Below are 56,065 nucleotides of genomic sequence, written 5' to 3' on the forward strand. Positions count from 1 at the left end.
TTGTCTCCTACAGGCGTACGCGCATGGCTCAATCTGTAGGAGCGAACTTGTTCGCGAGGCGGTTTGCCTGACACACCACAGCGGCTGGCTCGCCAACAAGTTGTCTCCTACAGAGTGCGTGCACGGCTCAAGTCTGTAGGAGCGAACTTGTTCGCGAGGCGGTTTGCCTGACAGACCACAGCGTCTGGCTCGCCAACAAGTTGGCTCCTACAGGGGTACGCGCATGGCTCGAATCTGTAGGAGCGAACTTGTTCGCGAGGCGATTTGCCTGACACACCGCAGCGGCTGGCTCGCCAACAAGTTGTCTCCTACAGGGGTACGCGCATGGCTCAAGTCTGTAGGAGCGAACTTGTTCGCGAGGCGGTTTGCCTGACACACCGCAGCGCTTGGCTCGCCAACAGGTTGTCTCCTACAGGGGTACGCGCATGCCTCAATCTGTAGGAGCGAACTTGTTCGCGAGGCGGTTTGCCTGACATACCGCAGCGTCTGGCTCGCCAACAAGTTGTCTCCTACAGGCGTACGCGCATGGCTCAATCTGTAGGAGCGAACTTGTTCGCGAGGCGGTTTGCCTGACACACCGCAGCGTCTAGCTCGCCAACAAGTTGGCTCCTACAGGCGTACACGCATGGCTCAATCTGTAGGAGCGAACTTGTTCGCGAGGCGGCGTGCCTGACACACCGCAGCGTCTGGCTCGCCAACAAGTTGGCTCCTACAGAAGTGCGAGGATAACTGGGGACTGCGGGAACAACCATGCATCCCCTCAATGCCGCCAGAACGCTGGGATGCACAGCACCAGTACGGTGATGATTTCCAGGCGGCCGAGGAGCATGCCGACGGAGAGTATCCATTTGGCGGCGTCGGGCAGGGTCGAGAAGTTGCCGGCCGGGCCGATGGTTTCGCCCAGGCCGGGGCCGACGCCGGAGACTGTGCTGGCAGCACCGGTCAGGGCGGTCATCCAGTCAAGGCCGAGCAGCGACAACAAAAGCGCGATCAGGCAGATGGTGATGGTGAAGAAGAACGAAAAGGTCAGGATCGAACGCACAATGTCGTCGTCCAGGCGGTGACCGTTGTAGTTTTGCCGAATGACTGCCCGGGGGTGGATCAACTGATGCAGGTTAGCCCGTAGCAGGATGTAAGCAACCTGGAAGCGAAACACCTTCACGCCGCCAGCGGTGGAGCCGGAACAGCCGCCGATAAAGCCCAGATAAAAGAAGATCATCAGCGAGAAATTGCCCCACAGGCTGTAATCCCCCAGCGCAAAACCGGTTGTGGTTACCACGGATGTCACGTTCAGAGCGACATGGCGCAACGCGTCGTACCACGGCAGATCGGTGGTCGCCCAATACCAGACACCCATCACCAGCCAGGTCATCAGCAGCAGACAGATGAAGCCCTGAACCTGCTGGTCCCTGAACAGCGCCTGACGATTGCCCCGCAACGTCGCGACGAACAGCGTGAAGGGCAGGCTACCGAGGATCATCACTACAATCGCCACCCAGTGCACGGCAGGCTGCGTCCACTTGGCCAATGATTGATCGGAGGTCGAGAACCCCCCGGTGGAGATGGCCGACATCGCATGGTTGATGGCATCGAACAGGCTCATGCCCGCCAGCCAGAAAGCAATGCTGCCCAACGCGGTGATACCGACATAAGTCAGCACGATGAATTTGGCGACCATGTGCGAGCGCGGCATGACCTTTTCAGAGCGATCCGAGGATTCGGTCTGGAACAGCCGCATGCCGCCGATTCGCAGCAACGGCAAAATCGCCACCGCCATACCGATAAAGCCGATACCGCCAAGCCAGTGCAGCAGGGAACGCCAGATCAGAATCCCCGGCGACATGGTATCGAGCCCGCTCAATACCGTGGACCCGGTGGCGGTGATGCCGGACATGCTTTCGAAGAAGGAGTCGGTGTAGCTGATATGTTGGGTCAGCAAAAACGGCAACGCGGCGAAGATGCAGACCACCACCCAACTGCTGACGGTCAGCAGGTACATGTCCCGTGGCCGCAGGTGGACATGCTCCGGGCGGCCGGGGATGACCAGCGCCAGACCAGCAACGAAGGTGATCGTGCTCGCCCACAGGAACGACGGCAGGTCGCTTGTACGCTCGAAGATCAGCAATGTCGCCATCGGCACGACCATCGCCACGGCCAACGTGATGAGAAAGATGCCGATAATGAAACCGATTATACGAAGGGTCGGCAACGCCATGCGGTCGCTCTGATGAGAAATTGAAGGGGCGCCATTCTACCCGTGGTCATGCACATGTAAACCGGGGCGCTTTCTGAGTGTCTTGTAGGTAATCGCCATTGCTATTGGTCATTGAAGTTCAACACGTCCTAGAATGCCCAATCATTTTTATAAGGAATCGATTTGATGGAAGCACTCGACCTACTGCTCAGCCGCGTGTCGGTTCCCCGATTGATCGAACCGGCGCCGGACGCCGAGCAGCGAGAGATTCTGTTTAGCGCTGCGTTGCGCGCTCCCGACCATGGCCAGTTGCGGCCATTTCGTTTTCTCACTATTGAGGGCGCTGCCCGCGAGCGAATGGGCGCTTTGCTGGCCGAAGCGTTGCAGCAGGGCGGCGGCGAAATCGAAGAGAAGGCCCTGGACAAAGCTCGTAACGGCCCGCTGCGTGCGCCGCTGGTCGTAGTGGTGATCGCCAAACTTCAGGATCACTACAAGGTGCCCAAGAGCGAGCAGCTGATCACCGCCGGATGCGCGGCCCATGGCGTTCTGCTGGCGGCATATGCATTGGGTATTGGGGCAGTATGGCGCACGGGTGAGCTGTCGTATTCACCGCACGTGGCGAAGGGGCTTGGGCTGCAAGCAGACGAAGAAGTGATCGCGTTTTTGTATCTTGGCACCCCGCAGAACCCGCCGCGTGTGGCTTCGAAGGTCGATGTGGTGGATTTTGTGAGCGAGTGGCAGGGTTGAAGCGTTGCATTTGAAATTTGTAGGAGCGCGCTTGCCCGCGATGGCGTCAGGTCAGTCAGAACAAGATTGCCTGACAAAGAGCCTTCGCGGGCAAGCGCGCTCCTACAGGGACTCACAGGTGGCTGCGGGGTAGCTCAAGGCTCGCAACAAACCCGCCGTCCGGGTGATTTTCCAGAATCAGATTGCCGCCATGCTTTTCCGCCGCACGCTTTGCAATCGCCAATCCCAACCCATAACCGGGGGCAGTCTGGCCGGGTGCACGATAGAAAGGTTCACCCAATTGAGTCAGGTGTTCTGGCGCAACGCCCGGGCCATGATCGCGGACGCTGATGCGCATTTGCTCGCCAGCCCGGGTAGCGCTGAGTTCGATCGGCTTGCCCGCAGGGTTGAACCGCGATGCATTGCGCAACAGATTATCCAGCGCGCGCTCCAGCACATCTGTCCAGCCCAGCAGGCTCAACGAGCGGTCTACTTCAACCTTCACCGCTTGATCCCCTGCGCTTTGCTCGGCCTCCGCTTTCAAGCGTTCAAGCAAGCCATTGAGATCCACTTCCTCGGCAGTGCCTACATCGGCGTCCAGTCGGGCCAGCGCCAGAATCTCGCCGATCAGCGCTTCCAGGCGATCACATTCGCGGGTCAGCCTCGGCCACAGTTTGTCCCGCTGCTCGGGTTCCGCGCGCTCGGCCAGCGCCAGGGCAATACGCAGGCGGGTCAGGGGCGAGCGTAATTCATGGGAAACGTCACGGAGCAGTTGGCGCTGACTGCTGATCTGGCTTTGCAAACGCGCGCCCATGCGGTTGAAGTCATTGGCCAAGACACCGAATTCATCGCGTCGCCCCGCCAGTTGCGCCAGGCTGTTTTGCTGATAGGTGGTTTGCCCTAGATCATGCACTGCGCCGCGCAGGCGGCTTAAAGGGCGAGTGATCGACAAGGTTACGAAAAGGCTGAATAGCGTCAAAACCACAAGCGCAATGCCCAGCGCACTGAGGGGCCACATCAGGCTTTCACGGTGCCAGGCGTCCAGTTCCGGGTGGGGAATGCGGTAGATCAGCAGGTAGGTTTCGCTGGTCTTAGGGCTGGTGTATTCGGTGGTCAGCCGCCGCCATGGCAGTTGCTGTTTGGGATCATCATGCTGGCGTGCCTCAAAAGCTGCCGCACGGGGAGGGAAGGTGCCGGCAACGACTGCTTCGCCACTGTCGTTCAGCACTTGCACATCAATGTGATATTTGCGTTTGAGGTCCTGCAAATAATCCTGAGCCGCCTCCGTGCCTTTTTCGTCGTACAGCTGCGTCCATTTCTCCGGCAATTTATGCAGGCCGGGATGCCGGCTGAGAATCCATGCGTCTTGATTGAGCATGTGCCCCATCAGAATCGACAAGCCTGCGACCAATGCTATCGCGAGCCAGAAGCTCGCCAGGATTCGCCAGAACAATGAGCGCACGTGATTCCCTCAAATCAGAAAAACCCGGCACGCCGGAGCGTGTCGGGTTGGACGGTTAACGTAACGGCGATTGGTTCGCGATTACTGGGTTTTTTGCGCTTTCTGCGCTTTCCAGGCTTCGAACTCGGCGCGATCGGCGCGGCGCTGTTCCTGGTCCTTCTTAATCTGATCAAACTGCTTTTGCTGATCCGGCGTGAGCATGGCGCGGATGTCGGTATCGGTCTTGGTACGCTTGGCGGCGAACTCGTCCTGCATCGCTTTCTGATCGGCTGGCGACAACTTGGCCAGGTATTTGTCAGTGATCTCGTGGCGACTGCGCATTTGGTCGCCCATCAGCTTGCCCACTTGCTGGCGTTGTTCAGGGGTCAGGTTCAGTTTGTCGAACGGACCTTTGTGATGCATGCCCGGGCCGCCGTAGCCAGGACCGCCGTGACCCATCGGGCCGCCATCAGCGGGTGGCATTGCCATCGCAACGGTAGGCAGAGCAGCAGCGAACATCAAAGCCATCAGAGTCTTACGCATGGTGTATCTCCTTGTCTCGAATCCGGCTCTGTGCCGGTTGAGGCCAGTTTAGGGAGATCAAGGTCAAGCGAGGTCAGGCGTGGGTAAAGCTTGGGTAAAGAGGTGTGTAGCGCGATCTGACATAGCGTGGCACTGCGAACCCTGTGGGAGCCAACTCGTTGGCGAGGCAGACGATGCGCAGTGTCAGGCAAGACGCTTCGCGAACAAGTTCTCTCCTACAGGGTAAGGCAAGTGCCAGTCTTGTAGGAGCCAACTTGTTGGCGAGGCAGACGATGCGCAGTGTCAGGCAAGACACTTCGCGAACAAGTTCGCTCCTACAGAGGGACGCATCACACCGCGTAGTAATAACCCCGGCTGCGCAGCGCCACGATCCTTGGGCGGCCATCGGCGTGAGGGCCGATTTTCTTGCGCAGGTTGCTGACGTGCATGTCCAGGCTGCGGTCATACAGGGTCAGCTTTCGGCCCAGGGCCAGCTGCGCCAGCTCCTGTTTTTCCAGTGGCTCGCCGGGCTGGCCCAGCAGCGCTTCTAGCAAACGCGCTTCGGACACGGTCAGGACAAACTCCTGATCGTCGATCGTGACCACGCCGCGAGCGGGGCTGAAGGTCAGGTCGCCCAGCTCCAGCTGTGTGGACACTGCAGTGGGATGGCTGCGACGCAGGACCGCGCGCAAGCGTGCGGTCAGTTCACGGGGGTCGCAGGGTTTGGCCAGGTAATCATCGGCGCCCAGTTCCAGACCGAGAATCCGGTCCAGCGGTTCGCCACGGGCCGACAGCATCAGCACCGGCAGGTCGGGATGATCGGTGCGTAGTTGTTTGAGCAGTTCCAGACCACTGCCATCAGGCAGCATCACATCCAGCACCACCGCAGCAGGCGACGCTTCGGCCAAGGCCTTGCGCGCGCTTTGGCCGTCGTGGCAAGCGCGAACCTGAAAGCCTTCCTGGGTCAACCAACTGCTCAGAAGCTCACACAGCTCCTGGTCATCATCAATTAATAACAGCTCGCTCATGACTCACTCAATTTAGCCATTGCCGACGCTGTCTACGCCAGCCGCTGGCAAAGATACCGCACAGTAGGGCAATCAGTGCAACGCCGCCGCCTGCGACAAACCATTGTTGCTGTTCGGTCAGGACGCGCGCAGGGGAGACGGATTGTGCTTCTTTGAGCTGCAATTTGAGCCTTTGGTTCTCTTGCCGCAGACGACTGAGCGTAATTGTTTCCTGCTCGGCACTGCCGGTTTGCAATCGCTTGCTCAATTCATCACGTTGACGTTCGCTGTCCGCCAGCTTTTGACGCAACTCACTGAGCTGGCTCGCGGTGCTGGGCAACGGCAGTGTGTGGCTGATCGTATCGGCGGATTCTTCCCCCTCGACACTGAGGCTGATCGCTGAAACGGCCAGCAAGGCTAGCAGCAGACACCAAGGACCTGAACGCATCCGTACTCCTGACTTTTATTAGGCATTTGGCAGGTTGTCGGCAGCAGGAGGCAAATAATGAGCGGGGCGAAGCGGGGGAGGTATGGCGGGACATAATCATCCGGTCATGAGCTGACCGGATGATCGACATGGCTGAGACTTACGGCAGAACCTGTTTGAACGGCTTGACCACGACGTGATCGTAAACGCCGGCCTTGATGTACGGGTCGGCGTCGGCCCAGGCTTGTGCGGCGCTGAGGGAGTCGAACTCGGCAACGATCAGGCTGCCAGTGAAACCTGCTGCGCCAGGGTCATTGCTGTCGACGGCGGGCATGGGGCCTGCCAGCACGATGCGGCCTTCACCCTTCAGCGCGGTCAGGCGTTCGAGGTGAGCAGGGCGAGCTTCCAGGCGTTTTTCCAGGGAGTTGGCGACGTCTGTTGCAACGATGGCGTAGAGCATGTCAGTCCTCGGTTTTTTTCGGAGTAGGCGTGGGCGCCGGATCGACGTCATGCATGTGGCGGGCAAGGAATATGCCCTGGCCAAGCAGGAACAGCAGCGTCATGCCCAGGCTGCCGAATACTTTGAAGTCGACCCAGAATTCTTGATAGGTGAACGCGACGTACAGATTGGCCGCGCCGCAGAACAAAAAGAACACGATCCAGGCGATGTTCAGTTTGGTCCAGATGGCCTGCGGCAGAGTCAGCGCGTGGCCCATGATGCGTTGGATCAGCAGGCGATCACCGATGAAGTGGCTACCGGCAAACACCAGCGCGAACAGCCAGTTGACTACTGGTGCTTTCCACTTCAGGAAGGTTTCGCTATGAAAGGCCAGCGTCAGGCTGCCGAATACCAGACAGGCAATCAGTGTCAGCCATTGGCTTTTCTCCAGCCTGCCCTGCTTAAAAAACAGGATGCCGTAGACCACGATGGAGCTTGCGATCAGCACGGCGGTGGCGCTGAAGATGCCGCCGACCATGACGCTATGGCCCATCACGTCAACAGCGTGAGGGTCGATCTTGTAAACGATGAAAAACAGGATTAACGGGATGAAGTCGATGAATTGTTTCACAGTAAGAGCCAGAAGCTGGATGTGGCGGCATAATAACAAACATCAATGACTGCGAAAGCGCCCCTATGAATGTCGATCTGCACTGCCACAGCACCGCCTCCGACGGTGGCCTCGCGCCTGCTGTTCTGGTCGCCCGTGCCCACGAGAACGGCGTACGGATGCTGGCGCTGACCGATCACGACACCCTCGAAGGCCTCGAAGAAGCCCGCGCTGCGGCGCTTGCACTGGATATGCAGTTGATCAACGGGGTCGAGCTATCTTGCACCTGGGGCGGCGCAACCATCCATGTTCTGGGCTATGGTTTCGACGTCAAGGCACAGGTTCTGGTGGACGCTATCGAACAGTTGCACCACGGTCGGTGGTTGCGCGCTGAAGAAATCAGTCGCAAATTGGCGATGAAAGGTATGCCAGGTGCGCTCGAAGGGGCTCGCGCCATTCAGCAAGCGCTCGGCGACAGTGGAAATGCGCCCGCCCGTCCGCACTTTGCTGACTTCATGGTGGCCCAGGGATACGTGAAAGATCGCGCTGAAGCGTTTCGCAAATGGCTGGGCGCTGGCAAGCTGGGCGACGTCAAACAGCACTGGCCGACCCTTGAGGAAACCGTCGCTACATTGCGCGGCGCAAACGCCTGGGTCAGCCTGGCCCACCCTTGGCATTACGATTTCACCCGCAGTAAACGACGCAAACTGGTTGCCGATTTTCTTCAGGCCGGCGGCCATGCCATTGAAGTTGTCAACGGACTGCAACCTGCCGATCAGGTAGGCAGTCTGGCGATATTGGCCCGTGAATTCGGTCTGCTGGTAAGTGCCGGCAGTGATTTTCATGCCCCTGGAGGCTGGTCCGAGATCGGGATGTACCGTCCGGTCCCCGAGGACTTGCCGCCACTTTGGTGTCGATTCAAAAATGAACAGCCTACTGCCGTCTGAACAGGAAGATACCGTGAGTCAATTTTTCCAGGTCCACCCGGACAATCCCCAGGCGCGCCTGATCAAGCAAGCGGTGGAGATCATCAGGGCGGGCGGTCTGGTGGTGTATCCCACCGATTCCTCCTACGCGCTGGGCTGCCAGATGGGCGACAAGAACGCAGTCGAGCGCATTCGCCGGTTGCGTCAGCTGGACGACAAGCACAACTTCACCCTGATGTGCTGCGACCTCTCGCAGCTGGGCATGTTTGCCAAGGTCGACACCACGGCGTTTCGCGTGCTCAAGGCCCATACGCCGGGGCCGTATACGTTCATTCTCAGTGCCACCCGCGACGTACCTCGACTGGTCCTGCACCCCAAGCGCCGGACCATTGGCCTGCGTGTGCCGCGCCACCCGATTGCCCAGGCGCTGTTGCAGGAGCTGGGCGAGCCGTTGATGAGCGTGAGTTTGATCCTGCCCGGCGAAACCGTGCCGCTGAGCGATCCATTCGAGATGCGCGAAGTGCTGGAACATCAGGTCGATTTGATCATCGACGCCGGTATGGGTGGGGTTTCGGCGTCGACTGTGGTCAACCTGACCGATGGCGAGCCGCAGGTGATCCGCGTGGGCTGTGGTGATCCGACGCCGTTCGGGGTTGAAGTCGAGTGACCGACGCCGAAACACTCGACAGTCAGGCGGGCGCGCAACAGGAGCTGCCGTTTGCGCTGGTCTACGGTCAGGCGGTCACGCAAATGCCGCTGGACCTCTACATCCCGCCCGATGCGCTGGAAGTGTTTCTTGAGGCCTTCGAAGGCCCCCTCGATTTGCTGCTTTACCTGATCCGCAAACAGAACATCAACATCCTCGACATCCCTGTGGCAGAAATCACTCGCCAATACATGGGTTATGTCGAGCTGATGAAAACCGTGCGCCTGGAGCTGGCCGCCGAATATCTGGTGATGGCCGCCATGCTGGCCGAGATCAAATCGCGCATGCTGCTGCCGCGTTCGGAAGCTGCCGAGGAAGAGGAAGACGATCCCCGCGCCGAGCTGATCCGCCGTCTGCAGCAATACGAGCGCTTCAAGGCTGCAGCCGAAGGTATCGACGGTCTGTCGCGGGTAGGTCGCGATGTCGTGGTGCCCAAACTCGATGCCCCCGAAGCCCGTGCGCGCAAGCTGTTGCCGGACGTCAGTCTCGACGAGCTGTTGATGTCCATGGCAGAAGTGCTGCGTCGGGGCGACATGTTCGAAAGCCATCAGGTCAGCCGCGAAGCGCTGTCCACCCGCGAACGCATGAGTGATGTCCTGGAGCGCTTGAAGGGCGGCGGGTTCGTGCCGTTTGCCGAGCTGTTCACCGCCGAAGAAGGGCGGCTGGGTGTGGTCGTGACCTTCATGGCAATCCTTGAGCTGGTCAAGGAATCCCTCGTCGAACTGGTGCAGAACGAACCGTTTGCCGTTATCCATGTGCGCGCGCGAGCCGAATAAAGAGCTAGAGCTGATCGATGAACCTCAACGAACCCCGCGAGCTGGCAACGCTGCTCGAAGCTTTTCTGCTGGCCTCCGGTAAACCGCAATCGCTTGAGCGACTGTACGAACTGTTCGAAGAAGGCGAGCGCCCGGAGCCGCCGGTGTTCAAGAAGGCCCTGGAGGTGCTGCGCAAGTCCTGCGACAGCCGCGCGTTCGAACTCAAGGAAGTTGCGTCCGGTTATCGCCTGCAGATTCGCGAGAAGTTTTCGCCGTGGGTCGGGCGCTTGTGGGAAGAGCGCCCACAGCGTTACTCCCGCGCCCTGCTCGAAACCATGGCGTTGATTGCCTATCGTCAGCCGATCACCCGTGGCGAGATCGAGGACGTGCGTGGCGTGGCGGTCAACACCAACATCGTCAAGACCCTGCTGGAGCGTGAGTGGGTGCGGGTTGTGGGCTATCGCGACGTGCCGGGCAAACCGGCAATGTTCGCCACCACCAAGGCATTCCTCGATCACTTCAACCTGAAAAACCTCGACGACCTGCCGCCGCTGGCTGACCTGCGCGAGCTGGAGCCCGACCCGGTGCTGGACTTTGACGACGCGCCGGTGCCTGCGCATCTGCAAGCGTTGGCCGATGCCAGTCTTGATCCTGACGCCGAACCTGAGCCGCCCCGTGACGAAACCAGCTTCCGCAGCCTGTTGGTTGAGCTGGATTCCATGGAGAAAGGGCTGAAAATTGATTTCGACGATTTATTAATCGATCCGCCCGATGCGGAGTCTGAATTGGAAGACGAGCCGCGGGACGATGAAGAATCGCGGTAGGTAACTCAGCATTGCCGTTGTAGGAGCGCGCTTGCCCGCGATGGCGTTGTGTCAGGCGAACACACTCGTCGCAGACAGATCGCAATCGCGGGCAAGCGCGCTCCTACAGTTGCCCTCCCATTTCAGGCCAGCCCATGAGCACCAAATCCCCCTGCATCAGCCTTTGCAAATTCACCGACGATATCTGCCTGGGCTGCGGTCGTAGCAAGCGTGAGATCAAGTCGTGGAAGAAGATGGAAAAAGACGAAAAACGCTCGGTGCTGGCTGAATCAGCCATGCGCCTGATAAAGCTCAAGGCCGCCGGTCGGCGGAAAAAGAAGTAAGCGAAAAGTTTTCGGCTAGTCTCTGATGCGCAGCGCCTGCCATGGGCGTATGATTCGCGACCTTTTGGCGATCCATACCCGCCATCAGGCTTTCAGTATTCCGCCAGCGCGCCTTCTCTTTATAGAAGCTGACGTCAGGCAACCGGGACATGCTTTGTCGAGCATGGCCTGATCGACACACCGGGAGGTGCCCAGATGAGTGACAAAGACAAGCAGGACAGCCAGGAAATCGGCCCAGCAGGCGAAAAACTGCAAAAAGTACTGGCGCGCATCGGCGTCGGTTCTCGCCGAGACGTAGAGGCCTGGATCACCCAGGGCCGCGTCAAAGTCAATGGCAAGGACGCAAACCTCGGTCTGCGCGTCGATTTGCACGACGCCATCACCGTTGACGGCCGCGTGATCAAGCGTGAAGAAGCCGCTGAGACCGTCCGCCGCGTCATCATGTACAACAAACCAGACGGCGAAATCTGCACCCGTGACGACCCCGAAGGTCGCCCGACGGTATTTGATCGTTTGCCGCGCCCGAAAGAAGGCCGCTGGATCAACGTTGGTCGTCTGGACATCAACACCACCGGTTTGCTGATGTTCACCACTGACGGTGAACTGGCCAACCGCCTGATGCACCCCTCGTTCGAAATGGACCGTGAATACGCAGTCCGCGTGCGTGGCGAAGTCGACGACGACATGTTGCTGCGTTTGAAGAACGGCGTGATCCTCGAAGACGGTCCGGCGCGTTTCACCGACATCCAGATCGCTCCGGGCGGTGAAGGCTTCAACCACTGGTACCACTGCGTTGTGATGGAAGGGCGTAACCGTGAGGTTCGCCGTCTGTGGGAATCCCAGGGTCTGGTGGTCAGCCGTCTCAAGCGCGTGCGCTATGGCCCGGTGTTTCTCAACTCCGACTTGCCGATGGGTCGCTGGCGCGAAATGAGCCAGTATGAAGTCGACACCCTCAGCGCCGAAGTCGGCCTGACGCCGGTCGCCATGCCGCAGATGAACGCCAAGACCAAAGACAAGATGGAGCGCTTGCAGCGCCAATCGTCGCGTCCGTTGGGCAAAGGCGAGCGCGTGCGTAACGTGCGTCCGGCCAAGGATGCAGACGGTGCCGAGCGCCCGGTGCGTGAGCCGCGTCCTGCTATTGGCGGCGATCGTCCGGTACGTGAGCCGCGTCCTGCCATTGGCAGCGATCGTCCTGCTCGCGAGCCCCGTGGCGAAGGTGCAGACCGTCCAGCCCGCGATCCGCGTTATGCAGTCGGCGAAAAACGCCCTGCGCGCGAACCGCGTGTGCCTGAAGGCGAGCGTGTACGCCCGTCCGGTAAGCCGCAGGAAGGTGGTCGCGGTCAACGCACGCCACGTCCACCGGTCGGCGGTCGTTCCGAAGGCCGTACCGACAGCAGCCGTGGTACGCCAGTGGCCGAGCGTCCAAGCGACATGAACAAGCGTCCGGCCAAGCCGAAGCCTTCGCGTCCGGGCATCAAGCTGGTCGACGACAAGACTCCGTCGGGCAAACGTCGCGGACCTCCAGCAGGTTCCGGCCAGCGTCCAGGGTTCGGTCGTCGCAAGCCTGAGTGATGGTTGTTTGAAGTGAAAAAAAAGCCAGTCGATCGACTGGTTTTTTTTTGCCTGAAATTTACGCCGGGCACCGGTGTACAATGCGCGTCGTTTTTTCTGTGATCACTGGGCGTATGGACGCCAAAAACTCGGGGTTACCCACTCCGTTTCACTCCGATGCGTCATGAGCGTGTCGGGTTCGATTCCGTCGCAGACAAGAACAACAAGGTGACATTCAATGAGTGAGCATATGCCCCCTTCAGGTGAGTTGAAGCGTGGTCTGAAAAACCGTCACATCCAGCTGATCGCCCTCGGCGGCGCTATTGGCACCGGCTTGTTCTTGGGTTCGGCGGGTGTGCTCAAGTCGGCGGGTCCGTCGATGATTCTGGGCTACGCCCTGTGTGGCTTCATCGCCTTCATGATCATGCGCCAGTTGGGCGAGATGATTGTCGAAGAGCCGGTGGCCGGGTCGTTCAGCCATTTCGCGCATAAATACTGGGGCGGTTTCGCAGGCTTTTTGTCGGGCTGGAACTGCTGGGTTTTGTACATTCTGGTGGGCATGTCCGAGCTTACGGCCGTCGGCAAGTACGTGCATTACTGGTGGCCTGAAATCCCGACGTGGGCTTCGGCCGCAGTGTTCTTCGTGATGATCAACGTCATCAACCTGGCTAACGTCAAGGTGTTCGGGGAAGCGGAGTTCTGGTTCGCGATCATCAAGGTCGTGGCTATTCTGGGCATGATCGCCTTGGGCAGTTACTTGCTGGTCAGCGGCAGCGGCGGACCACAAGCCTCGGTGAGTAATCTGTGGGACCACGGCGGATTCTTCCCGAACGGGGTGAGCGGATTGGTAATGGCGCTGGCGTTCATCATGTTCTCCTTCGGCGGCCTGGAAATGCTCGGGTTTACCGCCGCAGAAGCCGATCAGCCGAAAGTCATCATTCCCAAAGCCATCAATCAGGTGATCTACCGGATTCTGATTTTCTACATCGGCTCGCTGGTGGTGCTGTTGTCGCTGACCCCGTGGGATGCGCTGCTGAGTACGCTCAACGCGTCCGGCGATTCCTACAGCGGCAGCCCGTTCGTGCAAGTGTTCTCGATGCTCGGCAGCAACACGGCGGCGCACATTCTCAACTTCGTGGTACTGACCGCCGCGTTGTCGGTGTACAACAGCGGCACCTATTGCAACGCGCGCATGTTGTTCGGCATGGCAGAGCAGGGCGATGCGCCTGAATCGCTGGCCCGGGTCGACAATCGCGGTGTGCCGGTGCGAGCGATTCTGGTGTCGGCGGCGGTGACGGTGATCGCGGTGCTGCTCAATTACCTGATCCCGCAGAATGCGCTGGAGCTGCTGATGTCGCTGGTGGTTGCCACGCTGGTGATCAATTGGGCGATGATCAGCTACTCGCATCTGAAATTCCGCCAGCACATGAATCGCACGCAGCAGGTGCCGCTGTTCAAAGCGCTGTGGTATCCGGTCGGGAACTATGTGTGTCTGGCGTTTGTAGCGTTGATTCTGGTGATCATGTTGATGATTCCCGGCATTCGCGTGTCGGTGTACGCGATTCCGGTGTGGTTGCTGGTGATGTGGGGGTTCTTCGTGCTTAAGAACAAACGCCACGCGGCCAGTGAATCCATGGCCCAGCGCACGTCGATTATCAAGTGATTAGGGGCGAAGCCTGTAGGAGCGCGCTTGCCCGCGATGAGGTCGGTACATTCGGCAGATATCTGTCGGATGAAAGGATATTTCGCGGGCAAGCGCGCTCCTACAAGTGGACGCCGATCGCGCCCGAAATTGCACAGGTCTCCGAATGCTGATCATCTCCAACAACGTGCACTTGCCCGACGCCGAGGTCGAGCTGACGGCCATCCGTGCGCAAGGCGCGGGCGGTCAGAACGTCAACAAGGTGTCCAGCGCGATGCACCTGCGCTTCGACATCAACGCCTCGTCATTGCCGCCGTTTTACAAGGAGCGTCTGCTGGCCCTGCGTGACAGCCGGATTACCAGCGAGGGCGTGATCATCATCAAGGCCCAGCAATACCGCACGCAGGAACAGAATCGCGCGGATGCTCTTGAGCGTCTGAGCGAGCTGATCGTCAACGCGGGCAAAGTCGAGAAGAAGCGTCGCCCGACCAAGCCGACCCTGGGGTCCAAGACCCGGCGCCTGGAGTCGAAGACCAAGCGCGGGTCGATCAAGGCCGGGCGCGGCAAAGTGGATTTCTGACAGCGAATACGGTCGCCTTGTGGGAGTGGACCGGGTCGCGAAGAGGCCCGCGCAAGCGCCGATGATTCAGGCGTTGGCGACCGCCTTCTCCCGCAGTACCTGCGCCTGCTTGTACAGATAAACGCTCAACCCCAATCCGCACAGCGCTGCGATAGCGGCAAACAGAAAGATCGACGCAAAACCGAAGCCTGCCGCCACAGCGCCAGCCACCGGCCCGGTGATCCCGAGCGACAAATCGATGAACAGCGAATAAGCCCCGACGGCCGCGCCACGGCTGGACGCTGGAACCAGATTCACCGCCTCGACGCCCAGCGCGGGAAACACCAGCGAGAAGCCAAATCCTGTGAGCGCCGCACCGGCGAGTGCCAGGTTGGGGTTGGGCGCCAGCCACAGCAGCAACAAGCCCACAGCCTCCACCGATAAGCATGCAATCGCCACGCGAAAGCCGCCGAGGCGGTTGATCATGTTGCCGAACATCAGCCGCGCGCCGATGAAACAGGCGCCGAACAGGCTAAGGCACAGCACTGCGTTGGGCCACGCATGGCTGGCGTAATAGAGGGTAATGAACGTCGCGATGGTGCCAAAACCAATCGAACCCAACGCAAGGCCGGTGCCGTGTGGCAACACGAGCCCCAGCACGTGCATGAACGGCAGGCGCTCGCCGTGGACAATCGGCGCGGGAGTTTTCTTCCAGGCCAGCGCAATACCAAGGCTGGCCAGCAGAATGATGCTCACGCCCATGCTCCACAGCCCTAGGCCGTTCACCAGGAAAACCCCCAGCGGCGCGCCAATGGCCAGCGCGCCGTAGCTGGCAATGCCGTTCCAGGAAATGACTTTGGCTGTATTTTGCGAGCCGACCCGGCCGATGCCCCAGCCAATGGAGCCTGAACCTACCAGACTTTCAGCGCTGCCCAACACCAGTCGCCCGATGAACAGGCTGATCAGGCTCATCAGCGGCCAGCTTTCCAGCATGTCCGCCAACAGCATGAACACGCCACTGAGTCCGCAGCCAGCCAGGCCAATCAGCACGGCTTTCTTGCTGCCATGGATGTCGATGATGCGGCTGGAATAAGGACGACTGAGCAGCGTGGCGAGGTATTGCACGCTGATCACCAGGCCCGCGGCAATGGCGCCGAAGCCCAGGTCGGTGTGAACGTAGCCCGGCAGCACGGCGAGCGGAATGCCGATGTTCAGGTAGCCAATGAAAGTGAACAGGACAATCGAAACGACCTGCAGCGTGACCGCCATAGGGCGTTGTGTTTCGGCGCGCGAAGCGTCTGGCATGGCAACAATCCACGATTACGACAGGGAGGGTGAGGCGGGGGTGAAACAGGATTCAGCGTAGACGCATCAAGATGCGAGCGCCGCCACCATCATAACGAGGGTTGCCTGTAGATGGCAGGTCAAGGATGAACAGCGACAAAATGAATTGCAGATTGTGTCTGGATTGTAAGCCGCGGAGTTATCCACAGCGCTAGTTATCCACAACATTATTTTTCCAGCGGGGCGACCAGTTGGGTAGTCACAAGGGCAGCCAAAGCGTTTTCCTGCGTGCCGAACCGTGCGAGCAACGCGTCTTGCTTCTCGACGGGCAGGCGGGCCCAGATGTCGATCATTTTCTCGGCGGTGCCGATGAGGGCCTGGGCTTGTGTTTCGGTGAAGTCGGACATGAATTCTCTACTCGAGCATCTCAGCCCTTATGGAAATACACTTGAAGGAGTTCTTCCATAGGGGCTGAAAATCAGCCTTTTGCGTCGGCGTGAGCCGTTAGCGCGGGCGTTGTGCTTTCTTGCCTGGGTCATTCTTGGCACCTGCCTTCATCTCGATCGGCTGACCGAGTTCCTGGCGGGCTGCAGCGCTTTGCTGTGGTTTGCTTGGGAAGGGGAAGTTTGGGATTTCATGCATCGTCGTCGCTCCTCACAAGTGTTTACTACCGATTGAACAGCACGTCCTTAAAACGCTTCGGCAGGATACAGCACAACAAATGACAAACAGACTTTTAATGTTGGCCGTTTGTCATTTGAAGGGAAATGCACTTCTGCCTCTGTAGGAGCGAACTTGTTCGCGAGGCATCCCGCCTGATACACCGAAGCGGCCGGCTCGCCAACAAGTTGGCTCCTACAGAGTGGGCGTCGTTAGCAAACAGCCGCAATCGCCGCCGCCAGCGCATCCAGGCGGGTGGCATCGATCCCTGCCACGTTCGCACGGCCAGCGTTGACCATGTACACGCTGTGCTCACGTCGCAGACGCGCCACTTGCTCATCGCTCAGGCCGGTATAAGAAAACATCCCGCGCTGCACGCCGATGTGCGCAAAACGTTCGCCCAGGCCCAGCGGCGTCAAAGCCTCAACCAAACCCTGACGCAACTGCGCGATGCGGCTGCGCATTTCTTCCACCTCATCGGCCCACAAAGCTTTGAGTTCAGGATCACCCAGAATCTCGGCCACCACGGCAGCGCCATGATCCGGCGGGTTGGACCACAGATTACGCGCGGTAGCCGACAACTGACTGCGCACGTCGGCGAGCTTTTCGGTGTTCTCGGCACACACCAGCAGTGCGCCGGTGCGTTCACGGTACAGGCCGAAGTTCTTCGAGCAGGAACTGGTGATCAGCAGCTCAGGCAGTTCGGCGGCAAACAGGCGGACGGCCCAGGCATCTTGCTCGAGGCCGTCGCCGAAACCCTGATAGGCGAAGTCGATCAACGGCAGCAGGTTGCGCGCCTTGACGATCTTCAGCACGGCCTGCCAGTCGTCCTGAGACAAATCGAAGCCAGTGGGGTTGTGGCAACAGGCGTGGAGCAGCACCACATCGCCTTCGGGAATCTGATTCAGGGTTTCCAGCATCGCCGGGACATTCAGCGTGTTGTCGCTGCCCACGTAAGGGTAGTGACTGACTTTCAAGCCCGCCGCAGCGTAGATGGTTTCGTGAATCGGCCAGGTCGGGTCGCTGAGCCAGATGCCCTTGCCCGGCAGGCAGTTGCGGATGAAATCTGCACTCAGGCGCAGAGCCCCGGTACCCCCCGGCGTCTGGGTGGCGCCGACGCGTCGGTCGCGAATCAATGGCGATTCGGCGCCGAGTACCAAATCACAGATCAGCGTGCCGAAGCGCGGCTCCCCGTGGCCACCGATGTAGGTCTTGGTCGGCTGTGAATCCACCAGTCGCTGCTCGGCCAGCTTCACGGCGCGAGGAATGGTGGTCAGGCCTTGCGCGTCTTTATAAACGCCAACGCCAAGATCGAACTTGTTGGGGTTCGGATCTTTGGCATAAGCCTGAATCAGGCCCAGGATCGGATCATCGGGTACACGCTGAATCTGTGAGAAATGCATTACTTGCGGCCCTCGGCGCCAGTGGCCACCTCGTCGGTGCGGGCGGCCATGATGAAATCATTGCGGTGCAGCCCTTTGATCGAATGGCTCCACCAGGTGACGGTCACCTTGCCCCACTCGGTCAACAGACCGGGGTGATGACCTTCAGCTTCGGCAATTTCGCCGACCGCGTTGGTAAACGCCAGCGCAAATTTGAAATTCTTGAAAGCGAAGACTTTTTCCAGCTGCATCACGCCGTCGCGCACTTCGATGTTCCAGTCAGGGATCTGCTTGAGCAGCGCTGGCAGTTCGGCTTCGCTGACTTGCGGTGCGTCGGCTTTGCAGGCCTCGCAATGGGCTTGGTTTAAAGACGTCATAACGTAAGTTCCTGATCAGGCTGTTTGAGGTTTGGGCAACTGTTGCTTAGGGGCAAAGCGAGGTGCATGCAAGCCAAGCGCCGTGGCTTGGGTGACCATGCCCATGATGTCTTCCTGCGCGAGGTCGAACAGGCGCTTGAGGTCCGGCAGCACGAAATACACCGGCTGCAGAATATCGATGCGGTAGGGCGTGCGCATCGCTTCGATGGGATCGAACGCCTGATGCTCCGGTGTCTGCGACAGGCTGTACAGGGTTTCCTTGGGCGAGGACAGAATACCTCCGCCGTAAATCTTCATACCCTGAGCGGTATTCACCAGGCCGAACTCGATGGTCATCCAGTAAAGCCGCGCCAGATAGACGCGTTGTTCCTTGCTGGCTGCCAGGCCAAGTTTGCCGTAGGTGTGGGTGAATTCGGCAAACCAGGGGTTGGTCAGCAGCGGGCAATGACCGAAGACCTCATGGAAAATGTCCGGCTCTTGCAAGTAGTCCAGTTCTTCGCGAGTGCGAATGAAGGTCGCCACCGGAAATCGTTTATTTGCCAGCAGTTCAAAAAAGGTTTGGAAGGGGATCAGCGCCGGGACGCGGGCGACTTGCCAGCCTGTAGCGGCATCCAGTACGCGGTTGATCTCGTCTAGCTGCGGAATTCGGTCATGGGGCAAGCCGAGCTGATCGATACCGTCCAGGTATTCTTGACAGGCCCGGCCTTCTATCACCTTTAACTGCCGAGTGATCAGCGTGTTCCACACCTCATGCTCCGCATCCGGGTAATCGATAAACCCATCCGAATCGGGCTCGCGGGCCATGTATCCGCTCTGCTTCATGCTGCTCTCCTGAGTTTGTTTTTGTCGTTGGAGTGATCTGTCGAAGCGTTGAAAGTGCAGCTTTTTAGAACGCTGCATTAGCGTATTGATAACCCAACGGCTCTGGAGAGGGAGCGGTGTAAACGGGTATGAATACGTTATACAGCCTGCTTTTGTAACGAATTCTTTACGTCGCGTGCATGGGCATGGTTTGAAGCAGCATCTGTGTGATCTTCCGGCTCTGTGCTGTAACGCATTCTTGACGCTAAACTTCGTCCATAACAAAAATTGTCGTTCGCTTGCGAAGGTTGACCTCCTCTATGCGCATCAAAGTCCATTGTCAAAATCGCGTTGGCATCCTGCGAGACATCCTCGATCTGCTGGTCTCCTATGGCGTCAATGTCTCCGGGGGCGAAGTCGGGGGAGAGTTTGGGGACGCGATTTACCTGCGCTGCCCGAATCTGATCAATTTGCAGTTTCAGGCACTGGGGCCAAAGTTCGAAGTCATCCCCGGTGTGTTCGGCGTCAAACGAGTGGGGTTGATGCCCAGTGAACGCAGGCACATGGAGCTCAATGCTTTGCTTGGCGCACTGGAGTTTCCGGTGATGTCCATCGACATGGGCGGCTCAATTGTTGCCGCCAACCGTGCGGCGGCACAGTTGCTCGGGGTTCGCGTCGATGAGGTGCCCGGCATTGCGCTGTCTCGTTACGCTGAAGATTTCGACTTGCCGCAATTAGTCCGCGCGAATAAATCCCGAATCAACGGCCTGCGGGTGAAAGTGAAGGGCGACGTGTTTCTCGCCGACATCGCCCCGCTGCAATCAGAACACGATGACAGCGAGGCCATGGCCGGCGCGGTGCTGACGTTGCACCGGGCCGACCGCGTTGGAGAGCGTATCTACAACGTGCGCAAACAGGAGCTGCGCGGCTTCGACAGCATCTTTCAAAGCTCGAAAGTGATGGCCGCCGTGGTCCGGGAGGCTCGACGCATGGCGCCGCTGGACGCGCCGTTATTAATTGAAGGCGAAACCGGCACCGGCAAGGAATTACTCGCCCGAGCCTGCCATCTGGCAAGCCCGCGCGGGCAGTCGCCGATGATGTCGCTCAACTGTGCAGGTCTGTCTGAATCCATGGCTGAAACCGAGCTGTTCGGCTATGGCCCCGGAGCTTTCGATGGCGCGCGGGCAGAGGGCAAATTGGGCCTTCTGGAACTCACCGCTGGCGGCACGCTATTTGTCGATGGTGTGGTGGACATGAGCCCGCGCTTGCAGGCCAAGCTGTTGCGCTATCTGCAGGAGGGCTGCTTTCGCCGGGTTGGCAGCGATGAAGACGTCTATCTCGACGTGCGGGTGATCTGCGCCACTCAGGTGGATCTTTCCGAGCTGTGTGCCCGAGGGGCTTTTCGTCAGGACCTCTACCATCGGCTCAACGTGCTGTCGCTGCACATCCCGCCGTTGCGTGAATGCCTGGATGGACTGGCGCCGCTGGTGGAGCATTTTCTTGATCAGGCCAGTCGGCAAATTGGTTGTCCGCTGCCGAACATGGCGCCTGCGGCTCTGGAGCGTCTGCGCCAATACCATTGGCCAGGCAATGTGCGGCAGCTGGAGAACGTACTGTTTCAGGCAGTTTCGTTGTGCGAAGGCGGTTTAATAACCACCGCACATATTCGCTTTCCCGAACAGTCAGCTCGCCCGGCGCTGGAACACTTCTCACTGGGGAGCAATGTTCTGGAAGGAAACCTTGAAGATATTGTCGGACGTTTTGAAAAGACTGTATTGGCAACTCTTCATGAGCAATACCCCAGTAGCCGTTTATTAGCTAAACGCCTTGGGGTTTCTCATACAACGATCGCCAATAAGTTGCGGCATTATTTAGAAGGAGATAAATAAGTGCTGCGTACTTGTCGGTAGTTGCAAACACGCCTGCCAACAACGGTCATGCATCAGTCGGGTACGGTTGATGCCGGCGTTTCGTTGCGGGCAAGCGTTGCGTTGAGTAACCGCCCGCTATCAACCGTTGCTGCAGCCGTTGCCCATCACTTGATATTCCATGACGTGACGCTGGCCATGGGAGTCTTCGTAGGTCATGTGCTGTGGCACGACGCGGCAGACGTTGGGGACTTGATCGACTGAAATGACTTTGGCGATATCCAGATGCGTCGAGTAAGTGTATTGCTCGACCGCTTGGCGTTGGTTCTGTGCGGCGATTTTCGCGTTTGATTCTTCCGCCATCGCCAAAGTGCTGAAACCACAAAGAGCCATTACAACCAGTGCAGCTTTCATTACAAGTTACCTCTAGGTTCAGGATTTATTTCTGCGTGACAGAAACTCTGCCCGGCAGGGTGCACAGAATCTTTTTGAGACTCTGCGTGGAGCTTGATTAGTTGCGCTTTAAGTAACTGGATCAACTTGCCTGTGTGGGGGCGTTTAGTTGTCAATCATTTGCCTTGTTGGCGAGACGGATTCTAGGCCTGTTGCCGTTGTTCATATACAAACCGTTTTGATAAACACTATTGAGCGAATCGGTAACAATCGCCAGATACGTTGTCCAGGCGCTCGGGAATCTAGTGCTTTGGTCGTAGTCCCATTATCAGTAAGCCCCGTGGCCAGAGCGTTTCAGCCCGGCAGAAGCGTATGCTGGCAAACGGTAAGACCATCGTCGAATGGCCTTTGTAGTCCTTGCCGGATACAACAGGGCCATAAAACAACAACATATCCACCGAGGTAAGAAAGATGAGTGCGGCTTCCCTTTACCCCGTCCGCCCTGAAGTGGCAGCGAACACGCTCACTGATGAGGCGACCTACAAGGCCATGTACCAGCAGTCGGTGGTCAACCCCGATGGTTTCTGGCGTGAGCAGGCCAAGCGCCTGGATTGGATCAAGCCTTTCACTACTGTCAAACAGACTTCCTTCGATGATCACCGGGTCGACATCAAGTGGTTTGCCGATGGCACCTTGAACGTTTCCTATAACTGCCTCGACCGCCATCTGGCCGAGCGCGGCGATCAACTGGCAATTATCTGGGAGGGCGACGACCCTTCCGAAAGCCGCAACATTACTTATCGTGAACTTCACGAAGAAGTCTGCAAGTTTGCCAATGCCTTGCGTGGTCAGGACGTGCATCGCGGCGATGTCGTGACGATCTACATGCCGATGATCCCCGAAGCCGTAGTTGCCATGCTGGCCTGCGCACGCATCGGTGCGATTCACTCGGTGGTGTTCGGTGGTTTCTCGCCAGAAGCGTTGGCGGGCCGGATCATCGACTGCAAATCCAAGGTGGTGATCACCGCTGACGAAGGCCTGCGCGGCGGCAAGAAAACCGCCATGAAAGCCAACGTCGACCGCGCCCTGACCAACCCCGAAACCGCTAGCGTGCAAAAGGTCATCGTCTGCAAGCGCACCGGCGGCGACATCGAGTGGAACCGTCACCGCGACATCTGGTACCACTCGCTGCTGGAAGTGGCTTCAAGCACCTGCGCGCCTAAAGAAATGGGCGCCGAAGAGTCGCTGTTCATTCTTTACACCTCAGGCTCTACCGGCAAACCCAAGGGCGTGTTGCACACCACCGCCGGCTATTTGCTGTATGCCGCGCTGACCCACGAACGCGTGTTCGACTACAAGCCGGGCGAAGTCTACTGGTGCACCGCCGACGTCGGCTGGGTGACGGGCCACAGCTATATCGTCTACGGCCCGCTGGCCAATGGCGCGACCACGCTGCTGTTCGAAGGCGTGCCGAACTACCCGGACATCACCCGCCTGTCGAAGATCGTCGACAAGCACAAGGTCAACATCCTCTACACCGCACCGACTGCGATTCGCGCCATGATGGCCGAAGGCACCAAATCCGTTGAAGGTGCAGACGGTTCGAGCCTGCGCCTGTTGGGTTCGGTGGGCGAGCCGATCAACCCGGAAGCCTGGAACTGGTACTACAACACCATCGGCAAGAAGAACTGCCCGATCGTCGATACCTGGTGGCAGACCGAAACCGGCGGCATTCTGATCAGTCCGTTGCCTGGCGCCACAGCGCTGAAACCGGGTTCGGCAACGCGTCCGTTCTTCGGCGTGATTCCGGCGTTGGTGGACAACCTGGGCAACCTGATCGAAGGCGCCGCCGAAGGTAACCTGGTGATTCTCGACTCATGGCCGGGCCAGTCGCGCACGCTGTATGGCGACCATGACCGCTTCGTCGACACCTACTTCAAGACCTTCCGCGGCATGTACTTCACTGGTGACGGCGCGCGTCGTGACGAGGACGGTTATTTCTGGATTACCGGGCGTGTGGACGACGTGCTTAACGTTTCCGGCCACCGTATGGGCACGGCTGAAATCGAGAGCGCGATGGTCGCGCACCCGAAAGTTGCTGAAGCGGCCGTGGTTGGCGTGCCTCATGATCTGAAAGGGCAGGGCATTTATGTCTACGTCACCCTGAACGGCGGCGAAGTGCCAGACGAAGCGCTGCGCATTGAACTGCGTAACTGGGTGCGCAAGGAAATTGGCCCGATCGCCTCGCCGGACGTTATTCAATGGGCCCCGGGCCTGCCGAAAACCCGCTCCGGCAAGATCATGCGCCGCATCCTGCGCAAGATCGCCACCGGCGAATACGACTCGCTGGGCGACATCTCCACCCTGGCCGATCCTGGCGTGGTGGCGCATCTGGTCGAGACCCACAAGACCATGAACGTCGCCTGATACGCGATTGCAAAACCAAAGCCCCGTCCGGTGAAAGCCGGGCGGGTTTTTTTTTGCCGGTGCAACCCACCGCTTCTGCCCTGAAGGCGTAGGAGCGTGGCTTGTCCCGCGATGGGCTGCGAAGCGGCCCTAACCCCGCCGATACGCTATCGACTGACGAACTGCGTTGGTGGGCTCGCCAACAAGTTGGCTCCTACAGAAAGGCGGCGAGCATCTTCAGGTCAGCATGCGGGGAACACCTGTAGGAGCGAACTTGTTCGCGAAGCATTCTGGCTGACGACCCCGCAAATCCACTTCGGCGACAACTTGGCTCCTACAAATTTGCCTCTTCCAGACCTTTTGCCAATAATGCGCGCCGTGTTGGGCGCGCGCAGTCGACATTGTCGCCGCTGTCACGAAACCAAAAGCCTGTCAATCAAGCTGATCGGCTTTCTCGGTGCTTCTGTAACTTGTTGTCGCCTGGAAGAAATATCGACTTCAGGCCTGCCGCTAAAATGCCGATCTTTCGCCCAAGGCATGTCGAGCCAAGACTCGATGGTGTTAGCGCTGCAATTCATGATTTTCCTTCTGCACATTGAGCGTTTCGCTCACTCTGCCTAATTTTGTGCTGTACCGATGGAGTCTCACCCATGAAAAAGCTCATGCTTCTTGGCGCACTGGCGCTGTCCGTATTGGCTCAGCCAGTCTTCGCTGATGAAAAACCACTGAAAATCGGCATCGAAGCGGCTTACCCTCCGTTTGCTTCCAAAGCACCGGACGGCAACATCGTCGGTTTCGACTACGACATCGGTAATGCGCTGTGCGAAGAGATGAAAGTCAAATGCACATGGGTCGAGCAAGAATTCGACGGCCTGATCCCGGCCCTCAAAGTGCGCAAGATCGACGCCATCCTGTCCTCGATGTCGATCACTGAAGACCGCAAGAAGTCAGTCGACTTCAGCAACAAGTACTACAACACCCCGGCGCGTCTGGTCATGAAACAGGGCACTGTTGTCAGCGACGGCCTGACCGAACTCAAAGGCAAGAACATCGGCGTGCAGCGTGGCTCGATCCACGAGCGTTTCGCCAAGGAAGTCCTGGCTCCACTGGGCGCAGAAATCAAACCGTACAGCTCGCAGAACGAAATCTATCTGGATATCGGCGCTGGCCGTCTCGATGGCACCGTAGCGGACGCAACCCTGCTGCAGGACGGTTTCCTCAATACCGATTCCGGTAAAGGCTACGCTTTCGTGGGTCCGGCCTTCACTGACGTCAACTACTTCGGTGATGGCGTCGGCATTGCCGTGCGCAAGGGCGATAAAGCCAATCTGGACAAGATCAACGCTGCCATCGCCGCGATCCGCGCCAACGGTAAGTACAAGGCAATCCAGGACAAGTACTTCAACTTCGACATCTACGGTCAGTAAGTTGGCGTAATCGCCCATGGCGCAAACAGCAGGCCCGAACGCCGTCTGATTGCGCCATTTTCATTTCCCACGCCAGAGGGCCAAACAACATGTTGAAAGGCTACGGGGCCGTCATCCTCGACGGTGCATGGCTGACCTTGCAGCTCGCCTTGTCGTCCATGGCGCTGGCGATCGTGCTCGGCCTGATCGGTGTGGCGTTGCGGCTGTCGCCCGTACGCTGGCTGGCGTGGCTGGGCGATCTGTACTCCACGGTCATTCGCGGTATCCCCGATCTGGTGCTGATCCTGCTGATTTTTTACGGCGGCCAGGATTTGCTCAACCGCGTCGCGCCGTTGCTGGGCTATGACGACTACATCGACCTGAATCCATTGGCGGCCGGTATCGGCACCCTGGGTTTCATCTTTGGCGCGTACCTTTCCGAGACCTTTCGCGGTGCTTTCATGGCGATCCCCAAAGGTCAGGCTGAAGCCGGTATGGCCTATGGGATGAGCAGTTCGCGGGTGTTCTTCCGCATTCTGGTGCCACAGATGATTCGTCTGGCAATCCCCGGTTTCACCAACAACTGGCTGGTATTGACCAAGGCCACTGCGCTGATTTCCGTGGTCGGTCTGCAAGACATGATGTTCAAGGCCAAGCAGGCGGCAGACGCCACCCGCGAACCCTTCACTTTCTTCCTCGCAGTGGCAGCGATGTACTTGTTGATTACCAGCGTTTCGCTGCTGGCACTGCGCCTTCTTGAAAAACGCTACTCCGTGGGCGTACGGGCGGCGGACCTATGATTTTCGATTACAACGTCGTCTGGGAAAACCTGCCGCTGTACTTCGGTGGCCTGCTCATTACCCTCAAACTGCTGGCGATTTCGCTGTTCTTCGGATTGCTCGCCGCGTTGCCGCTGGGGTTGATGCGCGTCTCGAAAGTACGCTGGGTCAACTTCAGCGCCTGGCTGTATACCTACGTGATTCGCGGCACGCCGATGCTGGTTCAGCTGTTTTTGATCTACTACGGCCTGGCGCAATTCCCGGCTGTGCGCGAGAGCTTCCTGTGGCCATGGCTGTCCAGCGCGACTTTCTGCGCGTGCCTGGCCTTCGCGATCAACACCAGCGCCTACACCGCTGAAATCATCGCTGGCAGCCTCAAAGCCACGCCTGCGGGCGAGATCGAAGCGGCCAAGGCCATGGGCATGTCCCGGGCCAAGATGTACCGACGGATTCTCCTGCCCTCGGCCTTGCGCCGCGCGCTGCCGCAGTACAGCAACGAAGTGATCATGATGTTGCAGACCACCAGTCTGGCGTCCATCGTGACCCTGATTGACATCACTGGCGCGGCCCGCACGGTCAACGCCCAGTTCTATCTGCCTTTCGAGGCGTATATCACCGCAGGGGTTTTTTACCTGTGCCTGACCTTCATTCTGGTGCGACTGTTCAAGCTGGCCGAACGCCGCTGGCTGAGCTATCTCGCGCCGAGGAAGCACTGATATGCAACGCATCGACCATGTCCTGCCGTGGAGCACCCTCGGCACCGAACGCACGCTAAGCGTTTTTCGTTTCGGCCGAGGCGAGCGCAAGGCCTACATTCAGGCCAGTCTGCACGCCGATGAATTGCCCGGCATGCGCACCGCCTGGGAACTGAAAAAACGCCTGACCCAGCTTGAAGAGCAGGGCTTGCTCAATGGCATTGTCGAGTTGGTGCCCGTTGCCAACCCCATTGGCCTTGGCCAGTTGCTGCAAGGGGCGCATCAAGGGCGCTTCGAGTTCGGCAGTGGCAAGAACTTCAACCGTGATTTCGCTGAGTTGAGCGAGCCCGTGGCTGAACTGCTCGAAGGCCAATTGGGCGATGACCCGCGCGCCAACATTCAGCTGATTCGTCAGGCCATGAACTCGGTGCTTGAACAATTGCCGCCTGCGAGCAGCGAACTGCAGGGCCTGCAACGCCTGCTGTTGAGTCATGCCTGTACTGCCGACATTGTCCTGGATCTGCATTGCGACGCTGATGCCGCGCTGCACATGTACGCCTTGCCGCAGCACTGGCCGCAGTGGCGTTCGCTGGCGGCGCACCTGGATGTACGCGTCGGATTGCTCGCTGAAGATTCCGGTGGCAGTTCGTTCGATGAGGCGTGTTCGTTGCCGTGGCTGCGTTTGTCTCGCCGTTTTCCCGAGGCGCAGATTCCGCTGGCCTGTCTGGCGACCACCCTTGAACTGGGCGGTCAGACCGACACTGGCAGGCTCGAAGCCGAGGCTCATGCCGAGGGCATTCTGGCGTTCCTCGCCGAGCAGGGTCTTATCAGCGGCGAATGGCCGAAACCTGAAACCGAGGCCTGCGAAGGCGTGCCGTTTGAAGGCACTGAATTGCTCTACGCGCCGCACCCCGGCGTGGTGACGTTTCTGCGTCAGGCGGGCGACCGGGTCGAAGTCGGCGAGCCGCTGTTCGAAGTAATCGACCCCTTGTCCGACAAAGCCACCACCGTGTGTGCCGGCACCGAAGGCGTGTTGTTCGCCATCGAGAGACTGCGTTACGCCCAGCCAGGATTCTGGCTGGCCAAAGTGGCGGGGCGGACCGCGCTGCGTCAGGGTCGCTTGCTCAGCGACTGATGTTCCTTGAGAACTGAACGCTGCTAACCGAAAGTTTTGAGAACCGAAAGCATGAACAAACTGGAAATCCAGGACCTGCACAAACGCTACGGCAGCCACGAAGTGCTAAAGGGCGTTTCGCTGACAGCCAAGGCTGGCGATGTGATCAGCATCATCGGCTCCAGCGGTTCGGGCAAAAGTACCTTTCTGCGCTGCATCAACTTGCTGGAACAGCCCCATGCGGGCCGCATCCTGCTGAACAATGAAGAACTCAAACTGGTCGCCAATAAAGACGGCAGCCTGAAAGCCGCAGACCCCAAGCAACTGCAACGCATGCGTTCACGGTTGTCGATGGTGTTCCAGCATTTCAACCTGTGGTCGCACATGACCGCACTGGAAAACATCATCGAAGCACCGATTCACGTGCTCGGTCTGTCGAAAAAAGAAGCGCTGGAAAAAGCCGAACATTACCTGGCCAAGGTCGGCGTATCCCACCGTAAAGATGCATACCCGGGCCACATGTCCGGCGGCGAACAACAGCGTGTGGCGATTGCCCGCGCGCTGGCGATGGAGCCGGAGGTCATGCTGTTCGACGAACCAACGTCGGCGCTGGACCCGGAGCTGGTGGGCGATGTGCTCAAAGTCATGCAGGCGCTGGCCCAGGAAGGTCGGACCATGGTCGTCGTCACCCACGAAATGGGCTTTGCGCGTGAAGTGTCGAACCAGCTGATCTTCCTGCACAAAGGCGTGGTCGAAGAGCAGGGCGATCCGCGCGAAGTGCTGGTCAATCCGAAATCCGAGCGCTTGCAGGGATTTCTCTCGGGCAGTCTGAAGTAACGACTGACGGTGCCTTTTGCGTTGGAACAGGTCATGCTGCGCGGCAAATCTGCTGACGACATGACCTGGCTGGACCCGTTTTAGCTCAAGCGCGTCAGCGTTTGACCCACTCTTGTGACACGTTTCGGACTGCTCGCCATGACTGCCCATCGAATAGGTTTTCTCATCTGGCCCAGCACCAAAGCCCTGACTTTGGCGCTGGCCGAGGAAGCTTTGCGTGTCGCCCAGCGGGTTCACCCGGAGGTGGTCTACGAGCTGTCCTTTCTGCAGGCGGAACCTCCGGTCGAAGGCGGGGGATGGCAGTTGCCGGGCGAGCCATGGACAGGACGACTGGAAGGCTGTCAGAAAATCTTCCTGCTGGCCGATGAGCCGCCAGCCCCCATGACCTCGGCACTGAGCAGCGCGCTCAAACAATTGGTGCGCGCCGGTTGCGTGATTGGTGGCTTGTCTGCGGGGGTGTATCCACTGGCTCAGTTGGGATTGCTGGACGGCTATCGGGCTGCCGTGCATTGGCGCTGGCAGGATGATTTCGCCGAGCGGTTTCCGAAGGTCATCGCCACCAGTCACTTGTTCGATTGGGACAGGGATCGCTTGACCGCGTGCGGCGGGATGTCGGTGCTTGATCTGCTGTTGGCGGTGCTGGCGCGCGATCACGGTGCCGAGCTTGCGGGAGCGGTATCTGAAGAACTGGTGGTCGAGCGCATTCGAGAAGGCGGCGAGCGTCAGCGTATTCCGTTGCAGAACCGTTTGGGCTCAAGCCATCCGAAGCTGACCCAGGCAGTGCTGCTTATGGAAGCGAACATCGAGGAGCCGCTCACCACCGACGAAATCGCCCAGCATGTGTGCGTGTCCCGGCGTCAGCTGGAGCGGATTTTCAAGCAGTACCTCAACCGCGTACCGAGTCAGTATTACCTGGAGCTGCGTTTGAACAAGGCCCGGCAGATGCTGATGCAGACCAGTAAATCGATCATCCAGATTGGTTTGTCCTGCGGCTTTTCGTCCGGCCCCCATTTCTCCAGCGCCTACCGCAATTTCTTCGGCGCTACCCCCCGCGAAGACCGCAACCAGCGCCGCAGCAGCAGCCCGTTCGAATTGTCCCCTGTGCCTGCAGAGCGCGGGTGACGCAGGCGCAGCGGTCAATTGTAGGAGCGCGCTTGCCCGCGAAGGCGTCAGCTCACACGCAGCATCTTTATTGGCTGATCAATCTTTCGCGGGCTAGCGCGCTCCTACAGAACCGAGTTCGCGTCGAGCAGAGCTGATAGCAATCTGTAGGAGCGAATTTACTCGCGAGACGATGTAACTGGCACGTCACTGAACTGCCTCGCCAACAAGTTGGCTCCTACACCTCTTGCGCGTTTAAACTGCGCCATTGCGACGCTATTTGTCGCATTGCTGAAAGCCACGAAAAAAGCCGGGTTGGCGCTGTAAGAAGTTGTCGCTTGGCGGCAAGGCCCGGCCGAAAACTGTCCTTACAATCCTTTTCATCGCTCGCCAGTTCCAGGCAGGCGTTCCTCTTCAGGAGACTCCGATGTCCGTTGAGCAAGCCCCGGTGCAACGCGCCGATTTCGACCAGGTGATGGTTCCCAACTACGCCCCGGCCGCTTTCATTCCTGTGCGCGGGGCCGGTTCCCGGGTCTGGGACCAATCGGGTCGCGAACTGGTCGATTTCTCCGGTGGCATCGCCGTCAACGTGCTGGGTCACTGCCATCCTGCTTTGGTCAACGCCTTGACCGAGCAGGGCAACAAGCTGTGGCACGTGTCCAACGTCTTCACCAACGAGCCTGCGCTGCAACTGGCGCGCAAGCTGGTCGACTCGACCTTCGCCGAGCGCGTGTTCTTCTGTAACTCCGGCGCTGAAGCCAACGAGGCCGCTTTCAAGCTGGCCCGTCGTGTGTCCCACGACCTCTACGGCGCGGAAAAATACGAAATCGTCGCGGCGCTCAACAGCTTCCACGGCCGCACGCTGTTTACTGTCAGCGTCGGCGGCCAGCCAAAGTACTCCGATGGTTTCGGCCCGAAAATCACCGGCATCTCCCACGTTCCGTATAACGACCTTGAAGCCCTGAAAGCTGCCGTCACCGACAAGACCTGCGCTGTCGTACTGGAGCCGATTCAAGGCGAAGGCGGCGTGTTGCCCGCTGATTTGTCGTACCTGCAAGGCGCTCGCGAATTGTGTGACAAGCACAACGCGCTGCTGGTGTTCGACGAAGTGCAGAGCGGCATGGGCCGCAGCGGCCATCTGTTCGCCTACATGCATTACGGCGTGATCCCGGACATTCTTTCCAGTGCCAAGAGCATTGGCGGCGGCTTCCCGATGGCGGCGATGCTGACCACTGAAAAACTCGCCAAGCACCTGTCGGTCGGCGTACACGGCACCACCTACGGCGGCAACCCGCTGGCGTGCGCGGTCGGCAACGCAGTGATGGACGTCGTCAACACCCCTGAAGTGTTGGCAGGCGTGAATGCCAAGCATCAGCAGTTCAAGACCCGCTTGGAAAAGATCGGCCAGCAGTACGGCATCTTCACCCAGGTCCGTGGGCTGGGCCTGCTGATCGGTTGCGTGCTGACCGAGGCGTGGAAAGGTCGCGCCAAGGACATCTTCAACGCTGCCGAACACGAAGGCGTGATGATTCTGCAGGCCGGCCCGGACGTGATTCGCTTCGCGCCAAGCCTGGTGGTTGAAGACGCCGACATCGAAGAAGGCTTGAACCGATTCGAACGTGCGGTGGCGAAGCTGACCGCGGCGTAACTGCGACAAACCACCTGTAGGAGCGAACTTGTTCGCGAGGCGTCCTGCCTGACACATCGCGTTGTCTGGCTCGCCAACAAGTTGGCTCCTACAGAGTTGGTTTTTTTGTTTTCTCTCTCGCCGGACACCCGGCAGATTTTTTCTCTAGGAGTGACACCATGCTGGTGATGCGCCCCGCGCAAATGGCTGATCTGGCCGAGGTTCAACGCCTCGCCGCCGACAGCCCGATTGGTGTCACGTCCTTGCCGGATGACGCTGGCCGTTTGAGCGACAAGATTGCCGCTTCGGAAGCGTCGTTTTCGGCAGAAGTCAGTTTCAACGGCGAAGAAACCTACTTCTTCGTCCTCGAAGACCTGGAAACCAATCGCCTGGTTGGCTGCTCCGGGATCGTCGCCTCGGCAGGCTATTCCGAGCCGTTCTATAGTTTTCGTAACGAAACCTTCGTTCACGCCTCCCGTGAGCTGAAAATCCACAACAAGATTCACGTCCTTTCGCAGTGCCACGACCTCACCGGTAATAGCTTGCTGACCAGCTTCTATGTGGTGCGCGAACTGGTCGGCACCACTTGGTCGGAACTCAACTCCCGTGGCCGCCTGCTGTTTGTCGCCAATCACCCGGAGCGCTTCGCTGATTCGGTGGTAACTGAAATAGTGGGTTACAGCGATGAGAACGGCGACTCACCGTTCTGGGACGCCATCGGCCGCAACTTCTTCGACCTGAACTACGCCGAAGCCGAGCGCCTGTGCGGCTTGAAAAGCCGCACCTTTCTGGCCGAGCTTATGCCGCATTACCCGATCTACGTGCCGCTGCTGCCCGACACCGCGCAGGAAGCCATGGGTCAAGTGCATCCACGCGCTCAAATTACCTTCGACATCCTGATGCGCGAAGGCTTCGAGACCGATCATTACATCGACATCTTCGACGGCGGCCCGACGTTGCACGCGCGGGTTTCGGGTATTCGCTCGATCTCCCAGAGCCGCGTGGTGCCGGTCAAGATCGACACCGTCAACAGCGGCGACGCGGTCAAAGGCGGGCGTCCTTATCTGGTCGCCAACGGTCAGTTGCAGGACTACCGCGCCGTATTGCTGGAGCTCGATTGGGTGCCGGGCAAACCGGTCACACTCAGTGTCGGGGCGGCTGAAGCATTGGGCGTTGGCGAAGGTGCCAGCGTGCGCATCGTCGCGGTTTGACAGGTTGATTGCCGTTGTCCGCCTGCTGAATGATCAGCGCGGACGGCGGATCGCAGGTTAGCGAGTTTCGCCGGTTTCCCAAGGGAGCCGGGTTGAGGAGAAAGCATGATCGTTCGTCCCGTACGCAGCAGTGACTTGCCGGCGCTGATCGAGTTGGCGCGCAGCACTGGCCCCGGTTTGACCACTTTGCCAGCCAACGAAGAGCGTCTGGCGCACCGGGTTGGCTGGGCCGAGAAAACCTTCCGTGGCGAAGCCGGTCGTGGCGATGCGGATTACCTGTTCGTGCTCGAAGACGACGATGAACGCGTGGTGGGTATTTCGGCCATTGCCGGTGCCGTTGGCCTGCGCGAGCCCTGGTACAACTACCGCGTCGGCTTGACCGTCAGCGCGTCTCAAGAGCTGAACATTTATCGCGAAATTCCGACGCTGTTTCTGGCCAACGACCTGACCGGCAATTCGGAGTTGTGCTCGCTGTTTCTGCGCGACGACGCCCGCACTGGCTTGAACGGTCGCTTGCTGTCCAAGGCGCGGATGCTGTTCATCGCTGAGTTCCCTGAGCTGTTCGGCAACAAGATCATCGCCGAGATGCGCGGCATGTCCGACGAGCACGGCCATTCGCCGTTCTGGGAAAGCCTGGGCCGCCACTTCTTCAAAATGGAATTCAGCCAGGCCGATTACCTGACCGGCGTCGGCAACAAGGCGTTCATCGCTGAACTGATGCCGAAATTCCCGCTGTACACCTGCTTTTTGTCGGAAGAGGCACGCAACATCATTGGCCGCGTGCACCCCAGCACCGAGCCAGCGCTGACCATGCTCAAGGCCGAGGGCTTCAGCTATCAGGGCTACGTCGACATTTTCGACGCGGGCCCGGCGATTGAATGCGAAACCAGCAAGATTCGCGCTGTCCGCGACAGCCAACCGTTGGTGCTGGCCGTGGGCACGCCGGGCGATGACGCGACGCCGTTCCTTATTCATAACCGCAAGCGCGAGGATTGCCGCGTGACGGCTGCGCCTGCCAGATTTGCCGCTGGCACTCTGGTGGTCGATCCGCAAACTGCCAAACGTCTGCGCCTGAGCGCGGGTGACCATGTGCGCGCGGTTCCATTGTCTCCGGCTCGGGAGGGTATCTGATGAGCACGCTGTATATCGCAGGCGCCTGGCAGGCCGGGCAGGGTGAGGGTTTCGAGTCGCTGAATCCGGTCACGCAAGAAGTGATCTGGTCCGGTCAGGGCGCCAGCGCCGCACAGGTCGATGCCGCCGTTGCCGCCGCGCGTCAGGCGTTTCCCGCTTGGGCGTCGCTTTCTCTGGAAGAACGCATCGGTGTGCTCGAAACGTTCGCGGTCAGCCTGAAAGATCATGCCGACGAACTGGCGCGCTGCATCGGTGAGGAAACTGGCAAGCCGCTGTGGGAATCGGCCACGGAAGTGACCAGCATGGTCAACAAGGTCGCGATCTCGATTCAGAGCTATCGCGAGCGCACCGGCGAGAAGAGCGGCCCGCTGGGCGACGCCACCGCCGTGTTGCGCCACAAGCCCCACGGCGTGGTAGCGGTGTTTGGCCCGTACAATTTTCCTGGGCATCTGCCTAACGGGCACATCGTGCCGGCGCTGCTGGCGGGTAACGCCGTGGTCTTCAAGCCCAGCGAACTGACACCGAAAGTGGCCGAGCTGACCGTCAAATGCTGGATTGAAGCCGGGTTGCCTGCGGGCGTGCTCAACCTGCTGCAAGGCGCGCGGGAAACCGGGATTGCGCTTGCCGCCAACGCTGGCATCGACGGGCTGTTTTTCACCGGTTCAAGCCGCACGGGCAATTCGCTGCATCAGCAATTTGCCGGACGTCCGGACAAAATCCTCGCGCTGGAAATGGGCGGTAATAACCCGTTGATCGTTGACCAAGTGCAGGACGTCGAAGCGGCGGTGTACACGGTGATTCAGTCGGCGTTTATCTCCGCCGGCCAGCGCTGCACTTGCGCCCGCCGCTTGCTGGTGCCGGAAGGCCCGTGGGGTGATGCGTTCCTGACGCGGCTGATCGAAGTCACCAAGACGATTCAAGTCGGCGCGTTCGATCAGCAGCCTGCGCCGTTCATGGGCTCGGTGATTTCCTTGGGCGCTGCTCGGGGGTTGCTCGATGCGCAGGAACACTTGTTGGCGACTGGCGCCGTGGCTTTGCTGGAAATGACGCAACCGGCCTCGCAATCCGCGCTGCTGACGCCCGGCATTCTGGATGTCAGCGATGTCGCAGATCGTCCGGACGAAGAGCTGTTCGGGCCGCTGTTGCAGGTTATCCGCTACGCTGATTTCGATGCCGCGATTGCCGAAGCCAACGCCACGCAATACGGGCTGGCGGCGGGTTTGCTGTCCGATTCCCAAGCGCGCTATCAGCAATTCTGGCTGCAAAGCCGGGCCGGGATCGTCAACTGGAACAAGCAGCTGACAGGCGCTGCCAGCAGCGCGCCGTTTGGTGGGGTGGGGGCCTCAGGTAACCATCGTGCCAGCGCTTATTACGCGGCTGATTACTGCGCGTATCCGGTGGCGTCACTTGAGGCTGAGCAATTGACGCTGCCCGCGAGTTTGACGCCTGGGATCACGCTGACGCGTGACTGATGATTGTAGGAGCGCGCTTGCCCGCGAAGACTGAAGTACATCCGACGAATGTGCGTCGGCAGATATGAATGCTTCGCGGGCAAGCGCGCTCCTACAGGGCCTTTGCTGCACATGAAATTGATGTTTATAAAAACAGATCCACGGAGCCTCACCGATGAAATCCTGTGAAGTCAACTTTGACGGTCTAGTGGGGCCTACCCATAACTACGGCGGGCTGTCGTACGGCAATGTGGCGTCCCAGAGCAACTGCCAGCAATCGTCCAACCCGCGCGAGGCCGCCCTGCAAGGCCTGGCGAAAATGAAAGCGCTGATGGACATGGGTTTTACCCAGGGCGTGCTGGCGCCGCAAGAGCGCCCAGACGTTGCCGGCCTTCGCAAACTGGGCTTCAGTGGCACCGATGCGCAGGTTATCCAGAGCGCTGCCAAACACGACATGCCGTTGCTGGTCGCCAGCTGCTCGGCGTCGAGCATGTGGGTGGCCAATGCCGCCACGGTCAGCCCAAGCGCTGATACTGCCGATGGCCGTGTGCACTTCACCGCGGCCAACCTCAACTGCAAATACCACCGCAGCATCGAACACCCAACCACCAGCCGCGTGTTGGGCGCGATGTTCGCCGATCAGCAACACTTCGCTCATCATGCCGCCTTGCCTGCCGTCGCCCAGTTCGGTGACGAGGGCGCGGCCAACCACACGCGTTTCTGCCGTGATTACGGTGAAGCGGGCGTGGAGTTTTTTGTCTTTGGTCGCAGTGCGTTCGATACCCGCTACCCGGCGCCGCAAAAGTACCCGGCGCGCCAGACCCTCGAAGCCTCCCAGGCGGTGGCGCGTCTGCACGGCTTGAGCGAGGAGGGCGTGGTCTATGCCCAGCAGAACCCGGCGGTGATCGATCAAGGCGTGTTTCATAACGACGTGATCGCGGTGGGCAACGGTGAAGTGCTGTTCTATCACGAGGACGCGTTTCTCAACACCGAGCACATGCTGACCGAGTTGCACGACAAGCTCGGCCGTCGCGGCGGGCGTTTCCAGGCCATTTGTGTGCCGCGCAGCGAAGTCGCTGTGGAAGATGCCGTTCGTTCTTACCTGTTCAACAGCCAGTTGCTGTCGCGCAAGGACGGTTCGATGCTGCTGATCGTGCCGGAGGAATGCCGGAGCAACGAGCGGGTCTGGAATTACTTGCAGCGCTTGATTGCCGATGACAGCCCGATTGGCGAAGTGAAAGTCTTCGACCTCAAGCAAAGCATGCAGAACGGCGGCGGCCCGGCTTGCCTGCGACTGCGCGTCGCGCTGAATGAAACTGAACTGGCGGCGGTCAATCCAGGCGTTATCATGACCGCCCCGTTGTACGGCACCCTGACGCAGTGGGTGGACAAGCACTATCGAGACCGCATGAGCGAGAGCGATCTGGCCGATCCGCAGCTATTGCTCGAATGCCGAACAGCGCTGGATGAACTGACCCAGCACCTCAAGCTGGGCGCGGTCTATCCTTTCCAAATCAATTGAAGTACTCCGGACCTGTGCGCTGTTCGCTCAGGTCTTGAATCAAAGAGAGAGTAAAAAATGACCGACGCCCTGCGTTTGATCCTTGAAGACACCGATGGCACTCAGCTGGAAACCTCCTGCACCCGCGTTGCCGTTATCTGGCAGGGCAAGGAGCTGTGGATTCAGCAAGACGGCCGTGGTCAGTTGCTGATCGGCGTTGACGTCGAAGAAGGCGATGCTGAGTACGCCAACCTGCTGCTGCGTCCTCTGGCCACCAACCTGGTCAGCCTGCAGCTGGAAATGGAACCTGCCGACGCGGGCGACGAAGAAGACGAGCACGTCCACGGCCCTGATTGCACCCACGACTAAGCAGGAACTGCGCAGATGCTCGCCCTCGGCAAATTGCTTGAACTGACACTGGCGGGCCGTGAGCCCGCAGAGAAAACTCAGCTGACTGTCGACAGCGTGCGTCTGCGCTGGCTGGCCGAAGGCGCGCTGGAGGTCACGCCCCCAAAGGCGCGGGATAACGGCGCTGATTTGCTGTTATCGGCCGGCATTCATGGCAACGAAACAGCCCCCATCGAGTTACTGGATGAATTGATCCAGAGCATCGCCAGCGGCGAACTCAAACCCCGCGCGCGCATTCTTTTCCTGTTCGGTAACCCCGAAGCGATGCGTCGCGGCGAGCGTTATATCGAGCAGGATGTAAACCGCTTGTTCAACGGCCGTCACGAGCAGAGCAGTGGCACAGAAGCCCTGCGCGCGGGCGAGCTTGAACGCCTGGCATCCGGATTTTTCAGCCTGCCTGATCGCGACCGTCTGCATTACGACCTGCACACGGCGATTCGCGGCTCGAAGATCGAACAGTTTGCGCTTTATCCCTGGAAGCAAGGCCGCCAGCATTCACGCCGTGAACTGGTGCGTTTGCACGGCGCGGGCATGGAAGCGGTGTTGTTGCAGAACAAGCCGTCCATCGTGTTCAGCGCTTACACCTACGACAAACTGGGGGCTGAGTCCTTCACGCTGGAGCTGGGCAAGGCGCGGCCTTTCGGGCAGAACCAGTCGGTCAATCTTGCGCCGTTGAAAACGCTGTTGAGCAACCTGATTCGTGGCACAGAGCCGCTGGTGGGTGATGAAATCGACGGCTTGAAGTTGTTCAGCGTTGCCCGGGAAATCATCAAGCGCAGCGATGCGTTTACGCTCAATCTGCCGAACGATGTCGAAAACTTCACGGTGCTGGAAAAGGGCTTCGTGCTGGCTGAGGATGCCTCCAGCTCAAGCTGGATCGTCGAGGAGGAGGGCGCACGCATCATCTTCCCCAATCCAAACGTCAAGAACGGGCTACGGGCAGGGATATTGATAGTGCCGACGACGGATGAGCAGTTGGGGTAGGAGCAGTTGCTGGCGCACTGCGGATCTCTGTAGGAGCGAACTTGTTCGCGAGGCATTTCGCCTGATGTACCGCAGCGCTTGCCTCGCCAACAAGTTGGCTCCTACAGAAGTGACTTTGCTTTAGCTGGCCACTTTCTTCTGCGCTTCCGGACGCCGAATAGCGCGCAGCTTGTTTAGGGTGTCAGCGACGGTTTTCGCAGCTTCCTGACCTTTGTGTACGAAGTGATCGAAGAAGAACTTCTGATGCTCTTCGCCTGCATGGAAGTGATGCGGCGTCAGCACCACCGAGAACACCGGTACTTCGGTTTCCAGCTGAACCTGCATCAACGCGCTGATCACCGATTGCGCGACAAACTCGTGACGATAAATCCCGCCATCGACTACCAGGCCTGCCCCAACGATGCCTGCGTAATGACCCGTTTTGGCCAGCAGCTTGGCGTGCAGAGGGATTTCAAAAGCACCGCCGACTTCAAAGAAATCGATGTCGCTCTCGGTGTAACCGTGATTGGCCATTTCAGCGACAAACCCTTTACGGCTCTGATCGACAATATCCTTGTGCCAGCAGGCCTGGATAAACGCGACGCGGTCGTTGGGGTGGCTTTTGCTTTTGCTATCGATTGCTGTGGGTTGCATCTGTTCTGTCTCCTGTTTAATGAAAAAAACAGGGCGCTTTGGATCGAAGGGGATGCCAGTTCCGGTCGGCGGCTGAACGAGCGTAATGCGCCCGTGGCAGTGCTTTCGACGCGTTCCTGTGGTGCCAATCCCGTTCTCTCTTCATCCGGACTATGACCGTCGGCCTCGGAATCACACCGAGTCTGCTGACCTTGTTTGAGCTTTACGCCCAACCAAGCGCTCGCGGGCTAGACGCATTGCGCGCCATTACCGCCGGTGGGGAATCGCACCCCGCCCTGAGAACGTTGCCGACATCAATCGTTGTCGGCGGGCAGTTTTTATCACAGTTTTCGCGGATGTGCATGGACGCTTTCTTACAGTCATCCAGACTTTTTCTTATAACGAATCCTTGGAATTGCGCCTCGGTGCCTTGATTATCATCACTCGTGGCCTCAAAACTGAGGTTCGACCTCTTTCTACAGGGAGCTTCTTCGTGACGGTTATCGACCTGCGCAGCGACACAGTGACCCAACCCACCGCAGCCATGCGCGAAGCCATGGCGCGCGCGCCACTGGGCGATGACGTGTACGGCGAGGACCCGACGGTCAATCGTCTGGAGTCCTGGCTGGCAGAGCGACTGGGTTTCGCGTCAGCGCTGTATGTCCCGACCGGCACCATGAGCAACCTGTTGGGCTTGATGGCCCATTGCGAACGCGGCGACGAATACATCGTCGGCCAGCAAGCGCACACCTATAAATACGAAGGCGGCGGCGCGGCGGTGCTGGGTTCTATTCAGCCGCAGCCGCTGGACAATCAGGCCGATGGCTCGCTGGACCTGGATCAGGTAGCGGATGCGATCAAAGCCGATGATTTTCACTTCGCCCGCACCAAGCTGCTTGCTCTGGAAAACACCATGCAGGGCAAAGTGCTGTCATTGGAATACCTCGCCGCGGCGCGCAAGCTCACCACTGAAAAGGGTTTGCAGCTGCACCTGGACGGCGCTCGCTTGTACAACGCCGCCGTGAAGTTGGGCGTCGATGCCCGAGTGATTGCGCAGCATTTCGACTCGGTGTCGGTGTGCCTGTCCAAAGGCCTCGGTGCACCAGTGGGTTCGGTGTTGTGTGGCACCGAAGAGCTGATCGGCAAGGCGCGTCGTTTGCGCAAAATGGTGGGCGGCGGCATGCGTCAGGCGGGCTTTCTGGCAGCTGCCGGGTTGTATGCGCTGGAGCACCACGTCGAGCGTCTGGCCGAAGACCATGACAACGCTGCGTTGCTCGGCAAACGTCTGAGCGAGTTGGGGTACGAGATCGAGCCGGTGCAGACCAACATGGTGTACGTGCAGATTGGCGATAAGGCCGAGCAATTGAAGGCGTTCTGCGCCGAGCGCGGCATCACCCTGAGCGCTGCATCACGCTTGCGGATGATCACCCACTTGAATGTCAGCCGGGCGCAGGTGGAGCAGGTCGTCACGGCATTTGCCGAGTTCGGCGGTGCTTGAGCGACCGATAATCCAATTGCTTGTTTCTATCGAATAAACACGCTGTACCGAGCGTGCAACGCCTATATAATGCGGCCCTTTGCCGTCGCTACGTCGATGACGTTATGCATTTGCCTCTGGCCGCAGTTCCCGTGGAAGAACCTATGAAAAGCGCAGAAATCCGTGAAGCCTTCCTTCGCTTCTTCGAAGAGCAAGGCCACACCCGTGTAGCCTCCAGCTCCTTGATTCCGGGCAATGACCCAACCCTGCTGTTCACCAACGCAGGCATGAACCAGTTCAAGGACTGCTTCCTGGGTCAGGAAAAACGAGCCTACACCCGTGCCGTCAGCAGCCAGAAGTGCGTGCGCGCAGGTGGCAAGCACAACGACCTGGAAAACGTCGGCTACACCGCGCGTCACCACACCTTCTTTGAAATGCTGGGTAACTTCAGCTTCGGTGACTATTTCAAGCGCGACGCCATCACTTACGCCTGGACCTTCCTCACCGGCGTGCTGAACCTGCCCAAGGAAAAGCTCTGGGTCACGGTTTACGCGACGGATGACGAAGCGTACGACATCTGGACCAAGGAAATTGGCGTCCCGGCCGAGCGCATGGTTCGCATCGGCGACAACAAAGGCGCGCCGTACGCCTCCGACAACTTCTGGACCATGGGCGATACCGGCCCGTGCGGCCCTTGCACCGAGATTTTCTACGATCACGGCGCCGACATCTGGGGCGGCCCACCGGGTTCGCCTGAAGAGGACGGCGACCGCTACATCGAAATCTGGAACAACGTGTTCATGCAGTTCAACCGAACTGCTGACGGCGTGCTGCACCCGTTGCCAGCGCCTTCGGTCGACACCGGCATGGGCCTGGAACGCGTCAGTGCCGTGCTGCAGCACGTGAACTCCAACTACGAGATCGACCTGTTCCAGAGCCTGCTCGCCGCCGCCGCCAAGGCAATCGGTTGCAGCAACGACAATCAGGCTTCCCTGAAAGTCGTCGCCGACCACATTCGTTCGTGCGGTTTCCTGATTGCGGACGGCGTATTGCCGTCCAACGAAGGCCGTGGCTACGTGCTGCGCCGGATCATTCGTCGCGCCTGCCGTCACGGTAACAAGCTAGGCGCCACCGGCAGCTTCTTCTATCAGATCGTTGCAGCGCTGGTCGCCGAAATGGGCGAAGCGTTCCCGGAACTGAAAAACCAGCAGTCGCACATCGAGCGCGTGCTCAAAGGTGAAGAAGAGCAGTTCGCCAAGACCCTGGAGCAAGGCCTGAAAATTCTCGAGCAGGATCTGGCCGAACTCAAAGGCACCGTGGTGCCCGGCGACGTGGTGTTCAAACTTTACGACACCTACGGTTTCCCGATGGACCTGACCGGCGACATCGCCCGCGAACGCAACCTGACCCTCGACGAGGAAGGTTTCGAGCGCGAGATGGACGCGCAGCGGGTTCGCGCCCGTTCGGCCAGCTCGTTCGGCATGGACTACAACAGCTTGGTCAAAGTTGATGTCGCGACCGAGTTCACTGGCTACAAAGCCACCGCCGGTGAAGCGAAGATCGTTGCTCTCTATAAAGAGGGCATCGCTGTCGAGCAGCTGAACGAAGGCGAAGACGGCGTCGTCATTCTCGACCAGACCCCGTTCTACGCCGAGTCCGGTGGCCAGATTGGCGACAGCGGTTACCTGACTTCTGGCGATGTACGCTTCGACGTCAGCGACACTACCAAAACCGGCGGCGCGTTCCTGCACCACGGCGTTCAGGTGTCGGGCAGCCTGAAAGTCGGCGCAACGGTCAGCACGCAAGTCGCGGCCGAAGTGCGGCAGGCCACGTCGTTGAACCACTCTGCTACTCATTTGCTGCATGCCGCGTTGCGTCAGGTGCTGGGCGATCACGTTCAGCAGAAGGGCTCGCTGGTCGACAGTCAACGCCTGCGTTTCGACTTCAGCCATTTCGAGTCGATCAAACCTGAGCAGATCAAGGCCCTGGAAGACATCGTCAACGCCGAAGTGCGCAAGAACACCCCGGTCGAAACCGAAGAAACCGACATCGAGACCGCCAAGAAGAAAGGCGCCATGGCGCTGTTTGGCGAGAAGTACGGCGACAACGTTCGCGTGCTGAGTATGGGCGGTGATTTCTCCGTTGAGCTGTGCGGCGGGATTCACGCCAATCGCACCGGCGACATCGCGTTGTTCAAGATCATCAGCGAAGGCGGCGTGGCTGCTGGCGTACGCCGTATTGAAGCGGTGACCGGCGCTGCGGCTCTGGCCTATCTGAATGGCGCCGAAGAACAACTCAAGGAAGCCGCGACGCTGGTCAAAGGTAACCGCGACAACCTGCTAGACAAGCTTGCGGCTGTCATCGAGCGCAATCGTCTGCTGGAAAAACAACTGGAACAACTGCAGGCCAAGGCGGCCAGCGCTGCGGGCGACGATCTGTCGTCCTCTGCGGTGGATGTCAACGGCGTCAAGGTCCTCGCTGCCCGTCTCGATGGTCAGGATGGCAAGGCGCTGCTGGCGCTGGTCGATCAGTTGAAGAACAAGCTCGGCCGCGCAGTGATCCTGCTCGGCAGTGTGCATGAAGACAAGGTCGTCCTCGTTGCCGGGGTAACCAAGGACCTGACTGGCCAACTCAAAGCCGGTGATTTGATGAAGCAAGCGGCCGCCGCCGTGGGTGGTAAAGGTGGCGGTCGTCCTGACATGGCACAAGGCGGTGGCGTTGATGCCTCCGCACTGGACGCAGCGCTTGCGCTGGCTGTTCCGTTTGCCGGGCAGGGCATTTAAGTCGATCTCCCGGAACCCGCTGCCAGTCAGCGGGTTTTGACATTAGAGATCGAAGAAGTTTAATGGGCGCCCACACGGGCTGAGGCGGCTTTGAGATGGCTTTAATCGTACAGAAATTTGGCGGCACCTCGGTGGGCTCGGTCGAGCGCATCGAGCAGGTGGCCGACAAAGTCAAAAAATTCCGCGAAGCGGGCGATGACCTGGTGATCGTGCTTTCGGCCATGAGCGGCGAGACCAATCGTCTCATCGCGCTGGCCAAACAGATCAATGATCAACCAGTTCCGCGTGAACTGGATGTCATCGTATCCACAGGCGAGCAGGTGACCATCGCGCTGTTGGCGATGGCGCTGATCAAGCGTGGTGTACCCGCGGTTTCCTACACCGGTAATCAGGTTCGTATCCTGACCGACAGCGCGCACAACAAGGCGCGTATTCTGCAAATCGACGATCAGAAAATTCGCGCCGACCTTAAAGCCGGGCGGGTGGTTGTGGTCGCAGGTTTCCAGGGCGTGGACGAGAACGGCAACATCACGACCCTGGGTCGCGGTGGTTCGGACACCACGGGCGTTGCGCTGGCCGCAGCGCTGAAGGCGGACGAATGCCAGATCTACACCGACGTCGATGGTGTCTACACCACTGACCCGCGTGTGGTCTCTTCGGCTCAGCGTCTGGACAAGATCACCTTCGAAGAGATGTTGGAAATGGCCAGCCTCGGTTCCAAGGTGCTGCAGATCCGCGCGGTCGAGTTCGCCGGCAAGTACAACGTCCCGCTGCGCGTATTGCACAGCTTCAAAGAGGGTCCGGGCACCCTCATTACCATCGATGAAGAGGAATCCATGGAACAGCCGATCATTTCTGGCATCGCCTTCAACCGCGACGAAGCCAAGCTGACGATCCGTGGCGTGCCAGACACCCCGGGCGTTGCGTTCAAAATCCTCGGGCCTATCAGCGGCGCGAACATTGAAGTCGATATGATCGTGCAGAATGTTGCGCACGATAACACCACCGACTTCACGTTCACTGTGCACCGTAACGACTACCAGGCTGCCCTGCAGGTACTGGAAAACACCGCCAGTGAAATCGGCGCGCGTGAAGTCAAGGGTGACGCCAAGATTGCCAAGGTTTCCATTGTTGGTGTCGGTATGCGTTCCCACGCAGGCGTTGCCAGCCGTATGTTCGAATCACTGGCCAAGGAAAGCATCAACATCCAGATGATCTCGACGTCGGAGATCAAGGTGTCGGTAGTGATCGAAGAAAAGTACCTGGAGCTGGCTGTGCGTGCGTTGCACACCGCTTTTGAACTGGACGCTCCTCGCCAAGGCGAGTGATGCGTGCAAGGGAGGCGCGAGTTTCGTTCTCGCGCCTTTCGTTTTTTGATGCGCGCAAGAATCTGTTTGTCCCGGCGCCCGTCAATAATCAGGTGTGACCTCTGCTGATTCTGGCTCGGGCCGATGCCTGTTCGTTATGCAGACTGTTGTCCCTGAATGTAAGGCGTGAGGAGAAAGGTATGCTGATTCTGACTCGTCGGTGCGCTGAGAGCCTGATCATTGGTGATGGTGAAATCACAGTGACCGTGCTGGGCGTAAAAGGTAATCAAGTGCGAATCGGGGTCAATGCGCCCAAGGAAGTGGCTGTTCACCGCGAAGAGATTTACCTGCGGATCAAGAAAGAGAAGGATGAGGAACCAAGCCATTAATTTTTATTGAATTTTCGGTTTGCAAACGGGGAAAAGGGTGGTTATTATACGCCCCGTGTTGCGGAGAGCTGGCCGAGTGGCCGAAGGCGCTCCCCTGCTAAGGGAGTACACCTCAAAAGGGTGTCGGGGGTTCGAATCCCCCGTTCTCCGCCATTATTTGCGTAGTACGTTGTTTCTGGCTTGATCCGTAAGTGTTTGAATTTACTGGAAAAAGCGCTTGACCAAAAGATTCGACGGCCTATAATGCGCGGCAACAAATGCACTCGTAGCTCAGCTGGATAGAGTACTCGGCTACGAACCGAGCGGTCACAGGTTCGAATCCTGTCGAGTGCACCATTTAAGAGTTGTTTATAGCAATATAAGCAACTACTTTTGAAAGAGCCTGGCTTCAACAGGTATTAGCTTAACCGCTAATGTTTTACCCAGTGGCGATCTGGTTTAACAAGCACCATCTGCACTCGTAGCTCAGCTGGATAGAGTACTCGGCTACGAACCGAGCGGTCACAGGTTCGAATCCTGTCGAGTGCACCAACAAACGAAAAGCCCGCATGAAAATGCGGGCTTTTTGCTGTCTAGCTTTTTCCTTTTACGCAGCCATATTCGTCGAACGTCACTTGGCTGCTGCGGCCTTTCCTTTCTTTGTACACGTAACGTTCTTCGCCATTGCGGCTGACGATCTTGTCCGGTTTGCCAAGCATGCTTTCTACGTCCCGCTTCGTCATCCCGGCAGGGGTCTTCAGATTAATGATTGCTCGCCTTCTCTGATCGGCGTTCAAGCGATTGCCGCAACCGTCATCATGTTGCCCCACGACAACCACTTCCCGGGGCGCACTGACCTGCGCTTGAGTGCTGCGAGTCATTACCTCAGCAGGCGGCAGATAACTCGCTTGCGTGCCGGGTAGGGCGTTGAACGCTTCCTGGAATTGCAGCGCTTGACCCTCCGGGCAGCCGAGGGTGGTGAAGGTGAGGTTTCCGGCGCCGTCCTCACAGCGATGCACCGTGGTGGCAAGCGCGGCAATTGGCAGCATCAGCAGCGCGCCGAAAATCAACGGGCGATTGGGTAGCATCCTGAGTCCTCCGTGACGATGTCGGGGCAGATTAGTCAGGGGATATTCATGAGGCGAGCGTGTTTTCTTCTCTGGATGTGACGTTGTAGCAATAACGACTCGGACACTGATTAACTTTGTGCTGCAACCGGTTGTTCCAAGGTGAATTTTTAGCGTGCAGTTCAGGCAAGCGGTGTATGATTGCGCCCGTCAGCCCCGCCGGGGCTTATGGAATACCTCCATGGACTTACCCAGTAGTTACTCTGAATTAAGCTGCACCAATCAAGAATCGACTGATTGATCTCTCGGCGTGTTCCACTGCTGGGAGTGGAGTTCGCCTATGACCGAAGTAGAAGTAAAAAAAACGCAGGACAGCCTTCAGGATCGTCTCGCTCAAGTTATCGATTTGCTGCAGCGCCAGCGGGTCGTCGAAGACCTGACGCATCGCCAGGAAGGCCAGCACCAGGATCGTGTTGAAAAACTGGTTCACCGGCAGAATCTCGTAGAGCTGCAACGCAAGCTCGAAGATCTTCACTCTGCCGACGTCGCCTATATTCTCGAAGCGTTACCTCTCGAAGATCGTCTGACGGTTTGGCAGTTGGTCAAAGCTGATCGCGACGGCGACATCCTTCTCGAAGTATCCGATTCCGTTCGTGAAACCCTGATCGCCGACATGGACGATCATGAGTTGCTGGCCGCCGCCAAGGAAATGGACGCGGACGAACTCGCTGACCTTGCGCCTGAACTGCCTCGCGACGTAGTTCACGAATTGATGGAAGCCCTGGACAGCCAGCAGCGCGAACGTGTGCGCTCGGCTTTGTCCTATAACGAAGATCAGGTCGGCGCGCTGATGGACTTCGAGATGGTGACGATTCGCGAGGATGTCAGCCTTGAAGTCGTGCTCCGGTATCTGCGTCGTCTCAAAGAACTGCCGGGCCACACCGACAAGTTGTTCGTCGTCGATTACGATGGCGTGCTCAAGGGTGTGCTGCCGATCAAGCGTCTGTTGGTCAATGACCCGGACAAGCAGGTGGCCGAGGTCATGGCCAATGATCCGGTGAGTTTCCACCCGGATGGTGATGCCTATGAAGCCGCGCAGGCTTTCGAGCGGTATGACCTTATTTCCTCGCCGGTCGTGGACAAGAACGGCAAGCTGATCGGCCGTCTGACCATTGACGAAATGGTCGATCTGATTCGTGAGGAGAGTGAAACAGAAGTCCTCAACATGGCCGGTCTGCGTGAAGAAGAAGATATCTTCGCGTCGGTCTGGCGTTCTCTGCGCAACCGCTGGGCATGGCTGGCTGTGAATCTGGTGACAGCGTTCATCGCCTCGCGGGTAATTGGGCTTTTCGAAGGCTCAATTGAAAAACTGGTGGCACTGGCGGCATTGATGCCTATTGTGGCGGGGATCGGCGGCAACTCCGGGAACCAGACCATCACCATGATCGTGCGGGCGATGGCGCTCGATCAGGTCAGCACGGGCAACACCTCGCGCTTGATGCGCAAAGAGCTGGTCGTGGGTTTGATCAATGGTCTGGTGTGGGGTGGGGTGATTGGTATTGTCGCGTACCTGCTGTACGGCAGTTGGTCGCTGGGCGTGGTGATGACGGCTGCCATGACGCTCAACCTGTTGCTGGCTGCGCTGATGGGCGTGTTGATCCCCATGACCCTGGCACGGCTAGGCCGCGATCCAGCCATGGGCGCCAGTGTGATGATTACTGCTATGACCGACAGTGGAGGATTCTTTATATTCTTGGGTCTGGCTACTATCTTCCTGCTTTGATGCAAGCACAAAAAACCGCCCGTAAAGGCGGTTTTTTGTTATGCGCAGTTTAACTAACCAAATAAATAAGCTACTGCGCGTACAAAAAAGCCAGCTATATGCTGGCTTTTAAGTCTCTGGGTAGCGGCAGCTTATTCGCCGTCGTTAGCCAGGCTGGTGTCGTGAGCAATAAGTGAAACCAAGGCATTCTGTTGGCGATGTGCGAGCTGGCGGAAACGTTGTAGCAGTTCACGTTCGTGCAGCGAAAGCTCAGGGCTATCCAGGCGAAGGGTAGGCTCATCTCCCAGTGCGCCTTCTTGAATCAGGCTTTGTTCCAAACGAGCAATGATTTCCGAGTTCATGCTGCGGTGATGTTGTTTAGCGACGTCCGCGATACGTTCACGCATGCCTTCTGGAAGGCGGACAACAAACTTGTCAGCTGTGCGACTTGAATAATTGGCCTGTTTCATAGGGCTCATATATTTAACCGAATTAGTTCAAAGAGGGAGGCGGTTCTAGCATTGGCCGCAAGATGTCATCCTGTGACTGTCATTTTGGCGAAATGTTCAACCAGCCAACAAATGGGGCCGCCATAATGCATGACTCTGACGGATCCTTGGCGTCAAATCTGTGACAAATATTGAACCAGGTAAAGGCGTTTAGCCAGCACCAAATATCAGAAATGCGGCCCAGTATGCAAAGTTCCTACGCAATGCCAGGCGGGGTCGAACGCCATGATCCCACAGAAAGCGTGCTGTGATGGCTATCTGTCTTCAGCGTAGTGCGTACGTGGAAATTATCGAGTAAGCGGGCAAGAAAGAGACGAAGGGTCTTTTCATGCTAAAGGCGGGGGGGGCCAGGGGCTGATGTTGAACATTAGCGGGCCGGGAAGCTCAAGCTAGACGGTGCGCTCGTTTCCAGATTCGGATCAACGCAGCACAGGATCGAATTTGATCCTTCTTCCTAATACCAAAGCGACGATGAACAGAGCGGAAAAAATGCCCGCAGCCGACTTGACCGCAATGCTGAACACCTCCAAGGACGCCGGGAGCAGTTGATCTACGGCAAGGGCCATGATGGCCAGAATGAAGAACGATACTGCTGCTTTGGACATGGCGCATCCCTTGAGTTTAGTTAGCGTAGCGACCCTTTAGTCAGAACACCCAGCGTTGCGAGCGATCCACGCTGATCGGTGCGTCAGCGTCGTTTGCCAACATGGCATCGGGGCGCTGAACCTGCATCGAAGCAATGCGAGGAGCCTGCTTCATCAGGTAATGAGGTTGAGCCTGAACGGCGACATTCTCGGTTTTGCTGCCATCATCATGGAAGTGGAAAGCTACCAGTGCGACCAGCGCTACGGCGTTCAGCAAGGAGAGTGTCATGTTCATCTCAAGGTACCTTCGCTTAGCTTGGAGTTTGTTCTGAAGGGAATTTCCTACAAAGAGATATTGCACGGTGCATGCCATGTTCATATTTGAAAAAAATCATTAATAATCAGTATGTTATGTCGGTGTTCGAGATGCCGCCCATTGCACATTGCAATGATGTCATATTGGGGTGTTGCAAATTGCACGATGATTTTCTGAACTCTTGCCTCCGGGCGGTGTACTACAGCCATAACAGCCAATGACGACATGACAAAACCATGGCGTGCCGTTAACATGCACGCCGTTCTCTTGGCGCCCCCCCTCAGCGCTAACCTTGTGTCCCAGTAGCTCAATTGGATAGAGCATCCCCCTCCTAAGGGGAAGGCTGGCAGTTCGAACCTGCCCTGGGACACCATATCGCTGCCTGCTTCGACTCCTTGCTTGCCAGCCCCTATAAACACCCCGTGAGCTCAAAGCTCACTCAGAGTGACTCTCCGGTTTTCGCCGTCTCCACGAGCCCGCCCACCACTTCGCAACATTAAGAAAGTTTAATGAGACAGCTGCTGAATTGATTCAGCACCTTCAGCTGCGGTAGGTTGTCGCACCTATAACTATTAGATCGCCTCTTACCGTTCCGTATTGCCTGAAAGGTTAGCCCCCCACCCATGACCGATGATTCTTCCTCGACCCTCTCGCGCAGAGGGCTTTTACGTGGCGCACTGCTGGTCGGCGGCCTCTCGATGCTGCCTTTTTCGCGCAGCGCATTCGCCGCTACCCCCGCCAACGACTTCATGCGTTTATCGCTCCTGCTGACGACCCGTACCACGCTCAGCTCCGAGCAGGGGCAGCGTCTGTTCGATGCGTTGTCGGCCGGTGACGCCAATTTCGCCAGCGGTCTTCAGGCCCTGCAGCAGGCGATCACTGCCGACAATTTCAGCGACATGCATCAGTTCGCTGCATTCGTGAAACGGCATGACCCTCAGGTCAAGAGCACGGCCATGGCCATCATCTCCGGTTGGTACCTGGGTTATACCGGCGAACCCGTCAGCCACAGCAGCGATGACCCGACCCGCTTTGTAGCTTTTCGCGATGCGCTGATGTACCAGCCCACCCTTGATGCCACGGTCATTCCGACCTATTCGCGGGGCAAGACCAATTACTGGGTCAAGCCGCCTGCGACTCTCGCCACTGACTGAGCCTGCGCTCGTGCAGTTGTCTTCGAGGGCCCGGACCGGGTTCGCGTACCGCTATCGATTTGTTGGAAGGTAAAAAATGGCTGTTGAATACGACGCTGATGTCATCGTCATTGGCTCGGGAGCGTTGGGCAGCAACGCTGCTTATGAACTGGCGCGCAAGGGCAAGTCAGTGATCATCCTGGAAGCCGGTGAGCGGATCCCGCGCTGGAAAATCGTCGAGAATTTCCGCAACTCCTCTCGCAAGGGCAACTTCAACGACCCGTACCCCAATGAGCCCTGGGCGCCGACCTCGTTTGCAAAGGGCTATCTAGAAAACACCGGTTCCTTCGACTTGCTGCCCGGCATGCTCAAGCTGGTAGGCGGCACGACCTGGCACTGGGCAGCCGCTACCTGGCGATTCTTGCCCAACGACATGAAGCTCAAGACGCTTTATGGCGTAGGCCGCGACTGGCCGATTTCCTACGATGAGCTGGAGCCGTACTACGTACGCGCCGAACTGGCGATGGGTGTGGCGGGCAGCAACAGTGACGACCAGAGCGGGCATGGCAGTGGCGTGGCTTTTCCGCCGCGATCGGCGCCGTATCCGATCCCGCCCGAAGGCGAAACCTACTACTTCCAGCGCCTCAAGGATCGTATCTCGCCTGAAGGCTATAACTTCATCCACGAGCCCAATGCTCGTACCAACCAGCCTTATGACGGCCGCCCTGCGTGCAGCGGCAACAACAACTGCATGCCGGTGTGTCCGATTGGCGCGATGTACAGCGGCGATGTCCATGCCCGGCATGCGGAAAACTCGGGCGCCAAGCTGCTCACCGATGCGACCGCTTACAAGCTGGAGAAAGGTGAGGGCGGCAAGATCGTCGCCGTGCATTACCGCACTTCAAAAGGCGACGATGTTCGCCTTACCGCGCGCTACTTCATCGTTGCGTGCAACGGCATTGAAACGCCGAAATTGCTGTTGCTTTCAGACGTCGCCAACTCCTCCGATCAGGTCGGTCGCAACCTCATGGATCACACTGGCATGGGCCTTCAGTTCCTTGCCGATGAGCCACTATGGCCTGGCCGGGGACAGGTCCAGCAAGGCGGCATCTTCAACTGGCGCGACGGTGATTTCCGCAAGCGTCACGCGGCCATCAAGCATGCCCTGACCAACATGGTGCCTAACGAAGCAGTGACCCGTCGTCTGCTGTCCCAGGGCGTGGTCGGCGAAGAACTCGACAGCCGCATTCGTCACGATGCCGCGCGCTGGGTGGACATCTCGACGGTGTTTGAAATGCTTCCTCACGCCGGCAATCGGGTCACTCTCAACACCTCGCGCAAGGATGCGCTTGGCATTCCGATGCTTAAAATCAACTACGACGTGGATGACTACGTGAAGGCGGGAAAGGACGTCGCCAAGCGCGACTACGCCAACTTCGTGCGCCTGATGGGCGGCACGGTGGTGGAGGATGAAACCGGCTGGCAGAACCGCGACCACCTGATGGGCGCCGTGATCATGGGCGATGACGCCAAGGATTCGGTCGTCAATGGCGAATGCCGCACCTGGGATCACGACAACCTGTTCCTGGCCACTACCGGAGTCATTCCCGCATCCGGCGTCATCAATCCGACCTTGCCGGGCGTGGCCTTGAGCATTCGTATCGCCGACATCATCGGGCGGGAGCTATGAACATGAAGGTTCTCTCCCTCAGTCTGCTGCTGGCGACCCTGCTCAGCGCCACGATTTCCAGCGCCCAGGCAGCAGATGGCGAACAACAGGCTTTGATCGCGCGGGGCAAATATCTCGCCACGGCAGGTGACTGCCAAGCCTGTCACCGAACCCCGGAAGACGCCAACAAGTTGCCGCTGTCCGGCGGCTATGTGATCGACTCGCCGATGGGCGCGATCATCTCCAGCAACATCACGCCTTCCACGCAGAACGGCATCGGCAATTACAGCGAATCGCAGTTTGCCAGCGCGGTACGTGATGGGGTGAGGGCCGATGGCGCCAATCTGTACCCGGCCATGCCTTATACCGCTTATCGCGGTCTGTCTGACGCTGACATTCATGCGATGTATGCCTACTTCATGCATGGCGTGCAGCCGGTGGATCAGGCGGTGCCCGAGACGAAGCTGGCGTTCCCGTTCAACCAGCGTTGGCTGATGAAGGGCTGGAACCTGCTGTTCCTGCACGGCGAACCCGCAGCCAGCAGTCCCGTGGCTGAGGACAAGATTGCACGCGGCAAGTATCTGGTGGACACCCTTGGTCACTGCGGTTCCTGCCACACGCCGCGCAACGTGTTGATGGCCGAGTCCGGCAGCCAATACCTGGGCGGCGGTTCGGTGGGCGGCTGGTATGCGCCGAACATCACTTCCGACACAGTCAGTGGTATCGGCAACTGGACCCAGGATGAGCTTGCTCAGTACCTGCGCAGCGGCCACGTCGAAGGCAAAGGGCAGGCAGCGGGCGGGATGGCCGAGGCCGTCGAACACAGCCTGCGGCACCTTCAGGACGACGACGTGCAAGCCATGGCGGCGTACCTGAAAACCGTCCCCGCACTGCGCGAAGCCGGGCAGATCGTTCAGCGTTCCGCCGTGCAGGGCAATGCGCAATCCTTGCCCTCGACGCTGGAACCGTTGCCGCCACGCACACCAACCGCTATGACCGATGGCAGCAGCGTCGACGGTGCCCGGTTATACAGCGGCGCGTGCGCCAGCTGTCATCAGCCGGACGGTAAGGGCACTGCGGACCAGTTCTATCCGTCGCTGATGAACAACAGTGCGGTAGGGGATGTGCGTGCCGACAATCTGGTCATGGCAATTGTCGATGGCGTGCATCGCGACACCAACGATTACAAGGTGTCGATGCCAGCGTTCGGCGAGGAGATGAGCAACGAGCAGATTGCTGCAGTCAGCAATTATGTTCTCGAGCACTTCGGCAATCAGGGCGTAAGCGTCACAGCCCACAAAGTGCAGGAGCTGCGCAACGGCGGCCCGGCGCCGCTGTTGATCAAGGCCATGCCTTATCTCTTGGGTTTGGGTGCTGTGGTTGGCTTGCTGCTCGTTATCGCGATTGGCCTATGGTGGCGTCGCCGCTCACGCTGAAGTCTTGTCTTCGTCCATCAACGAAAAACGGCCGCCCACAGCGGCCGTTTTCAATTCTCGTTCGTGCGGCGATGATGTGATCCCTGTCGCTACTCTCGCCTGTGATCCCCTAAGTTTTGCCCCTCGGCTGCCGATAACCGGGATAAGTCGCTGCTGAAAAGATTCTGGTCTTGGGCAGCGGCAATTTCTCTCTTTCCCTGACAGGAATTTCGATGCTGGCGTGGAACAAAAGAAGTTTTCTGATCGTGGATGATTTTTCCGATTTTCGCAGTTCGGTCAGGTCAATGCTGCGCGAGTTGGGCGTTAAGGAAGTGGACACGGCCGACTCAGGCGAGCAAGCCCTGCGCATGTGCGCGCAGAAACGCTATGACTTCATTCTCAACGATTTCAATCTCGGACAGGGCAAGAAGAACGGCCAGCAAGTGCTCGAAGACTTGATGACCGACCGACTGATTAGCCATGAAAGTGTGTTCGTGATGGTGACGGCTGAAAACGGTCAAGCCATGGTCATGAGCGCGCTGGAGTGGGAGCCCGATGCGTACCTCACCAAGCCATTCAACCGCGCTGGTCTGGCGCAGCGGCTGGAAAAGATTGTCCAGCGCAAAGATTTGCTCAAGCCCATTCTGCAGGCGCTCGATCGCCGCAAGCCGGCTGAAGTGTTGGAGGCCTGCGAGCAACTCACGCAGAAAGACCCGCGCTTTACGCCGCTGTGCCTGCGTTATAAGGCCGACGCCTTGCGCGACCTCAATCAGCACGAGGCGCTGGAAGCGTTTCTCAAAACGCTGCTTGCCGACCGTCCACAGCCTTGGGCCTATGCGGCGTTGGGCAAGTTGCTGTTCAAGCTCGCGCGTCATTCAGAAGCGATGGTCGTCTACGAACAAGCGATCAAGGCGTTCCCCATGATGCCGGTGTTGTACGACGGGCTGGCTGATGTGCTGGTTGCCGACGGTGACGCCAAAGGCGCACAGAATGCGCTGGAAGAGGCTGTGCGCCTGTCGCCCTACGCCGTTCGCCGTCAGCGTCTGCTCGGCAAGCTGGCGTTGGCCAACGAGGATTTTGACAGTGCGTCCAAGGCTTACCGGCATGCGGTCGCGCAGGGTCAGTTCTCGCGTTTCAAGGACCCTGAAAGCAATCTCGGTCTGGCGCAATCGCTGATCAACAAAGGCGGGGATCGCGGGCTGGATGCACGTGCGCGCATAGAGATCAATCAGACACTCACCGAAGTCGCCAAAGATCACGCCCAAGACAACGGTCTGCAGGTGCGCACGCGGCTGATGAAGGCCACCAGCGTGAAAGCGTCGGACCCTGAACTGGCCGCCAAACTGATCGAAGAGGCCGTGGCGCGGCTCGACGGCACAGATCAATTCCTCAGCGCGGACGCCGCATTGGCGGTTGCATCGCAGCTTAAGCAATTGGGACAGGACGACATCGGCGCGGGCATTCTCAAGAGCTGCGCTGAGATCTATGGCGACGACCCGGCAGTGATGAAGAGTATTTCCCTGCAGACCAACGATCCACAGATCCTCGGCATCGGCCAAGCCGCCATCGACCTCAATGCCCAAGGCATTCGCAGTTACCGGGCTGGCAATCTGGGTGAGGCTCAGGATCTGTTCCGCCGAGCGCTGGCGTTGCAGCCGAGGAATATCAGCATCGCGTTGAACATGGCGCAATCGCTGCTGCACATCGGTGTGCAAAATCTCGACGCAGCGGCGCTTCAGGAATGCCAGGCCAGCCTCAAGCTGGTTGGCAAGATGCCGGACACCGACTCGCGTTTCGAGCGTTTCAAAAAACTGCGAATCAGGGCGTTCGGGATATGACCAAGCGTGATTCGGGGCTCGACTTTTCGATGGTGATCGCCTCCACCGTCCACGACATGAAGAACTCCCTGGCGAGCCTGATCCATGCCCATGGTCAGTTGCACGCGCAATTGCCGGCTGACCTGCGCAGAACGCCGGAGCAGGGCGTCATCGACTACGAGTTCGCGCACCTCAACGGTATGTTGGTGCAGTTGCTCGGGCTCTACAAACTCGGCATCAACCAGCTACCGTTGCGCCCCGATTACCACGAGCTCGATGACTTCCTGCAAGCGCAGTTGGCGTTGCACGAAGAGGTGCTGAACAGCCGTGGCATCGTCGCCCGGTATGAGGTCGATGCGCTGGCATTGCCGGGCTTTTTCGATCGCGAGTTGATCGCCTCGGTAGTCTCCAATGTGATGGTCAATGCGATTCGCTACGCCCGGAAGCACATCCTGATCAGCGCCGCGCAGGTTGGTGAACAACTGGTCATCAGCGTCAATGACGACGGGGAAGGGTTCGCGCCACACATGATCGAGCAGGACGATTGCGCTCTGGGCATCAACCAAAGCACCGGCAGCACCGGGCTTGGCCTTTACTTCGCTGCGCAAATAGCCGACCAGCATCAGCGCCAAGGTGTACGCGGGCACATCGAAATCGCTAACGGCGGCGTGTTGGGCGGCGGCCTGTTCAGCATCTTTTTGCCGTAAGACCTGGCAGATTGCCGAACGCGCCGCGCCCGCCGGTTCAGTTGTAGACGAAGAATCCCCGCCCGTTTTTACGGCCCAGATAGCCTGCTGCGACCATTTCCTTGAGCAGCGGCGCAGGGCGGTATTTGCTGTCATTGAAGCCGTCATGGAACGCTTCAACGATGGCAAGCAAGGTATCCAGCCCGATCAAGTCAGCCAGTGCCAGCGGGCCTATCGGCTGATTGCAGCCCAGGCGCATGCCGTCGTCGATGTCCTGCGCGGTTGCCAGGCCTTCCTGCAACACCAGAATCGCTTCGTTGATCATCGGTACCAGAATCCGATTGACCACAAAGCCTGGACGATTGCCGGCGGTGATCGCGGTCTTGTTCAAACGCTCTGCCAGTTTGAGCGCGGCCACGTGTGTCGTGTCGGTGGTTTGCAGACCCCGGATGACTTCGATCAGCCCCATCATCGGCACCGGGTTGAAGAAAT

General features: G+C 58.7%; 54 protein-coding genes, 4 tRNA genes and 1 riboswitch (1 of these 59 cut by a window edge). Of the genes, 38 read left to right on the forward strand and 20 right to left on the reverse strand.

The genetic code is table 11. The annotated features are described in order from the left end of the window. Positions 1–760: 760 nt before the first annotated feature. Positions 761–2,215: a TrkH family potassium uptake protein gene (locus ACWKV9_RS17190; RefSeq protein ID WP_483837337.1), complete on the reverse strand. Its 1,455-nt coding sequence runs from the start codon at positions 2,213–2,215 to the stop codon at positions 761–763. Between the two features lie 165 nt (positions 2,216–2,380). On the opposite strand from ACWKV9_RS17190, the gene ACWKV9_RS17195 reads away from it, so the two are divergent. Continuing rightward, positions 2,381–2,941: a nitroreductase family protein gene (locus ACWKV9_RS17195; RefSeq protein ID WP_483837338.1), complete on the forward strand. Its 561-nt coding sequence runs from the start codon at positions 2,381–2,383 to the stop codon at positions 2,939–2,941. Positions 2,942–3,053: 112 nt separating this feature from the next. Here ACWKV9_RS17195 and ACWKV9_RS17200 read toward each other — a convergent pair whose 3' ends face one another. The 6 genes from ACWKV9_RS17200 to ACWKV9_RS17225 form a co-directional block, all read right to left on the reverse strand. After that, positions 3,054–4,382 (reverse strand): sensor histidine kinase, encoded by a 1,329-nt coding sequence (locus ACWKV9_RS17200; protein ID WP_483837339.1) that lies wholly within the window; start codon positions 4,380–4,382, stop codon positions 3,054–3,056. An 81-nt stretch (positions 4,383–4,463) separates the two neighbouring features. Then, positions 4,464–4,904, reverse strand: coding sequence for an LTXXQ domain protein (locus tag ACWKV9_RS17205; RefSeq protein ID WP_483837340.1), 441 nt, complete (start codon positions 4,902–4,904; stop codon positions 4,464–4,466). A gap of 329 nt (positions 4,905–5,233) precedes the next feature. Continuing rightward, positions 5,234–5,911 carry a response regulator transcription factor gene (locus ACWKV9_RS17210; RefSeq protein WP_483837341.1) on the reverse strand — a complete coding sequence of 226 codons (678 nt, stop codon included), beginning with the start codon at positions 5,909–5,911 and terminating at the stop codon, positions 5,234–5,236. A 7-nt stretch (positions 5,912–5,918) separates the two neighbouring features. After that, on the reverse strand, positions 5,919–6,338 hold the full coding sequence (locus ACWKV9_RS17215) for an SH3 domain-containing protein (RefSeq protein ID WP_483837342.1): 420 nt from the start codon (positions 6,336–6,338) through the stop codon (positions 5,919–5,921). 139 nt (positions 6,339–6,477) lie between these two features. After that, positions 6,478–6,777: a YciI family protein gene (locus ACWKV9_RS17220; protein ID WP_483837343.1), complete on the reverse strand. Its 300-nt coding sequence runs from the start codon at positions 6,775–6,777 to the stop codon at positions 6,478–6,480. 1 nt (position 6,778) lies between these two features. Beyond that, complete coding sequence (locus ACWKV9_RS17225; RefSeq protein WP_483837344.1) at positions 6,779–7,387, reverse strand: septation protein A; 609 nt, start codon at positions 7,385–7,387, stop codon at positions 6,779–6,781. Between the two features lie 65 nt (positions 7,388–7,452). Here ACWKV9_RS17225 and ACWKV9_RS17230 point away from each other — a divergent pair, with 65 nt between their 5' ends. The 8 genes from ACWKV9_RS17230 (at position 7,453) to arfB (ending at position 14,673) form a co-directional block, all read left to right on the forward strand. Next, positions 7,453–8,313 carry a PHP domain-containing protein gene (locus ACWKV9_RS17230; protein ID WP_483837345.1) on the forward strand — a complete coding sequence of 287 codons (861 nt, stop codon included), beginning with the start codon at positions 7,453–7,455 and terminating at the stop codon, positions 8,311–8,313. A 13-nt stretch (positions 8,314–8,326) separates the two neighbouring features. Next, positions 8,327–8,959 carry an L-threonylcarbamoyladenylate synthase gene (locus ACWKV9_RS17235; protein WP_483837346.1) on the forward strand — a complete coding sequence of 211 codons (633 nt, stop codon included), beginning with the start codon at positions 8,327–8,329 and terminating at the stop codon, positions 8,957–8,959. Beyond that, positions 8,956–9,774, forward strand: coding sequence for a segregation and condensation protein A (locus ACWKV9_RS17240; RefSeq protein ID WP_487247650.1), 819 nt, complete (start codon positions 8,956–8,958; stop codon positions 9,772–9,774). Before ACWKV9_RS17235 ends, ACWKV9_RS17240 begins: the two co-directional genes overlap by 4 nt. A 17-nt stretch (positions 9,775–9,791) precedes the next feature. Further along, entirely contained in the window at positions 9,792–10,577 is a 786-nt protein-coding gene (scpB, locus tag ACWKV9_RS17245) for an SMC-Scp complex subunit ScpB (protein ID WP_483837347.1), read from the forward strand. Between the two features lie 134 nt (positions 10,578–10,711). Then, positions 10,712–10,900: a DUF1289 domain-containing protein gene (locus ACWKV9_RS17250; RefSeq protein WP_483837348.1), complete on the forward strand. Its 189-nt coding sequence runs from the start codon at positions 10,712–10,714 to the stop codon at positions 10,898–10,900. A gap of 195 nt (positions 10,901–11,095) precedes the next feature. Further along, complete coding sequence (gene rluB, locus ACWKV9_RS17255) at positions 11,096–12,472, forward strand: 23S rRNA pseudouridine(2605) synthase RluB (RefSeq protein WP_483837349.1); 1,377 nt, start codon at positions 11,096–11,098, stop codon at positions 12,470–12,472. Positions 12,473–12,689: 217 nt separating this feature from the next. After that, positions 12,690–14,114 carry an amino acid permease gene (locus ACWKV9_RS17260; protein WP_483837350.1) on the forward strand — a complete coding sequence of 475 codons (1,425 nt, stop codon included), beginning with the start codon at positions 12,690–12,692 and terminating at the stop codon, positions 14,112–14,114. A gap of 145 nt (positions 14,115–14,259) precedes the next feature. Further along, a complete protein-coding gene (gene arfB / locus ACWKV9_RS17265) occupies positions 14,260–14,673 on the forward strand; it encodes an alternative ribosome rescue aminoacyl-tRNA hydrolase ArfB (RefSeq protein WP_483837351.1) in 414 nt (137 codons plus the stop codon). Positions 14,674–14,739: 66 nt separating this feature from the next. Here the strand turns inward: arfB and ACWKV9_RS17270 are convergent, their stop codons facing one another. The 6 genes from ACWKV9_RS17270 to phhA all read right to left on the reverse strand — a co-directional run bounded on the left by ACWKV9_RS17270 (position 14,740) and on the right by phhA (position 19,177). Continuing rightward, positions 14,740–15,957, reverse strand: coding sequence for an MFS transporter (locus ACWKV9_RS17270; protein ID WP_483837352.1), 1,218 nt, complete (start codon positions 15,955–15,957; stop codon positions 14,740–14,742). 206 nt (positions 15,958–16,163) lie between these two features. Next, on the reverse strand, positions 16,164–16,343 hold the full coding sequence (locus ACWKV9_RS17275; protein ID WP_483837353.1) for a hypothetical protein: 180 nt from the start codon (positions 16,341–16,343) through the stop codon (positions 16,164–16,166). A 97-nt stretch (positions 16,344–16,440) separates the two neighbouring features. Then, on the reverse strand, positions 16,441–16,578 hold the full coding sequence (locus tag ACWKV9_RS17280) for a hypothetical protein (protein WP_483837354.1): 138 nt from the start codon (positions 16,576–16,578) through the stop codon (positions 16,441–16,443). Between the two features lie 230 nt (positions 16,579–16,808). Further along, the gene (locus tag ACWKV9_RS17285; RefSeq protein WP_483837355.1) at positions 16,809–17,999 is read right to left on the reverse strand and encodes an amino acid aminotransferase; all 1,191 of its coding nucleotides are present in this window, start codon (positions 17,997–17,999) and stop codon (positions 16,809–16,811) included. Then, positions 17,999–18,355 (reverse strand): 4a-hydroxytetrahydrobiopterin dehydratase, encoded by a 357-nt coding sequence (locus ACWKV9_RS17290; protein ID WP_483837356.1) that lies wholly within the window; start codon positions 18,353–18,355, stop codon positions 17,999–18,001. Before ACWKV9_RS17290 ends, ACWKV9_RS17285 begins: the two co-directional genes overlap by 1 nt. Before the next feature lie 15 nt (positions 18,356–18,370). Beyond that, positions 18,371–19,177 (reverse strand): phenylalanine 4-monooxygenase, encoded by an 807-nt coding sequence (phhA, locus tag ACWKV9_RS17295; protein ID WP_483837357.1) that lies wholly within the window; start codon positions 19,175–19,177, stop codon positions 18,371–18,373. 299 nt (positions 19,178–19,476) lie between these two features. On the opposite strand from phhA, the gene ACWKV9_RS17300 reads away from it, so the two are divergent. Then, a complete protein-coding gene (locus ACWKV9_RS17300) occupies positions 19,477–21,045 on the forward strand; it encodes a sigma-54-dependent transcriptional regulator (protein WP_483837358.1) in 1,569 nt (522 codons plus the stop codon). Positions 21,046–21,165: 120 nt separating this feature from the next. On the opposite strand, the gene ACWKV9_RS17305 is transcribed toward ACWKV9_RS17300, so the two are convergent. After that, a complete protein-coding gene (locus tag ACWKV9_RS17305) occupies positions 21,166–21,438 on the reverse strand; it encodes a DUF2790 domain-containing protein (RefSeq protein ID WP_483837359.1) in 273 nt (90 codons plus the stop codon). A gap of 450 nt (positions 21,439–21,888) precedes the next feature. Between ACWKV9_RS17305 and acs the strand changes: the two genes are divergently transcribed. The 14 genes from acs (at position 21,889) to astE (ending at position 38,068) form a co-directional block, all read left to right on the forward strand. Then, positions 21,889–23,844 (forward strand): acetate--CoA ligase, encoded by a 1,956-nt coding sequence (gene acs, locus ACWKV9_RS17310; protein WP_483837360.1) that lies wholly within the window; start codon positions 21,889–21,891, stop codon positions 23,842–23,844. Between the two features lie 629 nt (positions 23,845–24,473). Further along, entirely contained in the window at positions 24,474–25,250 is a 777-nt protein-coding gene (locus tag ACWKV9_RS17315; protein ID WP_483837361.1) for an ABC transporter substrate-binding protein, read from the forward strand. Between the two features lie 89 nt (positions 25,251–25,339). Further along, positions 25,340–26,029 carry an ABC transporter permease gene (locus tag ACWKV9_RS17320; RefSeq protein WP_483837362.1) on the forward strand — a complete coding sequence of 230 codons (690 nt, stop codon included), beginning with the start codon at positions 25,340–25,342 and terminating at the stop codon, positions 26,027–26,029. Then, positions 26,026–26,724: an ABC transporter permease gene (locus ACWKV9_RS17325; protein ID WP_483837363.1), complete on the forward strand. Its 699-nt coding sequence runs from the start codon at positions 26,026–26,028 to the stop codon at positions 26,722–26,724. Before ACWKV9_RS17320 ends, ACWKV9_RS17325 begins: the two co-directional genes overlap by 4 nt. Before the next feature lies 1 nt (position 26,725). After that, entirely contained in the window at positions 26,726–27,838 is a 1,113-nt protein-coding gene (locus ACWKV9_RS17330; protein ID WP_483837364.1) for a peptidase M14, read from the forward strand. A gap of 51 nt (positions 27,839–27,889) precedes the next feature. Continuing rightward, positions 27,890–28,654 (forward strand): ABC transporter ATP-binding protein, encoded by a 765-nt coding sequence (locus ACWKV9_RS17335; RefSeq protein ID WP_483837365.1) that lies wholly within the window; start codon positions 27,890–27,892, stop codon positions 28,652–28,654. A gap of 138 nt (positions 28,655–28,792) precedes the next feature. Continuing rightward, positions 28,793–29,776 carry a transcriptional regulator ArgR gene (gene argR / locus ACWKV9_RS17340; RefSeq protein WP_483837366.1) on the forward strand — a complete coding sequence of 328 codons (984 nt, stop codon included), beginning with the start codon at positions 28,793–28,795 and terminating at the stop codon, positions 29,774–29,776. A 406-nt stretch (positions 29,777–30,182) separates the two neighbouring features. Then, positions 30,183–31,403: an aspartate aminotransferase family protein gene (locus tag ACWKV9_RS17345; protein ID WP_483837367.1), complete on the forward strand. Its 1,221-nt coding sequence runs from the start codon at positions 30,183–30,185 to the stop codon at positions 31,401–31,403. Between the two features lie 158 nt (positions 31,404–31,561). Continuing rightward, entirely contained in the window at positions 31,562–32,593 is a 1,032-nt protein-coding gene (gene aruF / locus ACWKV9_RS17350) for an arginine/ornithine succinyltransferase subunit alpha (protein WP_483837368.1), read from the forward strand. Positions 32,594–32,698: 105 nt separating this feature from the next. Then, a complete protein-coding gene (gene astA / locus ACWKV9_RS17355) occupies positions 32,699–33,724 on the forward strand; it encodes an arginine N-succinyltransferase (RefSeq protein WP_483837369.1) in 1,026 nt (341 codons plus the stop codon). Beyond that, positions 33,721–35,196 carry a succinylglutamate-semialdehyde dehydrogenase gene (gene astD, locus ACWKV9_RS17360; protein ID WP_483837540.1) on the forward strand — a complete coding sequence of 492 codons (1,476 nt, stop codon included), beginning with the start codon at positions 33,721–33,723 and terminating at the stop codon, positions 35,194–35,196. Before astA ends, astD begins: the two co-directional genes overlap by 4 nt. A gap of 154 nt (positions 35,197–35,350) precedes the next feature. Continuing rightward, positions 35,351–36,697, forward strand: a complete 1,347-nt coding sequence (gene astB / locus ACWKV9_RS17365) for an N-succinylarginine dihydrolase (protein ID WP_483837370.1) — start codon at positions 35,351–35,353, stop codon at positions 36,695–36,697. A 57-nt stretch (positions 36,698–36,754) separates the two neighbouring features. Beyond that, complete coding sequence (locus ACWKV9_RS17370) at positions 36,755–37,045, forward strand: topoisomerase II (RefSeq protein ID WP_483837371.1); 291 nt, start codon at positions 36,755–36,757, stop codon at positions 37,043–37,045. Between the two features lie 15 nt (positions 37,046–37,060). Continuing rightward, positions 37,061–38,068, forward strand: a complete 1,008-nt coding sequence (gene astE / locus ACWKV9_RS17375; protein ID WP_483837372.1) for a succinylglutamate desuccinylase — start codon at positions 37,061–37,063, stop codon at positions 38,066–38,068. Positions 38,069–38,188: 120 nt separating this feature from the next. Here the strand turns inward: astE and ACWKV9_RS17380 are convergent, their stop codons facing one another. Then, entirely contained in the window at positions 38,189–38,701 is a 513-nt protein-coding gene (locus ACWKV9_RS17380; RefSeq protein WP_483837373.1) for a 6,7-dimethyl-8-ribityllumazine synthase, read from the reverse strand. 128 nt (positions 38,702–38,829) lie between these two features. Further along, a riboswitch (FMN riboswitch) is annotated at positions 38,830–38,988 on the reverse strand. Between the two features lie 185 nt (positions 38,989–39,173). Here ACWKV9_RS17380 and ltaE point away from each other — a divergent pair. From ltaE to ACWKV9_RS17415, 7 genes are all read left to right on the forward strand, one after another. Next, positions 39,174–40,178 carry a low-specificity L-threonine aldolase gene (ltaE, locus tag ACWKV9_RS17385; RefSeq protein WP_483837374.1) on the forward strand — a complete coding sequence of 335 codons (1,005 nt, stop codon included), beginning with the start codon at positions 39,174–39,176 and terminating at the stop codon, positions 40,176–40,178. A 143-nt stretch (positions 40,179–40,321) separates the two neighbouring features. Continuing rightward, positions 40,322–42,940: an alanine--tRNA ligase gene (gene alaS, locus ACWKV9_RS17390; RefSeq protein ID WP_483837375.1), complete on the forward strand. Its 2,619-nt coding sequence runs from the start codon at positions 40,322–40,324 to the stop codon at positions 42,938–42,940. 95 nt (positions 42,941–43,035) lie between these two features. Beyond that, positions 43,036–44,268 carry an aspartate kinase gene (locus ACWKV9_RS17395; RefSeq protein ID WP_483837376.1) on the forward strand — a complete coding sequence of 411 codons (1,233 nt, stop codon included), beginning with the start codon at positions 43,036–43,038 and terminating at the stop codon, positions 44,266–44,268. 179 nt (positions 44,269–44,447) lie between these two features. Further along, positions 44,448–44,636 (forward strand): carbon storage regulator CsrA, encoded by a 189-nt coding sequence (gene csrA / locus ACWKV9_RS17400; RefSeq protein ID WP_002554426.1) that lies wholly within the window; start codon positions 44,448–44,450, stop codon positions 44,634–44,636. Positions 44,637–44,698: 62 nt separating this feature from the next. After that, a tRNA-Ser gene (locus tag ACWKV9_RS17405) sits at positions 44,699–44,789 on the forward strand. Positions 44,790–44,895: 106 nt separating this feature from the next. After that, positions 44,896–44,972: transfer RNA gene (locus tag ACWKV9_RS17410), tRNA-Arg, on the forward strand. A gap of 118 nt (positions 44,973–45,090) precedes the next feature. Further along, positions 45,091–45,167: transfer RNA gene (locus ACWKV9_RS17415), tRNA-Arg, on the forward strand. Positions 45,168–45,208: 41 nt separating this feature from the next. Here the strand turns inward: ACWKV9_RS17415 and ACWKV9_RS17420 are convergent. After that, positions 45,209–45,703 (reverse strand): cell envelope protein SmpA, encoded by a 495-nt coding sequence (locus tag ACWKV9_RS17420; protein ID WP_483837377.1) that lies wholly within the window; start codon positions 45,701–45,703, stop codon positions 45,209–45,211. Positions 45,704–46,022: 319 nt separating this feature from the next. On the opposite strand from ACWKV9_RS17420, the gene mgtE reads away from it, so the two are divergent. After that, positions 46,023–47,465, forward strand: a complete 1,443-nt coding sequence (gene mgtE / locus ACWKV9_RS17425; RefSeq protein WP_483837378.1) for a magnesium transporter — start codon at positions 46,023–46,025, stop codon at positions 47,463–47,465. Between the two features lie 131 nt (positions 47,466–47,596). On the opposite strand, the gene ACWKV9_RS17430 is transcribed toward mgtE, so the two are convergent. The 3 genes from ACWKV9_RS17430 to ACWKV9_RS17440 all read right to left on the reverse strand — a co-directional run bounded on the left by ACWKV9_RS17430 (position 47,597) and on the right by ACWKV9_RS17440 (position 48,826). Next, entirely contained in the window at positions 47,597–47,923 is a 327-nt protein-coding gene (locus tag ACWKV9_RS17430) for an Arc family DNA-binding protein (protein ID WP_483837379.1), read from the reverse strand. Positions 47,924–48,372: 449 nt separating this feature from the next. Continuing rightward, positions 48,373–48,558, reverse strand: a complete 186-nt coding sequence (locus ACWKV9_RS17435) for a PA3371 family protein (RefSeq protein WP_483837380.1) — start codon at positions 48,556–48,558, stop codon at positions 48,373–48,375. Between the two features lie 40 nt (positions 48,559–48,598). Continuing rightward, entirely contained in the window at positions 48,599–48,826 is a 228-nt protein-coding gene (locus ACWKV9_RS17440; protein WP_483837381.1) for a hypothetical protein, read from the reverse strand. Between the two features lie 323 nt (positions 48,827–49,149). Between ACWKV9_RS17440 and ACWKV9_RS17445 the strand changes: the two genes are divergently transcribed. The 6 genes from ACWKV9_RS17445 to ACWKV9_RS17470 all read left to right on the forward strand — a co-directional run bounded on the left by ACWKV9_RS17445 (position 49,150) and on the right by ACWKV9_RS17470 (position 55,594). Then, positions 49,150–49,226, forward strand: a tRNA-Arg gene (locus ACWKV9_RS17445). A 250-nt stretch (positions 49,227–49,476) separates the two neighbouring features. Continuing rightward, on the forward strand, positions 49,477–50,007 hold the full coding sequence (locus ACWKV9_RS17450) for a sugar dehydrogenase complex small subunit (protein WP_483837382.1): 531 nt from the start codon (positions 49,477–49,479) through the stop codon (positions 50,005–50,007). Between the two features lie 76 nt (positions 50,008–50,083). Next, positions 50,084–51,676: a GMC family oxidoreductase gene (locus ACWKV9_RS17455; protein ID WP_483837383.1), complete on the forward strand. Its 1,593-nt coding sequence runs from the start codon at positions 50,084–50,086 to the stop codon at positions 51,674–51,676. A 2-nt stretch (positions 51,677–51,678) separates the two neighbouring features. Then, positions 51,679–53,091 (forward strand): c-type cytochrome, encoded by a 1,413-nt coding sequence (locus ACWKV9_RS17460; RefSeq protein ID WP_483837384.1) that lies wholly within the window; start codon positions 51,679–51,681, stop codon positions 53,089–53,091. Between the two features lie 212 nt (positions 53,092–53,303). Then, a complete protein-coding gene (locus ACWKV9_RS17465; protein WP_483837385.1) occupies positions 53,304–54,908 on the forward strand; it encodes a response regulator in 1,605 nt (534 codons plus the stop codon). Beyond that, entirely contained in the window at positions 54,905–55,594 is a 690-nt protein-coding gene (locus ACWKV9_RS17470) for a sensor histidine kinase (protein ID WP_483837386.1), read from the forward strand. The genes ACWKV9_RS17465 and ACWKV9_RS17470 overlap by 4 nt, the downstream gene beginning before the upstream one ends. A gap of 37 nt (positions 55,595–55,631) precedes the next feature. Here the strand turns inward: ACWKV9_RS17470 and ACWKV9_RS17475 are convergent, their stop codons facing one another. Next, a protein-coding gene (locus ACWKV9_RS17475; protein ID WP_483837387.1) for a 3-hydroxybutyryl-CoA dehydrogenase crosses the window boundary here: on the reverse strand, positions 55,632–56,065 show its 3' portion. Its footprint extends 418 nt past the window's final position; 434 of the gene's 852 nt are visible here — the last part of the coding sequence; its start codon lies off the right edge, out of view; it ends in the stop codon at positions 55,632–55,634.

The sequence above is a fragment of the Pseudomonas corni genome (assembly GCF_057128765.1).

What these genes read in the sequence shown, in the direction of transcription:
- ACWKV9_RS17290 (WP_483837356.1), bottom strand. Translation starts at nt 18,355, where the DNA reads ATGACGTCTTTAAACCAAGCCCATTGCGAGGCCTGCAAAGCCGACGCA.
- ACWKV9_RS17440 (WP_483837381.1), bottom strand. Translation starts at nt 48,826, where the DNA reads ATGACACTCTCCTTGCTGAACGCCGTAGCGCTGGTCGCACTGGTAGCT.
- alaS (WP_483837375.1), top strand. Translation starts at nt 40,322, where the DNA reads ATGAAAAGCGCAGAAATCCGTGAAGCCTTCCTTCGCTTCTTCGAAGAG.
- argR (WP_483837366.1), top strand. Translation starts at nt 28,793, where the DNA reads ATGACTGCCCATCGAATAGGTTTTCTCATCTGGCCCAGCACCAAAGCC.
- ACWKV9_RS17270 (WP_483837352.1), bottom strand. Translation starts at nt 15,957, where the DNA reads ATGCCAGACGCTTCGCGCGCCGAAACACAACGCCCTATGGCGGTCACG.
- astE (WP_483837372.1), top strand. Translation starts at nt 37,061, where the DNA reads ATGCTCGCCCTCGGCAAATTGCTTGAACTGACACTGGCGGGCCGTGAG.
- ACWKV9_RS17285 (WP_483837355.1), bottom strand. Translation starts at nt 17,999, where the DNA reads ATGCATTTCTCACAGATTCAGCGTGTACCCGATGATCCGATCCTGGGC.
- rluB (WP_483837349.1), top strand. Translation starts at nt 11,096, where the DNA reads ATGAGTGACAAAGACAAGCAGGACAGCCAGGAAATCGGCCCAGCAGGC.
- ACWKV9_RS17435 (WP_483837380.1), bottom strand. Translation starts at nt 48,558, where the DNA reads ATGTCCAAAGCAGCAGTATCGTTCTTCATTCTGGCCATCATGGCCCTT.
- ACWKV9_RS17420 (WP_483837377.1), bottom strand. Translation starts at nt 45,703, where the DNA reads ATGCTACCCAATCGCCCGTTGATTTTCGGCGCGCTGCTGATGCTGCCA.
- aruF (WP_483837368.1), top strand. Translation starts at nt 31,562, where the DNA reads ATGCTGGTGATGCGCCCCGCGCAAATGGCTGATCTGGCCGAGGTTCAA.
- ACWKV9_RS17220 (WP_483837343.1), bottom strand. Translation starts at nt 6,777, where the DNA reads ATGCTCTACGCCATCGTTGCAACAGACGTCGCCAACTCCCTGGAAAAA.
- ACWKV9_RS17430 (WP_483837379.1), bottom strand. Translation starts at nt 47,923, where the DNA reads ATGAGCCCTATGAAACAGGCCAATTATTCAAGTCGCACAGCTGACAAG.
- ACWKV9_RS17280 (WP_483837354.1), bottom strand. Translation starts at nt 16,578, where the DNA reads ATGCATGAAATCCCAAACTTCCCCTTCCCAAGCAAACCACAGCAAAGC.
- ACWKV9_RS17300 (WP_483837358.1), top strand. Translation starts at nt 19,477, where the DNA reads ATGCGCATCAAAGTCCATTGTCAAAATCGCGTTGGCATCCTGCGAGAC.
- phhA (WP_483837357.1), bottom strand. Translation starts at nt 19,177, where the DNA reads ATGAAGCAGAGCGGATACATGGCCCGCGAGCCCGATTCGGATGGGTTT.
- ACWKV9_RS17380 (WP_483837373.1), bottom strand. Translation starts at nt 38,701, where the DNA reads ATGCAACCCACAGCAATCGATAGCAAAAGCAAAAGCCACCCCAACGAC.
- ACWKV9_RS17470 (WP_483837386.1), top strand. Translation starts at nt 54,905, where the DNA reads ATGACCAAGCGTGATTCGGGGCTCGACTTTTCGATGGTGATCGCCTCC.
- ACWKV9_RS17335 (WP_483837365.1), top strand. Translation starts at nt 27,890, where the DNA reads ATGAACAAACTGGAAATCCAGGACCTGCACAAACGCTACGGCAGCCAC.
- astB (WP_483837370.1), top strand. Translation starts at nt 35,351, where the DNA reads ATGAAATCCTGTGAAGTCAACTTTGACGGTCTAGTGGGGCCTACCCAT.
- ACWKV9_RS17460 (WP_483837384.1), top strand. Translation starts at nt 51,679, where the DNA reads ATGAAGGTTCTCTCCCTCAGTCTGCTGCTGGCGACCCTGCTCAGCGCC.
- ACWKV9_RS17370 (WP_483837371.1), top strand. Translation starts at nt 36,755, where the DNA reads ATGACCGACGCCCTGCGTTTGATCCTTGAAGACACCGATGGCACTCAG.
- ACWKV9_RS17215 (WP_483837342.1), bottom strand. Translation starts at nt 6,338, where the DNA reads ATGCGTTCAGGTCCTTGGTGTCTGCTGCTAGCCTTGCTGGCCGTTTCA.
- scpB (WP_483837347.1), top strand. Translation starts at nt 9,792, where the DNA reads ATGAACCTCAACGAACCCCGCGAGCTGGCAACGCTGCTCGAAGCTTTT.
- csrA (WP_002554426.1), top strand. Translation starts at nt 44,448, where the DNA reads ATGCTGATTCTGACTCGTCGGTGCGCTGAGAGCCTGATCATTGGTGAT.
- mgtE (WP_483837378.1), top strand. Translation starts at nt 46,023, where the DNA reads ATGACCGAAGTAGAAGTAAAAAAAACGCAGGACAGCCTTCAGGATCGT.
- ACWKV9_RS17320 (WP_483837362.1), top strand. Translation starts at nt 25,340, where the DNA reads ATGTTGAAAGGCTACGGGGCCGTCATCCTCGACGGTGCATGGCTGACC.
- ACWKV9_RS17260 (WP_483837350.1), top strand. Translation starts at nt 12,690, where the DNA reads ATGAGTGAGCATATGCCCCCTTCAGGTGAGTTGAAGCGTGGTCTGAAA.
- ACWKV9_RS17250 (WP_483837348.1), top strand. Translation starts at nt 10,712, where the DNA reads ATGAGCACCAAATCCCCCTGCATCAGCCTTTGCAAATTCACCGACGAT.
- ACWKV9_RS17230 (WP_483837345.1), top strand. Translation starts at nt 7,453, where the DNA reads ATGAATGTCGATCTGCACTGCCACAGCACCGCCTCCGACGGTGGCCTC.
- ACWKV9_RS17190 (WP_483837337.1), bottom strand. Translation starts at nt 2,215, where the DNA reads ATGGCGTTGCCGACCCTTCGTATAATCGGTTTCATTATCGGCATCTTT.
- ACWKV9_RS17275 (WP_483837353.1), bottom strand. Translation starts at nt 16,343, where the DNA reads ATGTCCGACTTCACCGAAACACAAGCCCAGGCCCTCATCGGCACCGCC.
- astA (WP_483837369.1), top strand. Translation starts at nt 32,699, where the DNA reads ATGATCGTTCGTCCCGTACGCAGCAGTGACTTGCCGGCGCTGATCGAG.
- ACWKV9_RS17395 (WP_483837376.1), top strand. Translation starts at nt 43,036, where the DNA reads ATGGCTTTAATCGTACAGAAATTTGGCGGCACCTCGGTGGGCTCGGTC.
- ACWKV9_RS17330 (WP_483837364.1), top strand. Translation starts at nt 26,726, where the DNA reads ATGCAACGCATCGACCATGTCCTGCCGTGGAGCACCCTCGGCACCGAA.
- ACWKV9_RS17210 (WP_483837341.1), bottom strand. Translation starts at nt 5,911, where the DNA reads ATGAGCGAGCTGTTATTAATTGATGATGACCAGGAGCTGTGTGAGCTT.
- ACWKV9_RS17195 (WP_483837338.1), top strand. Translation starts at nt 2,381, where the DNA reads ATGGAAGCACTCGACCTACTGCTCAGCCGCGTGTCGGTTCCCCGATTG.
- arfB (WP_483837351.1), top strand. Translation starts at nt 14,260, where the DNA reads ATGCTGATCATCTCCAACAACGTGCACTTGCCCGACGCCGAGGTCGAG.
- acs (WP_483837360.1), top strand. Translation starts at nt 21,889, where the DNA reads ATGAGTGCGGCTTCCCTTTACCCCGTCCGCCCTGAAGTGGCAGCGAAC.
- ACWKV9_RS17205 (WP_483837340.1), bottom strand. Translation starts at nt 4,904, where the DNA reads ATGCGTAAGACTCTGATGGCTTTGATGTTCGCTGCTGCTCTGCCTACC.
- ACWKV9_RS17455 (WP_483837383.1), top strand. Translation starts at nt 50,084, where the DNA reads ATGGCTGTTGAATACGACGCTGATGTCATCGTCATTGGCTCGGGAGCG.
- ACWKV9_RS17315 (WP_483837361.1), top strand. Translation starts at nt 24,474, where the DNA reads ATGAAAAAGCTCATGCTTCTTGGCGCACTGGCGCTGTCCGTATTGGCT.
- ACWKV9_RS17305 (WP_483837359.1), bottom strand. Translation starts at nt 21,438, where the DNA reads ATGAAAGCTGCACTGGTTGTAATGGCTCTTTGTGGTTTCAGCACTTTG.
- ACWKV9_RS17450 (WP_483837382.1), top strand. Translation starts at nt 49,477, where the DNA reads ATGACCGATGATTCTTCCTCGACCCTCTCGCGCAGAGGGCTTTTACGT.
- ACWKV9_RS17325 (WP_483837363.1), top strand. Translation starts at nt 26,026, where the DNA reads ATGATTTTCGATTACAACGTCGTCTGGGAAAACCTGCCGCTGTACTTC.
- ACWKV9_RS17465 (WP_483837385.1), top strand. Translation starts at nt 53,304, where the DNA reads ATGCTGGCGTGGAACAAAAGAAGTTTTCTGATCGTGGATGATTTTTCC.
- ACWKV9_RS17345 (WP_483837367.1), top strand. Translation starts at nt 30,183, where the DNA reads ATGTCCGTTGAGCAAGCCCCGGTGCAACGCGCCGATTTCGACCAGGTG.